The sequence below is a fragment of the Ectothiorhodospira marina genome, assembly GCF_900109495.1.
Taxonomy (GTDB): domain Bacteria; phylum Pseudomonadota; class Gammaproteobacteria; order Ectothiorhodospirales; family Ectothiorhodospiraceae; genus Ectothiorhodospira; species Ectothiorhodospira marina.
In genome coordinates, this window is sequence record NZ_FOAA01000017.1 from 1 (window position 1) to 57,671 (window position 57,671).

General features: G+C 61.9%; 45 protein-coding genes and 2 riboswitches (1 of these 47 running past the window's edge). Of the genes, 17 read left to right on the top strand and 28 right to left on the bottom strand.

Going from position 1 to position 57,671, the window contains the following annotated elements; all coding sequences use genetic code 11:
- Window positions 1–153: 153 nt before the first annotated feature.
- Both BMY52_RS12780 and BMY52_RS12785 read right to left on the bottom strand, forming a co-directional pair.
- Window positions 154–468, bottom strand: a complete 315-nt coding sequence (locus BMY52_RS12780) for a HigA family addiction module antitoxin (RefSeq protein ID WP_090255028.1) — start codon at window positions 466–468, stop codon at window positions 154–156.
- A gap of 10 nt (window positions 469–478) precedes the next feature.
- A complete protein-coding gene (locus BMY52_RS12785) occupies window positions 479–757 on the bottom strand; it encodes a type II toxin-antitoxin system RelE/ParE family toxin (RefSeq protein WP_090255121.1) in 279 nt (92 codons plus the stop codon).
- A 240-nt stretch (window positions 758–997) separates the two neighbouring features.
- Between BMY52_RS12785 and BMY52_RS16035 the strand changes: the two genes are divergently transcribed.
- The gene (locus tag BMY52_RS16035) at window positions 998–1,447 is read left to right on the top strand and encodes a PEP-CTERM sorting domain-containing protein (RefSeq protein ID WP_425429240.1); all 450 of its coding nucleotides are present in this window, start codon (window positions 998–1,000) and stop codon (window positions 1,445–1,447) included.
- A gap of 2 nt (window positions 1,448–1,449) precedes the next feature.
- Window positions 1,450–3,366, top strand: coding sequence for a methyl-accepting chemotaxis protein (locus BMY52_RS15745; protein WP_245740858.1), 1,917 nt, complete (start codon window positions 1,450–1,452; stop codon window positions 3,364–3,366).
- A gap of 39 nt (window positions 3,367–3,405) precedes the next feature.
- Here the strand turns inward: BMY52_RS15745 and BMY52_RS12795 are convergent, their stop codons facing one another.
- Genes BMY52_RS12795 through BMY52_RS12810 form a run of 4 tightly spaced genes read right to left on the bottom strand, consistent with a single transcriptional unit; the run spans window position 3,406 to window position 7,357 of the window.
- Entirely contained in the window at window positions 3,406–3,792 is a 387-nt protein-coding gene (locus BMY52_RS12795) for a DUF302 domain-containing protein (protein ID WP_090255123.1), read from the bottom strand.
- A gap of 29 nt (window positions 3,793–3,821) precedes the next feature.
- A complete protein-coding gene (egtD, locus tag BMY52_RS12800) occupies window positions 3,822–4,790 on the bottom strand; it encodes an L-histidine N(alpha)-methyltransferase (protein WP_090255032.1) in 969 nt (322 codons plus the stop codon).
- Window positions 4,790–6,076, bottom strand: coding sequence for an ergothioneine biosynthesis protein EgtB (gene egtB, locus BMY52_RS12805; RefSeq protein ID WP_245740868.1), 1,287 nt, complete (start codon window positions 6,074–6,076; stop codon window positions 4,790–4,792). Before egtB ends, egtD begins: the two co-directional genes overlap by 1 nt.
- Window positions 6,077–6,136: 60 nt before the next feature.
- The gene (locus BMY52_RS12810) at window positions 6,137–7,357 is read right to left on the bottom strand and encodes a patatin-like phospholipase family protein (protein WP_218140435.1); all 1,221 of its coding nucleotides are present in this window, start codon (window positions 7,355–7,357) and stop codon (window positions 6,137–6,139) included.
- Window positions 7,358–7,771: 414 nt separating this feature from the next.
- Here BMY52_RS12810 and BMY52_RS12815 point away from each other — a divergent pair, with 414 nt between their 5' ends.
- The 3 genes from BMY52_RS12815 to BMY52_RS12825 all read left to right on the top strand — a co-directional run bounded on the left by BMY52_RS12815 (window position 7,772) and on the right by BMY52_RS12825 (window position 11,752).
- Complete coding sequence (locus BMY52_RS12815; protein ID WP_177169963.1) at window positions 7,772–9,859, top strand: TonB-dependent receptor plug domain-containing protein; 2,088 nt, start codon at window positions 7,772–7,774, stop codon at window positions 9,857–9,859.
- 36 nt (window positions 9,860–9,895) lie between these two features.
- Window positions 9,896–10,438, top strand: a complete 543-nt coding sequence (locus BMY52_RS12820) for a hypothetical protein (RefSeq protein WP_143050479.1) — start codon at window positions 9,896–9,898, stop codon at window positions 10,436–10,438.
- A 102-nt stretch (window positions 10,439–10,540) separates the two neighbouring features.
- On the top strand, window positions 10,541–11,752 hold the full coding sequence (locus BMY52_RS12825; protein WP_090255039.1) for a TsoY family (seleno)protein: 1,212 nt from the start codon (window positions 10,541–10,543) through the stop codon (window positions 11,750–11,752).
- Window positions 11,753–11,810: 58 nt separating this feature from the next.
- Here BMY52_RS12825 and BMY52_RS12830 read toward each other — a convergent pair whose 3' ends face one another.
- A complete protein-coding gene (locus BMY52_RS12830; RefSeq protein ID WP_177169964.1) occupies window positions 11,811–13,850 on the bottom strand; it encodes a TonB-dependent receptor domain-containing protein in 2,040 nt (679 codons plus the stop codon).
- A 46-nt stretch (window positions 13,851–13,896) separates the two neighbouring features.
- Here BMY52_RS12830 and BMY52_RS12835 point away from each other — a divergent pair, with 46 nt between their 5' ends.
- The 6 genes from BMY52_RS12835 (at window position 13,897) to BMY52_RS12860 (ending at window position 21,071) form a co-directional block, all read left to right on the top strand.
- Window positions 13,897–14,820 carry a LysR family transcriptional regulator gene (locus BMY52_RS12835; protein ID WP_177169965.1) on the top strand — a complete coding sequence of 308 codons (924 nt, stop codon included), beginning with the start codon at window positions 13,897–13,899 and terminating at the stop codon, window positions 14,818–14,820.
- 31 nt (window positions 14,821–14,851) lie between these two features.
- Window positions 14,852–15,217, top strand: a complete 366-nt coding sequence (locus BMY52_RS12840; protein WP_090255043.1) for a DnaJ family domain-containing protein — start codon at window positions 14,852–14,854, stop codon at window positions 15,215–15,217.
- A gap of 358 nt (window positions 15,218–15,575) precedes the next feature.
- A riboswitch (cobalamin riboswitch) is annotated at window positions 15,576–15,828 on the top strand.
- A 147-nt stretch (window positions 15,829–15,975) separates the two neighbouring features.
- Window positions 15,976–18,003 (top strand): TonB-dependent receptor domain-containing protein, encoded by a 2,028-nt coding sequence (locus BMY52_RS12845; RefSeq protein ID WP_090255045.1) that lies wholly within the window; start codon window positions 15,976–15,978, stop codon window positions 18,001–18,003.
- 52 nt (window positions 18,004–18,055) lie between these two features.
- On the top strand, window positions 18,056–19,207 hold the full coding sequence (locus BMY52_RS12850; RefSeq protein WP_090255047.1) for an ABC transporter substrate-binding protein: 1,152 nt from the start codon (window positions 18,056–18,058) through the stop codon (window positions 19,205–19,207).
- Window positions 19,208–19,212: 5 nt separating this feature from the next.
- Window positions 19,213–20,301, top strand: coding sequence for a FecCD family ABC transporter permease (locus BMY52_RS12855; RefSeq protein ID WP_090255049.1), 1,089 nt, complete (start codon window positions 19,213–19,215; stop codon window positions 20,299–20,301).
- Window positions 20,298–21,071, top strand: a complete 774-nt coding sequence (locus BMY52_RS12860; RefSeq protein WP_090255051.1) for an ABC transporter ATP-binding protein — start codon at window positions 20,298–20,300, stop codon at window positions 21,069–21,071. Before BMY52_RS12855 ends, BMY52_RS12860 begins: the two co-directional genes overlap by 4 nt.
- 6 nt (window positions 21,072–21,077) lie before the next feature.
- On the opposite strand, the gene BMY52_RS12865 is transcribed toward BMY52_RS12860, so the two are convergent.
- From BMY52_RS12865 to BMY52_RS12885, 5 genes are all read right to left on the bottom strand, one after another.
- Window positions 21,078–21,590: a vWA domain-containing protein gene (locus BMY52_RS12865; RefSeq protein WP_245740871.1), complete on the bottom strand. Its 513-nt coding sequence runs from the start codon at window positions 21,588–21,590 to the stop codon at window positions 21,078–21,080.
- Between the two features lie 149 nt (window positions 21,591–21,739).
- On the bottom strand, window positions 21,740–22,843 hold the full coding sequence (locus tag BMY52_RS12870; RefSeq protein ID WP_090255055.1) for a magnesium chelatase ATPase subunit I: 1,104 nt from the start codon (window positions 22,841–22,843) through the stop codon (window positions 21,740–21,742).
- Between the two features lie 4 nt (window positions 22,844–22,847).
- Entirely contained in the window at window positions 22,848–26,639 is a 3,792-nt protein-coding gene (cobN, locus tag BMY52_RS12875; RefSeq protein ID WP_090255056.1) for a cobaltochelatase subunit CobN, read from the bottom strand.
- Window positions 26,639–27,721 (bottom strand): cobalamin biosynthesis protein CobW, encoded by a 1,083-nt coding sequence (gene cobW / locus BMY52_RS12880; RefSeq protein ID WP_090255058.1) that lies wholly within the window; start codon window positions 27,719–27,721, stop codon window positions 26,639–26,641. The genes cobN and cobW overlap by 1 nt, the downstream gene beginning before the upstream one ends.
- Window positions 27,722–27,843: 122 nt before the next feature.
- A riboswitch (cobalamin riboswitch) is annotated at window positions 27,844–28,085 on the bottom strand.
- 142 nt (window positions 28,086–28,227) lie between these two features.
- A complete protein-coding gene (locus BMY52_RS12885; protein ID WP_245740875.1) occupies window positions 28,228–29,346 on the bottom strand; it encodes a cobalamin B12-binding domain-containing protein in 1,119 nt (372 codons plus the stop codon).
- Between the two features lie 153 nt (window positions 29,347–29,499).
- Between BMY52_RS12885 and BMY52_RS12890 the strand changes: the two genes are divergently transcribed.
- The gene (locus tag BMY52_RS12890) at window positions 29,500–31,635 is read left to right on the top strand and encodes a putative bifunctional diguanylate cyclase/phosphodiesterase (protein WP_177169966.1); all 2,136 of its coding nucleotides are present in this window, start codon (window positions 29,500–29,502) and stop codon (window positions 31,633–31,635) included.
- A gap of 163 nt (window positions 31,636–31,798) precedes the next feature.
- Here the strand turns inward: BMY52_RS12890 and BMY52_RS12895 are convergent, their stop codons facing one another.
- Together BMY52_RS12895 and BMY52_RS15955 are read right to left on the bottom strand one after the other, a co-directional pair.
- Window positions 31,799–33,325 (bottom strand): cryptochrome/photolyase family protein, encoded by a 1,527-nt coding sequence (locus tag BMY52_RS12895; protein ID WP_090255064.1) that lies wholly within the window; start codon window positions 33,323–33,325, stop codon window positions 31,799–31,801.
- Window positions 33,322–33,771, bottom strand: a complete 450-nt coding sequence (locus BMY52_RS15955; RefSeq protein WP_342707710.1) for a DUF2256 domain-containing protein — start codon at window positions 33,769–33,771, stop codon at window positions 33,322–33,324. The genes BMY52_RS12895 and BMY52_RS15955 overlap by 4 nt, the downstream gene beginning before the upstream one ends.
- On the opposite strand from BMY52_RS15955, the gene BMY52_RS12905 reads away from it, so the two are divergent.
- Window positions 33,689–34,615 carry a fused MFS transporter/spermidine synthase family protein gene (locus BMY52_RS12905; RefSeq protein ID WP_090255068.1) on the top strand — a complete coding sequence of 309 codons (927 nt, stop codon included), beginning with the start codon at window positions 33,689–33,691 and terminating at the stop codon, window positions 34,613–34,615. The genes BMY52_RS15955 and BMY52_RS12905 overlap by 83 nt on opposite strands.
- Window positions 34,616–34,825: 210 nt before the next feature.
- Here the strand turns inward: BMY52_RS12905 and BMY52_RS12910 are convergent, their stop codons facing one another.
- From BMY52_RS12910 to BMY52_RS12935, 8 genes are all read right to left on the bottom strand, one after another.
- Window positions 34,826–35,065: a YlcI/YnfO family protein gene (locus BMY52_RS12910; RefSeq protein WP_090255070.1), complete on the bottom strand. Its 240-nt coding sequence runs from the start codon at window positions 35,063–35,065 to the stop codon at window positions 34,826–34,828.
- The gene (locus tag BMY52_RS12915; protein ID WP_090255072.1) at window positions 35,062–35,484 is read right to left on the bottom strand and encodes a putative toxin-antitoxin system toxin component, PIN family; all 423 of its coding nucleotides are present in this window, start codon (window positions 35,482–35,484) and stop codon (window positions 35,062–35,064) included. Before BMY52_RS12915 ends, BMY52_RS12910 begins: the two co-directional genes overlap by 4 nt.
- Before the next feature lie 110 nt (window positions 35,485–35,594).
- Complete coding sequence (locus BMY52_RS15225; RefSeq protein WP_177169967.1) at window positions 35,595–35,750, bottom strand: FMN-binding protein; 156 nt, start codon at window positions 35,748–35,750, stop codon at window positions 35,595–35,597.
- A gap of 112 nt (window positions 35,751–35,862) precedes the next feature.
- Window positions 35,863–36,006, bottom strand: coding sequence for a hypothetical protein (locus BMY52_RS15450; protein WP_177169968.1), 144 nt, complete (start codon window positions 36,004–36,006; stop codon window positions 35,863–35,865).
- 271 nt (window positions 36,007–36,277) lie between these two features.
- The gene (locus BMY52_RS12920) at window positions 36,278–36,718 is read right to left on the bottom strand and encodes an HAD family hydrolase (protein ID WP_281244091.1); all 441 of its coding nucleotides are present in this window, start codon (window positions 36,716–36,718) and stop codon (window positions 36,278–36,280) included.
- A 49-nt stretch (window positions 36,719–36,767) separates the two neighbouring features.
- Window positions 36,768–36,977: a hypothetical protein gene (locus BMY52_RS12925; protein WP_090255074.1), complete on the bottom strand. Its 210-nt coding sequence runs from the start codon at window positions 36,975–36,977 to the stop codon at window positions 36,768–36,770.
- A gap of 128 nt (window positions 36,978–37,105) precedes the next feature.
- Window positions 37,106–37,402, bottom strand: coding sequence for a heavy-metal-associated domain-containing protein (locus BMY52_RS12930; protein WP_090255076.1), 297 nt, complete (start codon window positions 37,400–37,402; stop codon window positions 37,106–37,108).
- A gap of 241 nt (window positions 37,403–37,643) precedes the next feature.
- The gene (locus BMY52_RS12935; protein ID WP_177169969.1) at window positions 37,644–38,717 is read right to left on the bottom strand and encodes a ChuX/HutX family heme-like substrate-binding protein; all 1,074 of its coding nucleotides are present in this window, start codon (window positions 38,715–38,717) and stop codon (window positions 37,644–37,646) included.
- Window positions 38,718–39,065: 348 nt separating this feature from the next.
- Here BMY52_RS12935 and hmuQ point away from each other — a divergent pair, with 348 nt between their 5' ends.
- From hmuQ to BMY52_RS12950, 3 genes are all read left to right on the top strand, one after another.
- Window positions 39,066–39,386: a heme-degrading protein HmuQ gene (gene hmuQ, locus BMY52_RS12940; RefSeq protein ID WP_090255080.1), complete on the top strand. Its 321-nt coding sequence runs from the start codon at window positions 39,066–39,068 to the stop codon at window positions 39,384–39,386.
- A 124-nt stretch (window positions 39,387–39,510) separates the two neighbouring features.
- Entirely contained in the window at window positions 39,511–40,569 is a 1,059-nt protein-coding gene (locus tag BMY52_RS12945; RefSeq protein ID WP_025282395.1) for a ChuX/HutX family heme-like substrate-binding protein, read from the top strand.
- Window positions 40,570–40,763: 194 nt separating this feature from the next.
- Window positions 40,764–42,875: a TonB-dependent receptor plug domain-containing protein gene (locus BMY52_RS12950; RefSeq protein WP_090255082.1), complete on the top strand. Its 2,112-nt coding sequence runs from the start codon at window positions 40,764–40,766 to the stop codon at window positions 42,873–42,875.
- A gap of 103 nt (window positions 42,876–42,978) precedes the next feature.
- Here the strand turns inward: BMY52_RS12950 and BMY52_RS12955 are convergent, their stop codons facing one another.
- Window positions 42,979–44,724 (bottom strand): P-loop NTPase family protein, encoded by a 1,746-nt coding sequence (locus BMY52_RS12955; RefSeq protein ID WP_218140436.1) that lies wholly within the window; start codon window positions 44,722–44,724, stop codon window positions 42,979–42,981.
- A gap of 72 nt (window positions 44,725–44,796) precedes the next feature.
- Between BMY52_RS12955 and BMY52_RS12960 the strand changes: the two genes are divergently transcribed.
- The gene (locus tag BMY52_RS12960; protein WP_090255087.1) at window positions 44,797–45,006 is read left to right on the top strand and encodes an NADPH-dependent FMN reductase family protein; all 210 of its coding nucleotides are present in this window, start codon (window positions 44,797–44,799) and stop codon (window positions 45,004–45,006) included.
- Between the two features lie 46 nt (window positions 45,007–45,052).
- On the opposite strand, the gene BMY52_RS12965 is transcribed toward BMY52_RS12960, so the two are convergent.
- The 5 genes from BMY52_RS12965 to BMY52_RS12985 form a co-directional block, all read right to left on the bottom strand.
- Window positions 45,053–45,739 (bottom strand): hypothetical protein, encoded by a 687-nt coding sequence (locus tag BMY52_RS12965; RefSeq protein WP_090255089.1) that lies wholly within the window; start codon window positions 45,737–45,739, stop codon window positions 45,053–45,055.
- Between the two features lie 155 nt (window positions 45,740–45,894).
- Entirely contained in the window at window positions 45,895–49,206 is a 3,312-nt protein-coding gene (locus BMY52_RS12970) for a hypothetical protein (protein ID WP_143050482.1), read from the bottom strand.
- 49 nt (window positions 49,207–49,255) lie between these two features.
- A complete protein-coding gene (locus BMY52_RS12975; protein WP_090255092.1) occupies window positions 49,256–51,715 on the bottom strand; it encodes a TonB-dependent receptor plug domain-containing protein in 2,460 nt (819 codons plus the stop codon).
- Window positions 51,716–51,777: 62 nt separating this feature from the next.
- Window positions 51,778–54,873, bottom strand: coding sequence for a hypothetical protein (locus BMY52_RS12980; protein WP_143050484.1), 3,096 nt, complete (start codon window positions 54,871–54,873; stop codon window positions 51,778–51,780).
- A gap of 216 nt (window positions 54,874–55,089) precedes the next feature.
- On the bottom strand, window positions 55,090–57,671 hold the 3' portion of the coding sequence (locus tag BMY52_RS12985; protein WP_090255096.1) for a prolyl oligopeptidase family serine peptidase. 169 nt of this gene lie beyond the right edge of the window; the window shows 2,582 of its 2,751 coding nt (coding positions 170–2,751); its start codon lies beyond the right edge, outside the window; it ends in the stop codon at window positions 55,090–55,092.

The window sequence follows — 57,671 nt, forward strand, 5'->3', positions numbered from 1 at the left end:
TGCTGCCCTATCACTGGGAACCGCGCACCCAGGCCTGCGGGGAGAATGCCAGCGGGGAGTGAGGGGGTCTATATGGGTCCTACCGGACGCGTACGCCTGCTTCAACAGTGCCCTGCCATCAGTGATAGTCCTCGTACTCAATGACGCGAATGGTTATGCCCTGCGATCCTCGGATGTGCCCGAATTCCAGGGTCGAATATTGCTGAGTTGATCGGCCAGAGCATCTTCGGCCACCTCAGTATCGTAAGCTGCTTGCGCCCGAAGCCAGTAACCATTGGATAGCCCAAAGAAACGACAAAGTCGTAGATCTGTATCAGCAGTTATAGCGCGCTTCCCGGCAATGATCTGCCCAATACGCTGAGGCGGAACTCCAATTTCCTTTGCAAGGCGATACTGAGATATTCCCATAGGCTCAAGAAACTCCTCCCTCAGCAACTCACCAGGCGTCACAGGATCAATATCGCGCATAAGTCACCCCCTAATGGTAATCAACCATTTCGACATCTTCCGCGCCAGCTTTCGTCCACCGAAAGCAAAGCCGGAATTGCTGGTTAATCCGGATGCTGTACTGGCCTCGACGATCACCACTCAATGCTTCCAACCTATTGCCGGGCGGTACCTTAAGGTCGTCCAGCCGAGTTGCGAGTTGAAGTTGACGGAGTTTCCTCAGGGCCACGCGTTCAAAGTTCGCGAAGCGATTGACACGGTGCCCGCTGGCCAACTTCTCGGTATCCCCACACTTGAACGAGATGATCACGGCCTTAATAGTGTCGCACCACGTTAATAACGTCAAGCGTTACCATGACTTACGGCTCAGCTTGACCATTTTCCCGTCGCCACGACAACGGTCCGAAACCACATGGCCACTGGCCTCACAGGAATCCATGGCCCGGCGGGTGTCAGTATGGAAGTTCTCACGCAAATACGAGTATTGTGTTCGAGAACCTGACGCTGGACGGTGCGTTCTTGGGAGGCTTTGGCAACATCTGGAACGACGATGCGTAGGGTTCGGGCCGTCAGGTCAACTGTTCGCGATCAACAACGCGGGTGCTCTGGGGGCTTTATCCTGACCGGCGACGTGGCCTTGTCCTGGACGGGCGTGCCGCCCACAAACTCCAACCTTGTTTTCCAGATCAAAGGCGCGCAAGGCCCCAGTAGTGTTGCAGAGCCGGCCACACTGGCATTGCTCGGCCTGGGGATGATGTATCTGGGTTTTGCTGCATTCCGTCGTACCCGTTGCCAACGACATGGATCTGATCAGCCGCCCTACGGACATCCTCGACGTACAGAGTTGGAATTGGCCGCGTATTATCCGGAAAACCCTCCCTGTTATCTGCTCAACCCTTCCTGTGTACGCTGGCATCCCTTATGCTTTGGTGCTTCGCAAGAATGGCGCAGGCTGGATCTTGGCTGGGCGCTCTGGCTCGCGACGCCCGAAAGGATCTGATGATGCTCGACCGACTTCGACTGACGCCCAAGTTACTGGCCCTGTTTGGCGTCCCCATGGTCGTTGCCCTGGTGTTGGCGGCCATCATCGTGATCATGCAGGTGAATCACCGTGTGGTGGACCTGATGCACGGCTCCGCGCAGGATCGGGCCAGCGCGGGTTCCGAGAGTGTGGGCTGGTGGCTGGAGTCGCACATGAGTGCGGTACGCACCCTGGCTCAGACTCGGATGATCAGTTCGGGCGACACCGATAGCATCTCGGGTGTACTGCAGCACTTTGGCCAGCGCATGAGCGCAGAATACGAGGTGCTGTTCTTCGCCGATGGCGATGGCGAGGCCTATTACCACAACGAACACCGCTCCAACCTGGTCGACCGGGGCTATTTCCAGCGCATCGTTCGGGATCAAGGTGCCACATCCGTGGTGACCGACCCCGTGTACTCCCGCAGCACCGGGAATCCGATCACCGTGCTGGCCCATGCAGTGGAAGATGCACGGGGTGAGGTGGTCGGCCTGCTGGCCGCGACCGTCACCCTGGACACCCTTTCGCGCATCGTGGAGCAGGCCATCGATCAACCCGGCGCCATTGCCTGGGCCCTGGATTCCAATGGCATGACGATCGCTCACCCGGATGCACGGCGGCGGATGTCGGAAAATGCCCTGGATGTGGCCAACGAAGCCTACGCCACCATCGCTCGGCGCATGGTAGACGGTGATCGGGGTGTGGGGGAATATGTGGATGAGACCGGGCGCGCCTTCAATGTGGCCTATCAACCCATTCCCAACACGCCCGGGTGGTCCTTGGCCGTCGCCATCCCCACAGATAACCTACTGGCCACTGCGCGTGAGTTACAAATAACCCTGGTGGTTGTCTTCGGACTCACCCTATTGATCCTGGCCGGCATCATCATGCTGGTGTCGCGCATGATCGTGAGGCCAGTGAGTGAAACGCGACAGGCCCTGGACCGGATTGCGGCCGGCGACGGTGATCTGACACAACGGCTCGATGGGGAGCGTCACGACGAATTCGGGGATCTGGCCCGCAGTTTCAACGGCTTCATCGATGGTGTTCACACCCTGGTGAGGCAGGTCTCGGAGGCAGCCAGCCAGTTATCGGCGGCGGCAGAGCAACTGGCCGTGTCCAGCCGTCAGGCCAGTGAGCAAGTTCAGCAGCAGCAATCCGAAACGGAGCAGGTGGCGACGGCCATGACCGAGATGGCGGCCAGCGTGACTGAGGTGGCAGGTAATGCCCACCAGGCCGCTGATGCGGCAACCGCATCGGACCGTGCGGCGCATTCCGGTGCCGAGGTGGTCCAGCAAACCTCGCGGGAGGTTGGCGAATTGGCCACGGAGGTGCAAAGCGCAGTTTCAGTGATCAACCGCCTGCAGGGAGATGCCGAAAGTATCGGTACAGTGCTGGAGGTCATCCGTGGGATTGCAGAGCAAACCAACCTCCTGGCACTCAATGCAGCCATTGAGGCTGCCCGCGCCGGAGAGGCAGGCCGCGGTTTTGCTGTCGTGGCCGATGAAGTGCGCAGCCTGGCTACACGCACCCAAAGCTCGACGCAGGAGATTCGGAACATCATCGAAAAACTTCAGGGCGCCGCCAATGACGCGGTCAAGGTCATGGATGCGGGCCATGCCAAGGCCACCGATGGCGTTTCCTCCGCCGAACGCGCGGCCCGGGCCTTGGAGGACATCACCCGGAGTATCGGTACCATCAACGACATGAACACGCAGATCGCCAGCGCCGCCGAAGAGCAATCTGCGGTCGCCGAGGACGTAAACCGCTCCCTTACACGCATCAGCAGCGGCGTGGAGCAGGCAGCCAGCGGCTCCACACAGATTGCGGCGGCCAGCGACGAATTGGCGAGATTGGCTGCGGAACTGCAAACGCGAGTGGGAAGATTCAAGGTATAGCGGCATGACGGAGTGTATCCGCGCGGATGGGTATCCCCCTTAAATCGATTCAACCACCTCGGACAGTCTATCCCTGACCTTCGCGGCAATCTGCTTGAGTGCATCGTTATCAATAGCGGTCATGGAAGCCAACGGATCAATCGCACTGACTTCAACCCCCTCGGAAACTTCACGAAGAATGACGTTGCAGGGCAGCATGGCCCCTACTTGGGGCTCCACGCCGATGGCTTCCCAGGCCATGCCGGGATTACAGGCTCCAAGAATTCGGTACGCGGGCATTTCCTTATCCAGCTTTTTCTTCATCGTGGCCTTGACGTCGATTTCCGTCAGCACCCCGAAGCCGTGATCGGCAAGCGCCTTGCGCGTGCGCTGATCGATGTCCTCGACATCCGCATGCTTGATCACTCGGTTGATCGTGTAAGACATGGTCATCTCCAATGATTCAGGGGGATCACTCAATCCACCGCCACCCAGTACTGAAGACTGAACCAGTCCCTCTCGTCCTCCCAGGTGCGATGGACATCGAAACCGGTTTCAGCGGCCAGGGACTGCAGCGCAACGTGCGTGTACTTGTGACTGTACTCGGTGATGATGGGCTCATCGGTGGCAAAATGGAAAGTCTGGCCGGCCAGATGCACCGCTTGCGGACAGCGGCTGACCAGGTGCATCTCGATGCGCCCGGCCTCGGCGTTCCAGACCGCCCGGTGCGTGAAGTTGGCGATATTGAAGTCCGATCCCAGTTCCCGATTGGCACGCTCCAGCAGATTGAGATTGAAGGCAGCGGTCACGCCCTGGGCATCATCGTAGGCTGGAACCAGGACCTCAGCGGGCTTTTGCAGATCCACCCCCAGCAACAAGGCACCACCGTGGCCTACAACGCGACGCAGCGTTAGCAGCAACTCCCGGGCTTCCTTGGGCGTGAAGTTGCCCAGCGTGGAACCCGGAAAGAACACCACCCGGCGCCGAGCCCGCAGTCGGGGTGTGGGTAATGAGAACGGCCGGGTGAAGTCCGCTGCCACCGGCAGAATCTCCAATCGGGGAAATGCGGCCTCCAACGGCGCAAGGTTGGCTACCATGTGCTCCAGGCAAATCTCCATGGGGACATAGGCGGCCGGCTCCCGCAGATGCTTCAGGACCAGCGGCACCTTGTTACTGCTGCCACTGCCTGGCTCCACCACCATCACCCGTGGTCCCAGGGCACGGGCCATGTCCGCGCCATGCTGCTCAAGGATGCCCCGCTCGGTGCGCGTGGGGTAGTACTCGGGCAGGTCGCAGATACGGTCGAACAGGCGCGAGCCAGCCTCATCATAGAAATACTTGGGCGAGGTCTGACGGGGGCGCTGAGACAGGGCTGCGAGCATGTCCTGGAGGAATAGTTCCCGCTCATCAACGGGAGAATGGAGGCGTTGTGCGTTTGCCGGCATCAGTCGATATCCTTGGCCAGTCGGATCCCCATGAACTGCCAGCGGTCTCCGGGATAGAAGAAATTACGGTAGGTGACCCGGGCGTGCCCCGGCGGTGTCACGCAGGAACTGCCGCGCAGCACCATCTGATTACACATGAACTTGCCGTTATATTCACCGATGGCCCCGGCAGGGGCCCGGTACCCTGGGTACTGCACGTAGGGGCTGGCGGTCCATTGCCATACTTCACCAAAACACTGGCGCAGGTCAGTGCCCTGTGCGGCATCCGGGTGGAAGGCAGAATGTGTGCCCTGCCCTGTCGGTTCGATCCCTGCCTGTTCCACGGCGACCTCCCATTCGGCTTCCGTGGGCAACCTGGCGCCGGCCCAGCGGGCAAAGGCATCGGCCTCGTAATAGCTCACGTGGCACACGGGGCGGGCCGGATCCAGCGCCTGTTCGCCCATCAGGGTGAATTCCGAGGTGTACTCCCGGCTCCAGTAGAGAGGGCGGTCCCAGCCCTGGGACTGCACGGTGGCCCAGCCGTCGGACAGCCAAAGCTCGGGAGTGCGATAACCACCATCGCGGATGAACGCCAGGTATTCACCATTGGTGATCAAGCGGTCAGCCAGACGGTGGGGTTCCAGCCATTGCCGATGTCGTGGGCGCTCATTGTCGAAAGAGAAACCGATCCCGTCAAAACCCATGTCCACCAGTTCCCGGGCGCCAGACAGAAACTCCAGGTGCGCTACGGATGCTCCCGTGGAAAGCAGGCCATCCCGGTAGGCTGGACACAGTGGATTGGCAGCCAGTACATGCTTGATATCGGTGAGGATCAGTTCCTGGTGCTGTTGCTCATGGTGCAACCCCAGCGTGACCAGCTGCGCCAACTCCGGATCATCACCACGCTCATCCAGCAAGTTCAGCAGATGCTCATCCACATAGGCACGGTAGGCCATGATCTGGTCGACACCGGGTCGGGTGATCTGGCCGCGCTGCGGGCGAGGGTGCATCTGGCCCACCGTGTAGTAGTAGGAGTTGAACAGGTAGCCGTAACGTTCGTTGAAACGGTGATACCCCTTTGCATGGGGATGCAGGATGAAATTCTCGAAAAACCAGGTGGTGTGGGCCAGATGCCACTTGGTGGGGCTCACGTCGGCCATGGTCTGCACCGTCATGTCCTCAGCGGACAACGGTGCCGCCAGGGCAAGGCTGTGATCCCGGACCGCCTGGTAACGGTGGCGCAGGGTTTGAAGGGTAAGCTCGGTCTGCGTAACGTCTGGCTGGGCAATATCGGGCAGGGCACTCACGGCGGGCTCCTTACAACCATGGGTTCTGTCAATAGACGTTAAACCGTGGATTGATCTACGTCAACGACAAACCACCGCCTCCCGGTCACCCCACCCCATGAACTCCCGCAATGCCTGGCGACGTTCCATGGCATCTTGATACCCCAGACGGATTAATTCACGCGTAAAGCCGGCCTCGAACAGCAGATAAGACAGCAATTCGGAACGCTCCGGATGCATGGCTCCCAGCGGGTACAGGGCCGCGCGCATCAACCGTGGCAATTCCTGCCGATATCGAACCGCCACCGAGGCAAGGTCCTCTGACGGAGCGATCACCATCGCCTGGATCGGTCTCAGCTCCGCACCCGCGGAGCGCAACGTTTGTCGTCCGGTCGCCCGCAAGGAGGCATTGATACGCTCCATACGCTCCAGATCCACGGTGAGTCCATCCAGAAAGATGCTGGACAGGGCATGCCCGGCGATCCGCCCCGGAGAGGGATACGCTTCGCCCCGCTCCCAGGGGTCCTCCTGCAGCTTCCAGGAACTGATCACCAGCACCCGATCGGCCCCCAGGTGGATCGCCGGGCTGATGGGCGAGAGGTGTCGCATGGAACCATCACCAAAATATTCCCGGTCAAGACGCACCGCAGGGAAGACGAAAGGAATGGCACTGGTAGCCATCAGGTGATCAATGCCGAGTCGAGCCGGGATGCCGATGCGCTTGGCCCGTCGCCAGGGTTCGATACTCCCGACCCCTTGGTAGAACGTGAGGCTCTCGCCCGAGGCATACCCGAATGCGGACACGCTCGCGGCACGCAAATGGCCTTCGGCAATGGCCTCATCCAGAGCCGAAAAATCCAGTGTACGGGTGAGCAATTGCCGAAGCGGCTCGTTGTCCAGAACCGCCTGGGGGCGCCATCGCGGGAAACGTGCGGCCAGCGGGTACAGGCTCCAGCGCAGCGCCGAAGACAGCAAGGCACCTGCATCAGCTCGATACACTTGGTGAGCACGGAAATTCCCCCAGATGGCCTCCATACTCTCGACTCCAGCACGAAAGTCCCTGGCGAGCACCGCCAGTACCGCGGCATTGATGCCTCCAGCCGAGACCCCACACAGGATTGTCAACGGGGTGGGTCCCTCCGTATCGCGAAGATCCGCCATGGCCTTGAGAACACCCACCTGATAGGCGGCCCGGGCACCCCCGCCAGTGAGGACCAACGCACGTCGTGGCTCGACATACTCATCATGAGATGCAGGCAGCGAGCTGGAATGCGGCGAGATCATCTTGACTGAACGCTCCATTCACACATCGGCAAACGGTAGTGAGGCACCTGGAATATTAGTGCAGGCTACCGGTCGATCGATACCACAGGCGCCCATCCTCGTATCGGATCGCAAACCGGCGGCCCACTTGCAGGAACTCCAGGGGCACAGAAGACGCTCCCGGTCTTCATCACGTACCTGGGCTTTCAGTATTGGTTAATCTCAATGACTTATGTTAATGCGAACCGTTACCATAATTAAACTTGTTCTTATTTATTTCTCAAACTCCGAGCCCCCTTCGCCAAGCCCGCAAGCCGGCCAGGCCTGCTTGATGCCCACTGCTGCGCCACCCTGGAGGGCGGGCTGGCGCCCAAGAGCTGAGTCCACATGCCTGACCATAACCATCCCCTGATCGCACACCCTTATGGAACGACATCCAGAGGTGTTTTGCCAATGACAATACCCTGGCGCCTCGCACTACCCTCGATGGCCCTGCTATTACTGCCCAACCCGGGACAGGCACAGCCTGGAGAGACACCCCCAGCGGAGACTTCGGTACAACTGGACACACTCACCGTCACGGCGGGCACCCGCACGGAACGCTCATTGGAGCGAAGCCCGGCATCGGTGGAGGTGATCACCGCTGCAGACATCCAGAACAGCGGGTCGGTGCTGCTCAGCGACGTGCTGCGCAACCACTCCGGGCTGTATGTGAGTGCCGATGGCACCCTGGCCTCCATCCGGGGCGCCAGCCGGGATGACACCGTGTTCCTGATCAACGGACGCCGCATCTCGGGTGAACCGAGCCGGCGCTACGTGCTCAACCGCCTCACGGCAGGACAGATTGAACGGATCGAGATCCTCAAGGGCCCGGGCAGCGTGCTGTATGGCTCCGATGCCCTGGGCGGCGTGATCAATATCATCACTCGCCAGCCCCGCACCGGCTTCGAGGCGGATGTGGACGTGCAGGCGGGGATGCGCGATGGCGGGGGCGCGGAGCGGCTCTCGGCCAGCGCCAACCTGCTCGGCGGCAATGAGCGCACCCAGGTCAGCGTGCTGGCCAACGCCAGCACACGCAACGCCTATGAGAGCAGCACTTCCGCCCAGGTGGGGGTCACCGGGCAACGAACACCTCCCTCCGAGCACGGTGGAACCAGTTCTCCCGTGCGAAACATTCAGGATATCTACCGCTTCGATGAACAGCGCCTGGACGAGGCGGATGTGTATAACCTGGGAGTGACACTACGCCACGAGATCACTCCCACCCTGCAGGGTGAACTGGAACTGGGATGGATGGAGGAAAGCCGCTCCAGGGATTACGTCAATGAGGGCCGCACAGACACGAACTACGCCAGCAACCAGGGCCAGACCATTCCGGCCTTCAATATCCCCACCCGCTGGACCGACGATAACCGTCGCACCGATGTCTCCGGCACCCTGGACTGGCGGCCCGACGAACGCTTCGGGCTGAGCTACAACCTCTACCAGAGCCGCTATGAAAAGGAACGCTCCGTCACCGTGATCCCGTGGCGTGACCTGGGATTTGAAAGCAGCAGCCAGACGGATGCCGGCGGAAATGACACCATACTGACCGAGACCATCAACGACCTGCTGGCCACCTGGAGTCCGTCTGCCAAACACACCCTGGCAGCCGGCGCCCAGTACCGGGATGGGGATGACCGCTGGCACGGCGGCGCCTTCGCACAGCATGAGTGGCAGGCCAGCAAACGCCTGGATCTGGTATACGGCGTTCGCTACGACGAAGCCAGTGTGGGCGAAGACAGCACCACCGTGAAGGCCGGCGGTGTCTATGCACTGACCGAAGCCACACGCCTGCGCTTCAACTACGCCCAGGGCTTCAAGGTGCCCGAGAATCGCGACTACGACGTTCGCCAGATCAATCCAAATGGCATGCTCATGCTCGGCGCCCAGGTACTGGACCCCAGTGTCGGCAAGATCCCCCATGACCTGAAGCCGGAGCAAAGCGAAACCTGGGAGCTGGGCCTGCTGGGACGGGTTGGCGGCGGCCGCTACGAACTCACCGCCTTTCACACCGAGATTCGCGACCGGGTGGAGCGGGTGCGTGAACAACCCACTGACATCGAGTACATCACCTTCCGCAACGTGGGCGAGGCCCGCATCCGTGGCCTGGAGGCCCTGTTGTCCCTGCCCGTGACCCACTCGGTGTACGCCGATCTCACTGGCACCTGGGTGGACGCGGAGAATCGCAACACCGGGAAAACCCTTTCCAGCAGCCCGGACATCACCGCCGTGGCTGGCCTCACCTGGGCACCCGATGACAGGCAATTCTGGCAGCTGCGCGTGCGTCACGTGGGCCAGCGTTATCTGGATGCCGACAACACCGAGCGTGACAGCCGCTACACCGTGGCCGACCTGACTGCCAGCTTCCAGCCCCGAAACTGGGACAACCTGGAACTCTATGGCGGCATCGACAACCTGTTCGACGCCAACAATGACAGCAGCCTGCTGGCCGACCCGGGTCGGTTCTACCGAGTGGGATTGCGCTACTCGCTGCGCTGAGCCCCCTTTTCCTGAACACGCGGACAGATTCAAGCCATGACAAGACCACACGCATATCGCCCCGGCATTCCGGTCCTTTTTCTTTTGCTGATCATGCTGTTGATGATGATGGCTCCGGTGCATGCGGATCCAAGTCAATCACGCACGGCCCTGCATCTTTGCGACGATGACCGTCAGCATCTGCTCGGTCACATGCGGGAGTTTCTGGAGATCTCCAACGGTATTCTCGCCTCCGCACTGGAGGATGATCATGAGCGCATCGCCACCCTGGCCGAGGATTTCCGCCCCACCTCTGCCATGCTGGAACGCATGAAGTTGCTGGCGCAAGCCTATGAGGAAGAGGGTCGGCCGCATCGGACAAACCAGCGGGAGCTGAGGCGCTTCGAGCGCATGGCGGCCAATCTGTCTCCGGATTTCGTGGAAATGTACCGGGCCATGCGCCTGGGATTCGACGACATTGCCGAGCAATCCCGGCAGGGTGCGCCCAGCCAGGAGATCATGCATCGTCTGGTGAATGTGCAGAACGTGTGCATCGCCTGTCATCGGCAGTTTGAATTCCTGCCCATGGAGTGCCACTAAGCCATCCACAACCCATTCCCGGGCCAAGGTCCGGGTTTGCCAGAAATATATTAGAACTTTATAATATACGAATATTTATTCACGCCATCCAAGGAATCCTCCATGCTCAAACGCGACCTCAATGAGTCGTATCACCCCCTGTTTTTCCTGGCGGCCCTGGGGGCAGGCGGTCTGGCCGTTTCGTTCTTCATGTACCCCATGTTTCTGGTGGAACGCCCCCAACCCTCCATGGCCACCTTCAATCACCTGTGGCCCATCCTCACCGGCCCGGTGACGCCCGCATCGGTCGGGCTGGCGGTGGTGCTGCTGGCCGTGGTCCTCCTCGCTGCCCTGCACTTCCGGCTGCTGGCCTGGAACATCCGCGAATACCGCCAGTTCCGCCGGACCCCGGCGTTCGCCCAGTTGCTCAGTAGCAACAGCGAGATCTCCCTGATGGCCATTCCGCTGACCCTGGCCATGTCCATCAACATGATGTTCGTGCTGGGCGCCCTATTCGTGCCTAATCTGTGGTCGGTGGTGGAATACCTGTTCCCGCTGGCGCTACTGGCCTTCATGGCGGTAGGCGTGTATGCCCTGAAGATCCTGACCACCTACTTTGCCCGCGTGCTCACCGAGGGCAACGTGGATTTCTCGTCCAATAACAGTCTGTCGCCGATGATCGCCATTTTCGCCTTGGCCATGATCGCCGTGGGTCTGGCGGCACCGGCCATGATGAGCCAGACCCAGGCCACAGCCATTACCGCCCTTCTGCTATCCATGTTCTTTTTCACTGCGGCCATCCTGCTGTCGGTGATCAAGCTGGTACACGGCTTCCAGGCCATGATGGTCAAGGGCATCAATGTGGCAGCGAGCCCCAGCCTGTGGATCATCATCCCCATCCTCACCCTGCTGGGCATCACCTGGATCCGCCTGTCCTATGGCCTGCAGCAGGGGTTTGATCAGTCGGTCAACTACAGCTCGCTGTTGATCCTGGGTGCCGCCATCCTGTCCGCACAGATACTCTTCGGGCTGATCGGCTATGCGGTGATGCAGAGGCTGGGCTATTTCCGCGATTACTCGCGGGGAACTCAGGGCAATGCAGGCACCTTCACCCTGATCTGCCCTGGCGTGGCGTTTTTCGTCTTCGGCATGTTCTTCATTCACCTGGGCCTCATCAACAGCGGCGTGCTGCAAGCGGGCAGTTGGGCGCATCTTCTGGTGATGCTCCCGTTCATCGCCGTGCAACTCAAGACTCTTGAAGTGATGTGGCGCATCAAGCGCAACATCCTTGATGTACCCGGGGATTTGAAAGCGGTGCGGACCACTGGAAGTTAAGCCCACGCCGCCCACTACAGAATCCTCAAAGAGTCAGTGACCCCTTGCGAAAGGGACATCAGAATCGATAACTTGCCATCATTCTGATGTCCCTCCCCGCCTCCGGCAGAGCTTCGTCACCCCCGATGGTTGTCTGCTCGCTATATTCCTTGTCGAACAGGTTACGAACAGCCAGTGATAGGGTCAGGTCAGGTGCCTGGCGAGGATACCAACTGGCTTGTACGTGATGCAGTGTATAACCCGATCGGTCAAGATCACCGTCACTCAGACCCGCCTGTGCAATCAATGTATATCCGATATCGAGCGCCTCACTGGCCTGCCAGGCATGATCCCAAGCGAGACGATCACCCGTATTGCTGCCAACACGTCTGATCGTGTCGACACGATCCCCCTGCTCGTCCACCAGTTTTGCCCGTGTGTATGAGAGTGTGGTTCGATAACGATGCGTGCTCCATCGGGCTTTCATTTCCCATCCCTTTGATGTGACGCGATCATCATTGTAAAAACCTGTCACTGGCTGGCCGCGGCTTCCGCCGGTTTGCACGATCAGGTTATCGATATCATTCTGGAAGTAGGTGATGGAGGCATTCAGGCGGTCATGCTGTGCCAGCACATCATTGCCCCGGTATCGCAGCCCCAGCTCGCGCTGACGTGATCGCTCTGGCGCCAGAGATTTCCCGAACCTGCGCTTGCCTGGCTCTGCGTTGAATTCGGGTTCATCCACAGCCGATGCGAACCAGCCGATAGGGATCACACCACTGCTTCGAACGGCCTCGCCATAGCCTGCAAAAGTCGACCACCCCATGCCCAGGTCCACTTCAATACCGGCATTCGGCGATATCTCGTTTCCGGTCACTTGCACGGCACCATAATCGCTCTCGTAACGATCGAGACGTGCCCCTCCGGAGAGGGTGAACCGACCAACTGCTGCGCTCTCTTGAACAAAGATCCCGAAATGACTCACCTCGCTACGCTGACCGTCCCGCGCCCCCTGGCTGACCACCTTACCGTCTTCCCGATAATGGTCCATGCCCAGGACAAGATCATGCATCCATTGCCCCAAGGAGAATGACGAAGCATTTCTTATCTCAAGGCCCTTGCCCTGACTGATGGTTTCGGTGTTCCGGTCTTCATTGATCAGGTTCAATTCATTACTGAATAGATTCACCCCCGTATTCAACAATGGACGATCCACCGGATCAAAGCCGTAGTTCAGAACATAGGCATCCCGCCGGTGGATCTGCTGCTCCAGTGGGGCTTCTGGATCATAGGCAAGATCACCGCGTCCCCATCGATACTCACCGCGATTCTCGCTGCGCTCTGCGCTCAAGCGCACGGAATGCGCATCTTGATCCAGCATGCTGAACTTCATGAAGTAATGGCGATCCCGACCACCGGTACCATGGATTTTACGACCATCTCCCGACTCATAGTCCCCTCGGTTCACCCCTTTAACATGCGCTAGCAGCCCACCCTGCTCTCCCAGTCGGGTATAGGCGGTCAACGCACCATGATCCGAACGGTTAGCTGAGTGATAACCGGTCCTGACGGTGGAGCCGGTGTCCTGATCCAACTCCAGCAAATCCTGAGCATCCACCGTCTCGAAGCGGATGGCCCCACCGAGTGCGCCGGGGCCTCTATCCGCCCCCACTCCGGTGAGGACTTCCACCTGTTTGAGGAGGTCCGGATCCAGGGAACCGATCCCACCATGATGTTGAAACAGGCTTCGGCCCTGCACCGCGCCGTCGATGGTGATATTGAGATTATTGCCATCAACCCCACGGAAATACAGGCGCTGGGCACTGCGGGCGCCGCCACCCACGGTCACTGAGGTTTGATCCTTGAATACATCAGACACAGTGGCGGCAAGATTGCGTTGCAGCTGCTCTACGGGAACCCCCTGACCAATGACCGGGGTGGTGCCCTCCACACTGATGGGCTGCAGCTCCATGGAGGACTTTCCCCCCTCCGCCTGAGCGCCACTGGAAAAAAGCATATACACGGCAGCACTGACGGCTGCAGTCAGACGTTTATTCATGATAACGGCCATCATTCGATTTATAATGAAGATCGAAATGATAATGATTGCGTATCCCATAGTCATGCGCTTACGGTGCAACACACTGTTCACAAAATGGAACACAATGAGCGATTACGAAGCATTACGTGCCCTCCTGGCACTCAGGAATCACGGTCAACTAACCGCCGCCGCTCAAGCTCTGAACAGGCCCAAGTCCACGTTGAGTCGACGGCTGGCCAGTCTTGAAGAGGAGTTGGGGTTACGACTGACGAGACAGGAAGGCGGCAAACTCAGACTGTCACCGATCGGGCACTGTTACGCCGAATATGGCCAGAGGATATTGGATATGGCTGCCGAAGCTCGGGAGGCAGCCACCACCCTATCCAGAGGGACGAAGCACAGGCTTCGCGTCTCGGTGAGTCACGAGATGGCCTGGGGCTGGGCAACCTGGGTACTGAATGACTTCCTCACCAGCCACCCACACTGCTCACTTGAGATTCATGCCCTGCTGCCAGGGACATCTCCCTCTCCGAGGGAAGCGGATCTCTGCCTGACCTGCAATCCCGTAGAGACACCGGAACTCACACGCAGGTATCTGGGGCGTTGGTTCAACGGGGTCTATACATCTGGTGTTCCGGAAAGGCGATGCTGTGTGCCGCATGAACCGGACCAGATCGCTCAATGCGCCTGGATCGAGTTGACAGGCGGTGACGCGGATATCAACCTGCAGCACAAGGTCTCTCAAGACATGGCCAGGGTCACGCCGCGAGCAAGACTGACGGTGAACACGATACAGACCCTGGCGGACGGGATCGCGAAAGGCTATGGCGTGGGAATCCTGCCCCGCTGGGTGGCCGAGTGTCCCCGCCATGGGGTCATGAGAGGCAGGTTGTCACGCATTCTGCCAGATTGGGAACCACGACCCACTGACCTGCATATCCTTTTCAGACCCGGATTGAAAACACCTGCGGTGGACGACCTCATTCAGCACATCACAAATCACCTGCCCTCACGCTGGCGGTTGTCAGCGACACCGGAAACTCATTGAAAGCATTGACGGCGTGTGGAGGCGCCAGCCCATGTATCTCATCGACCGCATGGTGGAAGCCCGCATTGAGGAAGCCGAGCGGCGGGGCGACTTTCAGGATCTGCCCGGTGCCGGCAAGCCACTGAACCTGGAAGACGACTCCATGGTGCCCGAGGAGCTGCGCACGGCCTATCGGCTCCTGCGTAACAGTGGTTTCATCCCGGAGGAACTGCGTTTGCGCAAGGAAATCCGTGAGGTGGAAGATCTATTGGCGACGGCTACGGATCAGTCGCTCAAGGATCAGCATTCGAAGCGCCTACGGCTATTAATGGACCGGCTGGGGCGGGAACGGGGCATGAATCCAGCGCTGAGCGCAGATTACTTCGAGCAGGTCTGCCAGCGCCTGGAGCGGCGTTGACGACCACATCCAGCCGTCATCGAAAAATTTGTCGGTTGATCATTTGCGCGTCTCACAGGTGGCGGGCACGCTGTCCACAGATCCTGTGGATATCTTTGTGGACAGCGTGTCGGCAAACCCCGAAAAGCCTGGCCTGACGGGCATTGCCGTCAGATTGGTCAAAAAATCGCCACCCCAGGCTAACTCAATAATTTATATAGATTTATTCTGAATGTCCTCCATGGGTGATTTCCCCTTGACAGAAAACCGGGCAATCGACTAAGCCCCAGCCCGCCTGTGCACAAACACACGCCGCACGGGAGTCAGTTCCAGAATCGTCACCCTTCGTCAAGTTGAATCGGCGCCAATTAACCTGATAGTCTCCGCGGTTGTTCTGGGTGCCTGCCGACCGTTCCGGTCTGGCAGGTTAAACGGGAAGTCCGGTTCAGCCAGCCTTGCCTGGCGAGTCCGGCACTGCCCCCGCAACGGTAGGTGGTAACGGCAGATTTTCTCATGCCACTGCGCGGCTCACGTCCTTGTTCGGGCGGGTCGCGTGGGAAGGCAATCTGCCAGAGGGCATCATCGCCCTCCAGGCCACAAGTCCGGAGACCGGCCCTGAACAGACCCGAACACTGCGGGGCGCTGCGGTCGGGGCCGGTCATGGATAGCCCTCCTCCTTCCCTTCTGGTTGGTGCGTCCCTCTCGTTCGGCCCGCCTTCGCTGACTCCCTGTGGTCCATCCGATCACCGCGCACGGGGTGGTGCGCGCAAGGAACGTCCATGCACAAATCGAATCCCCTTGTACTGGCCATGGTGTCCGGCACCCTGGTGTCGCCCAGCTTTGCAGGTCAGGCCAACCATCATCCATCTGCCGTTGTTGAACTGGATAGCATCGTCGTCCAGTCCCGAATCCCATCGAACCGCCGAATCACAGACGAGGACATTCGCAGGCACCAGCCCCTGGATGTGGCGGACATCTTCCGCTCCGAGGTCTCCGTGGATGTGGGCGGCGGCAGTCGCAATGCGCAGCGCCTTTATCTGCGGGGAGTGGAGGCCAGCAATCTCAATGTGAACATCGATGGCGCCCGCGAAGGCCGCAATCTCCACCAGCATCGAGGCAGCCTCGGCGGTCTGGACCCTGATCTCATCAGGCAAGTGGAAGTGGACCCACGCCCCTCGGCCGACCAGGGTCCCGGGGCCCTGGGGGGGCGCGTGGCATTCACCACCAAGGATGCTCAGGATCTGCTCCTGCCAGACCAGCAACAGGGCGCTCGCATGAAAGCCGCGTATGCCAGCGCGGATGAGGCATGGCTGGGTTCAACCTCCCTCATGACCCGGCTGAACGAGGACTGGGGCGCCCTGGCCCATCTGCGAGCCGTGAATCGTGAGGATTACCGTATTGGCGGGGGCGAAACCATGCCCCATTCCGGTGGACAGGACCGCGACTACCTGTTGCGGCTCAGCCGACTGCCCACACAGGGTCATGAGATCCGACTGGGTGCCCAGCGCCACACATTCACCGGCGATCATCCCTATGGATCCCGGGGCAGCGACTTCGGCGACCCCCGCGAGGACCAGGCCCAGGATGAGGTGGGTCAACGCGTGAGACAGCATCGCTGGACCTTGCAACATACCTATGACGCCCCGCGGGACTGGCTGGACTGGAACGGCCACCTTTACTTAACCGACCATCAGCTGCAGAGACTCGACAACGATACCCGAACCCGTACGCGGGAATACGGCGGCGATGCGAGGAATACCTTCCACTTTGATCACTTGGACATCCAGCACCGGCTGACCGTGGGCGTGGACTATTACCTGGAGGAAGGTCGGACGGAAGGCCCGAGCATCTCCAGTGAGTCCCGCAACCTGGGGGCATTCATCCAAAATCGCATGCACCGGGGACGCGTGTCGCTCTCCCTGGGGGCGCGATTCGACGACTTTTCCACCGAGTTCTACCAGCAAACACTGTCGGGAAGCGCTGTTTCCCCCAACGTGAGCGCGGAAGTGGAACTCCCCGCCGGCCTGACCGCCTTTGCCGGTTATGGCGAGGCGGTGAGTGGCGCCGGGATCATTCCCGTCGGCTGGATGGCCTACATCAATGAGGACACCAACCTCAACGATGGCGAACCCTTCAAGGCAGAAAAGTCCCGTCGCCGGGAGGCGGGTCTACGATACGAAGCCCGGGATGCCCTCGCCGACCGGGATCGACTGCAACTGGAACTCACCCTGTTCGACACTCGCCTGCACAACAGCGTGGACCGGGACGACCCCTGGGGGAGCCCCTTTGCCAGCCGCCCCTTCGGCTTTGAGCCACCGTTTGTGGGGACCATCCGCAACCGGGAGGATACCCTGCGCACACGCGGTTACGAGATCCGCGGAAGCTGGGGCATCGGCCGGTACGATACCCATGTCTCGTTCTTCAGTGCCGAAACCCTGGACGAGGATGGCAATCCCCAATCGGTATCACGACGACGGGGCGGCACCGGGGGTGATCGCTTCGTCTGGGATCATCGCTGGGCGGCCCTGGACAGCCTGACCCTGGGATACACCTTCACCTGGGTGGATGACCTCACCCAGGTGCCCGACGACGCACCACCACGTGATGGCTACAGCCTCCACGACCTGCAGGCCCAGTGGGACCCCGGCCTGGACGAGCGCCTGACCCTGTCGCTGGTGATTCACAACCTCCTGGACACCCGATATGCCCGGCATACCTCGCTGGCCGACACGGACGACGATGGTCGCATCCTCGTGCGGGATGAACCCGGCCGGGACATCCGGATGAGCGCCACGCTGAGATTCTGACAAACCGGTATCCAGCCTGCGCCCGAATCCATTCAACCACGGAAAGTATTCCATGCAGAACGCAATGATGACTCCATGGGCACCCATGCGCGCCCTCGCCCGGGTATCGATGCTGATGGTGATCCTGATGATCCTCGTCGGCTGTGATGCCCCCACACCCGACGCCAGGCTCGACAAGGACCAGGCCACTGTCCCCATGCGTGAGATCCAGGACATGCTGGGCCGCCAGGTCAGCGTGCCCAGAGATGTGGGGCGCATCGCCACGGTGAACGTGGACGCCTTTCGCATGGTGGTGCATCTGCAGGCGGACGATCGCCTGGTGGGCATTCCCGGCGACATGTTCGGCTCCCGTTTCTCCCGGGAGAAGACCATCGAGGCGCTGGCGGTGGCCGGGGTTGAAGACATCCCGCAACTGGGAGGCGGTCAGCCCGGGTCGGACATCAATCTGGAGAAGGTGGTAAGCGTCTCCCCGGATGTCTTCTTCTACTGGGCCTTCACCCGGGGCGACTCCACCCAGGCCATGGCGGACCATGCGGATCGATTGCAGCGGCAACTGGGCGTCCCGGTGGTGGCGGTGAGCACCCTCGGCCGGGAGCGGGATCCAAAGAAGATCATGGCCGAGATCGAGCGGGCCTATGCCCTGATGGGCGTCATCCTCGACCGCGAGGCGCGTGCCGAGCAGTTGCTGGATCGCTATCGCCAGGAAGTCTCCTCCCTGCAAGCCCGCCTCCAGGGCGAAGCCACGCCCCGTGTCTACCTGGCACACCGCACCAACCTGTTCAGCAACGTGGCCTTTTATTATCCGCTGGAACAGTTGGGTGCCCGCAACGTCGCCTCGCAGCGACGCGGTCGAGACGGCGAAATCGCCGCCGAGCAACTGCTGCACTGGAACCCCGAGCATATCTTCCTGCACACCCCTTCCCGGACCAGCCGGGTATCCCTGGACACCGTGCTGGACGATGCCCGTCTGCAGGACGTGGCCGCCATCCGCGACGGGCAGGTGCATCGCTTCAAGGGCACCTACATGGGCTGGGATCTGGCCACCGGCCTGGTGGACCTGATCCGCATGGGCAAGATCCTGTATCCCCAGGCCCTTGAGAATCTGGATGCACAAACCCTTGGCGAGGACATCCTATGCACCTTCTACGGCAAGCCCGGGCTGTATGAATCTCTTGCCCGGCAAAGCGGCTTTGAGGATCTGTAGCCATCATGGATACCGTCAATCCGGCACAGGCCATGGGTGATGCACGATCATCTGATACCATCGCCGCCTACCGGCATCAAAATCGTCGCCGTACCCTGCTCCTGGTGGCCCTGGCCCTGGGCCTGGTGGTCATCAGTCTCCATGGCCTGACCCTGGGAGCCATGGATATCCCCGTCGCACAGACTGTGCTGGCCCTGCTCGCCCCGGCCCTCCCGGGCCCACTGGTGAGCCCGGAGATCCAGAATGTGGTCTGGAACATCCGACTGCCACGCCTGATCACCGCCATCACTGCCGGCATGGGGCTGGCGCTGGGTGGGGTGATCCTGCAGACCCTGCTGCGTAACCCCATGGCCTCCCCCTTCACCCTGGGCCTGTCTTCCGGGGCGTCTCTGGGGGCAGCGCTGGTGATCATTTTCGGTTTTTCCGCCTTTGGCCTGGTGGGCATCGTGGCCAACGCCTTCCTGTTTGCCATCGGGGTTTCCCTGCTGATCCTGCTGATTGGTCAATGGAAAGGGGCCACCCCCATGAGCCTGATCCTGGCCGGGATCGCGCTCATGTACTTCTTTGGCGCCTGCACCACGCTGGTGATCTATTTCTCCGACGCCTATGCCACCCGCGAGGTGATGTTCTGGACGGTGGGCAGCCTCGGCCGGGCCAACTGGGAAAGCGCCATCCTGATCAGCGTGACGCTGTTTCTGGTGCTACCGATCTTTCTGTGGCGGGCGGTGGATCTCAACCGTCTGCTGCTGGGGGATGACACGGCCAGGAGTCTGGGCCTGCCGGTGGGGCACCTGCGCATCCTGCTGATGCTGCTGGTCTCCCTGCTGGTGGCTGTGGTGGTGGCCTTCACGGGCGGGATCGGCTTTCTGGGCCTGGTGGCCCCGCATCTGGCCCGGCTGATGATCGGCACCGATCACCGGTTTCTGCTCCCGGCCACGGCACTGATGGGCGGACTGCTGCTGGTGGTGGCGGATCTCATCTCCTTGCACGCCTTTGCGCCGGTGGTGCTGCCGGTGGGCGTGGTCACCGCCTTTGTGGGATCCCCGTTGTTCATCTATCTGATCCTGCGCCGTCGTGCCGGAGGTGGCGCATGAGTCCCCGGAATGGGCTGAGCGTGGAGGATGTCTCCTTCGGCTATGGGCGCGCAACGCCCACCCTGAAGAGGGTGTGTCTCCAGGTCGGCCCGGGCGAGGTGGTGGCATTGCTCGGACCCAACGGTTCGGGCAAGACCACCCTGCTCAAATGCGCCATGGGCCTGCTCAAACCGCGCGAAGGACAGATCACCCTCCATGGCCAGGATCTGCGGCGCATGCCCCGGTGGCAGGCAGCCCGGTACCTCTCCTATGTACCGCAGGCCACGGATATCGTCTATCCCATGACCGTGTTCGAGAGTGTGCTGCTCGGGCTTCGGGATAGCCCCTGGTACCCGGATCAAGCGTCACTGGAAAAGGTGGAACGGGTTTTGGAGCGACTGGAACTCACCCCCCTGGCCACCAGACCCATGGATGAACTCAGCGGTGGGCAACGCCAGAAGGCCGCCATTGCCCGGGCCCTGGTGCGGGACACACCCTATCTGCTTCTGGATGAGCCCACCAATCATCTGGACATGAAACACAAGCGCGACACCCTGGAAATCCTGCGCGAGCGGGCACGGATACAGCAACAGGGTATCCTGGTCGTACTCCACGAAATCAACATCGCCACGCAACTGGCCGATCGGATCGTGCTCTTGGACAATGGACAGGTGGTCGCTTCAGGCGCCCCTGCGGAGGTCATCACCCCTGAACACCTGCGCGCGGTGTACCAGGTGGATGTGGGGATCGCCCATCAGGATGGACTGCCGTTCGTCATGGGCTATCGCTGAGCGGATTCACCCCGACGCCATGAACGCACTCACCGGCCAGCACGGGGCCTGCCAGGCACGGGCGATGCGCTGGGCGCCGCCCAGGCGAATGGTCTCGGTCTCGAAATCCACCACCTGACAGAAATCCGCGATGTCGGGGCGCGGAGGTTGCTGAGTGGTGCGGCCGTCGGTGAGCAGCCACAGGCCGATGGGCTGATCCGGATGGCGGCGTTTCACCTGGGCCATGAGGGCCTGTGCCCGTTGCAGACCGGCCCCCACGGGGCTGCCCCCGCCACCGGGGATGGGCGCGACCCAGATATCGCTGCACAGGGGGGCCCGGGAGGGTGGCCTCAGGATATAGGCACCCTGACCTGAAAACCCCACCACCGCCAGTTCTGCCCGCTGGGTGTACAACTGATGGGCCCAGGCGGTGATCAGGCCCTTGGCCATGGCCAGCTTGTCCTGTCTGAGCATGGAGGCGGAGCAATCGAGCACCAGACAGTACAGCATGCCGGCGCCGCCCCGGCGGGGCCGATACACCAGATGCGTCCGGTGAAGCGGTGCGGCACCCTTGTTGAGCAGCGTGCGATGCCAGTGGATGCCCCCCTCCGGGTGCCTCTGTAGACGAGGCCACCGCCCCGTCCCCGGGGCGCGCCCATCCGGCAGCCGTCCGGCCGCCGGAGAGCGCGTCAGGGCTTTTTTACCGGCAGAGGCCTCACGTCCGCCAGGGGCCGGATGGGGGTGGGTTCCGGGGGCATGGCGCCCCAGTCCTGACCATCGCCGGTGCGATCGGGCTCAGTGGTTGCGGTATCCCGGGATCCATCCGGATCACCCGTAGCGCTGCCAGGTGATCGGGATGAACCGACAGCCTGCCGCGCGTCAGAGGGATCGGCGCCTGAGGATTCCGGGCCCGATGCTTCGTCGGGTGATGACGCGGAGCGGTCGCGGCGCCGGTGACCCAGCACCAGGACTTGCACCGCGTCGATGTCGGTATCGCGTATCTGCGGCGCACCTTCCAGGGCGGCATGGGCCCGGGCGGCCCGCAGCATCACCAGGTCCGCACGCACCCCTTCGACACCGGCGGCAAAACACAACTCACTCACCCGATCATGCACCGCATCGGTGAATACCAGGGACTCCAGCCGGGCGCGGGCCTGACTGAGGCGTTCCTTCAGGGCCTCCTGATCCTTAGCATGGGAGTGACTGAATCCTGCGGGATCTGCCTCGAAGGCCAGTCGGGACCGCACGATCTCCCGGCGCGTGGGGGCGTCGATCATGTCGTTCAGGCGCACCAGCAGGCCGAAGCGATCCAGGAGCTGGGGCCGCAGCTCCCCCTCCTCCGGATTCATGGTGCCCACCAGCACGAAACGCGCCTCATGCTGGTGGGAGATGCCGTCACGTTCCACACGGTTCACACCGCTCACCGACACATCCAGCAGCAGGTCCACCAGGGCATCGGGCAACAGGTTCACCTCGTCCACATAGAGCACGCCCTGGTGGGCTCGGGCCAGCAGGCCCGGCTTGAAACAGGCGTCCCCCTGCTTGAGCGCCGCCTCGATATCCAGCGAGCCCTGAAGTTGTTCCTCGCTGGCCCCCAGGGGCAGGTTGACGAAACCGCCATCGGGCAGCAGTTGCGCCAGGGCTCGGGCGCTGGTGGTCTTGGCGGCGCCACGCGGCCCTTCGATGAGCACCCCACCGATCAAGGGGTCGATGGCCGCCAGCAGCAGGGCATTCTGCAGCTGGGGCACCCCCTTGAGGGCGGTGAACGGGTATTGGGTCGACAGGGCAGTCATGAGATCAGCCTTCCAGGTGTTCTTCGGTCTGCAGCAGGTGGTGTTCCAGCTGCTGGCGATAGTTGCCAGGGTGCTCCCACAGGCCTCGCTGCATGGCCTCCAGCAGGCGTTCGCACATCTCGTGCAGGGCGGCCGGGTTGTGGGCCTGTATGAAGCCGCGGGTGTCGGGGTCGTTGATGTAGGCATCGGTGACGCGGGCGTACTGATCATCCCGCACCACCCGGGCCGTGGCATCATAGGCGAACAGATATTCCACGGTGGCGGCCATCTCCGACGCCCCCTTGTAACCGTGTCGCTTGACCCCCTCAATCCACTTGGGGTTGGTGACCCGGGAGCGGATCACCCGGCTGATCTCCCACTCCAGGGTGTGCATGCGCGGGGCCTGGGGATGGCTGTGATCGCCATGGTAGATCTCGGGTTGACGACCACTGAAGTGGCGCACCGCCGCCGTCATGCCTCCCTGAAACTGGTAATAGTCGTCCGAATCCAGCAGGTCATGTTCCCGGTTATCCTGATTCTGTACCACCAGATCGATCCCCGACAATCGCCGGGTAAGCACCTGGGGCACGCGGGTGCCGTGGTCCTGCTGGCCGTAGGCATAGGCCCCCCAGTTGAGATAGGCCTGGGCCAGGTCCGCATCCTCCTGCCAGTGGCGGAAATCGATCAGCCCCTGCATGCCGGCGCCGTAGGCCCCGGGCTGGGCTCCAAAGACCCGGAATCCCGCCTGCCGACGGGCTGTGTCAGCCTCCATGCCCTGAGCGACCAGTGCCGCGGCCTCCCGGTGGATGCGGGCGCGGATCGGGTTCATGTCTTCCGGCTCATCCTGCGCTGCCACCGCCTGCACGGCGGCGTCGAACAGCCGCATCACATGGGCAAAGGCATCCCGGAAAAAACCCGAGACTCGCAAGGTAACATCGATGCGGGGGCGGTCCAGCACCGACAGGGGCAGGATCTCGAAGTCGGTCACCCGATGACTGCCGGCGGACCAGCGCGGTCGCACACCGATCAGGGCAAAGGCCTGGGCCAGGTCATCACCCCCGGTGCGCATGGTGGCCGTGCCCCAGACGGACAGGCCAATGGCACGGGGATAGTCCCCATGCTCCTGCATGTACTTCTCCACCAACAGCGCCGCTGATTTCATCCCCAGGGTCCAGCTGGTAGCGGTGGGGATGGCGCGGGCATCCACCGAGAAGAAGTTGCGCCCGGTGGGCAGCACATCCGGACGCCCCCGGGAGGGCGCACCGCTGGGCCCGGGCGGCACGAAGCATCCTTCAAGCCCGTCACACAGCCCCCCTAGCTCCCGCTGGCCGCAGGCGCGCAGATCCGGTCGCAGGCGCGTGTGGATGCGGTCCAGCACCGGGCGGGTTTGGTGCCAGGCGGCCTGCGCATCCGGCAGGCCGTTTTCCAGGATGGACTGCGCCAGGGTTTCCAGCCGTTCGCGGGTATCGCCGTGATGACGCCAGGGTTCGTCGGTCACGGCGGTTTGCAGCATGTGGGGCCGGGGGCCTGTCCAGGGATCGGCCCAGGTGGCATCCAGGGGATCGAATCCCGCGCCCAGATCCAGGTCACGGGCCAGGGCCCGGATCAGGCTGTCGTTGCCGTCGCGCCCGTCACCCATGGGGTAGCGAGCCAGGGCCAGCAGGGTGTCGCGCTCCTGGCGCCCCTCGGGAGATTCTCCGAAGATGTGCAGACCATCGCGGATCTGGCTTTCCTTGAGCTCACACAGATAGGCGTCGGTGCGGTTGAGCAGCAATTGCTCTTCCTCCTCGGTCGCCGGCGTCTCCAGCCCCAGATCCCGATGCAGGTCCTGGGCGACGATGCTGTCCAGGATGTTTTTACGGAGCACCCCGGCGCGGCGGCGATCCAGCATCAGGGCCTCGTAGTATTCGTCCACCTGGCGCTCAAGATCGCGGGTCGGCCCGTAGTTCTCGGCCCGCGTCAGCGGCGGCATCAGGTGATCAATGATCACCGCCTGGGCACGGCGCTTGGCCTGGGTGCCCTCCCCCGGGTCGTTGACGATGAAGGGATACAGATGCGGCATGGGGCCGAAGATCAGGTCCGGCCAGCAGGTTTCACTCAGGGCGACGCTCTTGCCCGGCAACCACTCCAGGTTACCGTGCTTGCCCACGTGGATGATGGCATCACAGCCAAACTGCAGACGTAGCCAGGCGTAGAAGGCCAGGTAGTAATGCGGGGGCACCAGATCCGGATCGTGATAATTGGCCATCATGTCCAGGTGATAACCGCGGGCGGGCTGGATGCCCACGAACACACCACCACAACGCAACCCGGCGATCATGAATCGTTGCTGGCGCACCATGGGGTCCTGCTCCGGCTCGCCCCAGCGTGCCAGTACCGCCTCGCGACTGGACTCAGGCAACGCATCGAAATACCGCTGGTAGTCGGCCATGGACAGGCTTTGCCAGGCGGGACGCTGGGCCAACTGCTGGGGGTCGTTGGTCACGCCTTCGCAGAGTCGGCGCATCAGGGCATCGCCGTCATCGGGGATAGCGTCCACGGCGTAGCCCTCCCCCTTCAGGCGCCGCAGGATACCGATGACGGATGCCGGGGTATCCAGCCCCACGCCGTTACCCAGGCGACCCTCCCGGGTGGGATAGTTGGCCAGGATCAGCGCCAGGCGCTTGTCTCCATTGGGGGTGGTGCGCAGCCGGCACCAGCGCTCGGCCAGGGTGGCCACGAACGCGATCCGCTCGGCATGGGGCTGATAGTGCACCACATCGGTCTGGGTGTGCGGGCAGCGTCGTTCGAGCCCCTTGAAGCTCACCGCCCGCGAAATCACATGGCCATCCATCTCCGGCAGGGCCACCTGCATGGCGATGTCCCGGGGTTGCAACCCATGCACATCCTGCTGCCAGTTGTCCTCGTTGCCCCCCGAGAGGATCACCTGCAGCACGGGCCGATCATCTGCCAGGGCCTGCTCGCCATCCATACCCTGGGCCCGGGAGAAGGCGGTGGCATTCATGATCAGCGCCACGCCCTGTTCCCGGCACAGGCGACGCACCATCTCCAGGCAGAGCGGGTCCTTCAGGGAGACCAGGGCCATGGGCAAGGGGTTGAGACCCCGGCTCAGCAGGGCCTGACAGAGGGCATCGAACACGGCGGTGTTGCCCGCCTGCAGGTGCGAGCGATAAAACAGGACGGCCACCACCGGCGCCCCCGCCTGCCAGCGGGCCTGCCAGGCCGCCACCGTGCCCACATCCTGTTCAGGGTGATAGACACCGATGTGGGGCAGCGGCCGGGGCGGCGGGGGCTCAAGGGGCAGATCAAAAAAGGTGGCGCCCAGATAATCGTAAAAGGCACGGATGTTGGCAGGCCCGCCCTCGCGCAGATAGCGCCACAGGGTACGGCAAACATCTGGCTCCACTGTGCTCTTCATGAGCAGGTTGCCATCCTCGGTGTTGTCCCCGGAAAACATCACCAGCGGGATACCCTGGCGTCGGCACAAGGCCCACACCTGCTCCGTGCCATAGGGCCAGTAGGACTCTCCGCCCAGATGATCAATGATGATCACCCGGGCCTTTTGCAGCACCTCGTCCAGGTACAGGTCCACCGAAGCCGGTTGCCCCAGATGCAGCAGATTGGCCAGACGGACCGAAGGGTACCCGGCCTCCTCCCCGGATGAGCGCGACCGGGCCTGCGGGCATTGGGCCGCCAGCAGGGCCAGGGTGGTGTCCGCGGCACTGAGGATGACGATATCGGCAGGCGCCTGATCCAGACGCGTGATCACCGAGTCGTCGTCAACGAACCCGCCGGGTTGTGCCGCCAGCAGGTGCATCAGGCAGTCGCTGTCAGGGCTGCTGGTTGCAGGGCCTGCTCCAGGGCATCGGCCGACAAATCCTGGCCGATCACCACCAGACGGGTGCTGCGTTCTTCCTCTGTTCTCCAGGGCCGGTCAAAGTAGCTGTCGAAACGACTCCCCACCCCGTGAACCACAAGACGCATGCGCTTCTCGGGCAAGGCCGCGAAACCCTTCACGCGGAAGATGCGGTGATCACGCACCAGTTGCTGCAGTTGTTCCAGCAGCCTGTCGCGGTCCACCTGCGGCAGCGTGATCACCAGGGAGTCGAACTGGTCGTGGTCATGATCGTGGTGATCATCACCCTCGCCATGGGCGTGGTCATGATGCCCAGCGCGCAGGTGGATATGCTCTTCGGAGGCACTGCCCAGGCCCATCATGAGCAGGGGATCCACCCTTCCATGGTCACTGGAGAGGACTTTCACCTGGGGCGGGATCTCGGCGCGCACCAGTTTTGTGACCTGTTCCACCGCCGCCGCGTCCACCCGATCGGTCTTGCTCAGCACCACCAGATCCGCCGCGGACAACTGATCTTCAAAGAGCTCATGAAGGGGGGAGTCGTGGTCCAGATTCGGGTCGGAGCGGCGCTGCCGATCCACCGCCTCGGGGTTGGCGGCGAACTGCCCCTGGGCCGTGGCCGGCACATCCACCACGGTGACCACCGCATCCACGGTGCAACCGGTCTTGATCTCCGGCCAGTTGAAGGCCTGTACCAGGGGCTTGGGCAGGGCCAGGCCGGAGGTCTCGATGAGGATGTGATCGATCTCGTCCCGCCGTTCCATCAGGGCCTTCATCACCGGATAAAAGGCCTCCTGGACGGTACAGCACAGACAGCCATTGGCCAGCTCGTAGAGGGTGCCGACATCTTCCCCCGTCTCGTCGCAGCCAATGCCGCAGCCCTTGAGGATCTCGCCGTCCATGCCCAGTTCGCCAAACTCGTTGACGATCACGGCAATGCGCCGCCCCTGGGCATTCTCCAGGAGGTGGCGCAGCAGGGTGGTCTTGCCACTGCCCAGAAAGCCCGTGACGATGGTGGCAGGGATTTTTGATCTTGATGTCATGAAAGCACTCGCTCGCGCGCCGCCCGCGCATCGATGGGATGGATACACCACAGGGGCGGCACGTGCCACGGAGGAGAGGGGCAAAGAGCGGTCCGGCTCCACCCGGCACGCCGCACCCCGCGGCACCTGGTCTTCAACAGGCCGGTCTCCGGGCTTGTGGTGGATTGTCGTCGTGGGGATCTGCCTTCCCATGAGATCCGCCCCTGGGGACGGGGTCTCACAGTGGCCTGAGGGGTCCACGTTCACCACTTACCGTTGCGGGGGCAGCGCCGGAGTGATCGTCTGAGCGATGTCACCGGCTTCCCGTTTCAACCCGATGGATGGGCCGTCGAGGCCCCGGGTCACCTGCTGAAGTCTGAAGATAACCGTATAAAGTTAACAGGCATCCGCCGCGGGCTCAAATTGAGGGCACACGAGAGAAATACTCCATGCGCGGCACCCGTTCTCTGAACGCCTGGGCCAGGTCATCCCGCTCCCGCAGAATTGGCGTGGCTCATCAGGATGATTCAAGACCGGTGCTCAGCACCCCATACCTGGACATCGCCCACCAATTTCAGGGCATCACGGGCGTTGGCGGCCCAGAGATCCGCACCGATGACCATGGCCAGTGAAGGCACCCTGTTGATCAGGTTACCACCCACCAGGATCAGGGGTTGCAGCCCCACCTGGTGTTGGCGAATCTCCTCAATCAATTCACGCACGGCCCAGAGATGACGAGGCAACGAGACCGTGAGCCCCACAAGATGGGGGTCGAATCGGCGAACTTGCCCCAACAGGGAGTTTCGAGGCACATCCGCTCCCAGAAACTGCACGGACCAGCCCGACATCTCAAACGCATCTGCAATCATCCGCAAACCAATGACATGCCGATTGCCGGGAGGGGCCGCAAACAATGACCGCATCCCGTTCGAGGTGGATGAGGGGCGGCTGAGCAGCAGTTGAGCCATCACATCCTGTGCGATGGAGCTGGCCAGATGCTCCTCGGCTACCGTGAGGCGATTGGCATGCCACTCCTTGCCAACCTCATACAGAGCCGGTTGCAACAACTCATGCTCAGCCTCGATCAGGGTATCGCCCCTGTCCATCGCCTCTTCCAGGAGTGCTGTGGCGGTGCGGCGGTCGCCAGCAATCAGTGCCTGCATGACCTGATCGGCGACCGGATCCACGGTCACTTTGGGTGCTTCAACAACACCCGAGGTATTGGCATTCTCCAGAACACGAGCAGCATGGGCGAAAAGTTCGCTCATCCTCGCCCGATTGTCCGCGCAAAGATAGCGCGACAGGCAACCCTCCATTTCCTGTAAGGCATGAAAGACAACGCCAGTCGACAAACCTCGCCGGAGCAGGAGGGACGATAGCCACTGCAGGCAGTCTTCCAGGGGTTCATGGATGCCAAAAACCAGTGCCGGACGGATAAACTCCAGTAAAAAGGTCAACTCTTCACGGCATCGGTCTGATCCGAACGCCCCGCCGTCGGCGTAGAATTCAGGAAACCGAGCCGTGATACGATGGCTGGAGAAGCGAATGAGTTCCTCTCGATGGTGTTCGAACTGCTGTACGCCCTCCGCATCCAACCTGAACCGGTGGTTCTGATGGGTGAAATCAACGGTCGGACTGGGTATCACCCTGGACAAGAGAACCTCGCTTGAAAAACAAACCCAAGTTTTCGGGGCACTGACGCAAGATGATAGCCCATTCCGTTCAGTTTCTGAGCCTGCAATCACCGTCTCCGAGAGCCGCCCATCTCAACCCTTGGACACGAGCGGGGAATGACAGGCATGGACGTGCCTGACCATTACCTGAAACAGGAACTCTACGAACTCATCCGCAAGGATGCTCGGAGCTTTGATTTTCTTCAGAAAGCCACGCTGGACGGCATCTGGTTCTGGGATATTGAACGCCCGGATCATGAATGGATGAGCGATGGCTTCTGGACCATGCTGGGGCAGGATCCAGCCACCAAACAGCCGCTGGCCCGGGAGTGGCAATCCCTGGTAGACCCGGAAGATCTGAAGGTCGTCCATCAAGCGCTTGAAGAGCATTTTGCCAACCCCGAACACCCCTTTGATCAGATTATCCGCTACACGCACCGCGATGGCTCGACGCTCTGGATTCGCTGTCGGGGCATGGCCATTCGGGATGATCAAGGGCGACCGGTGAGAATGCTGGGAGCACACACGGACCTGACACCCGTCAAACGTGCCCAGGCTGAACTGGAATCCCGAACGCGCGATCTGGCCCGTATAGCCAGGGCGATGGATAACGCTCAGGAAGGCATCATCATCACCGACTCGCAAGCCAGCATCCTATCCGTGAACCGGGCGTTCACGCAGATTACCGGTTATACCGCCACGGAGGTCCTCGGGCACAACCCTCGCCTGCTCCAGTCGGGCCGACATACACCGGATTTCTACCAGGCCATGTGGCGAGACATCATTCACGCCGGTACCTGGCAGGGAGAAATCTGGAATCGACGCAGAAATGGCGAAGAGTATCCCCAGTGGACCACCATCAGCCAGGTACCCGGGGAGGATGGTCAAATGGACTATGTGGCTGTCCTCAGTGACCTGACCGACAAAAGGCGTACCGAGGAGCGTATCGCCTTTCTCGCCCATTACGATCCATTGACGGGACTGGCCAACCGCCATCTACTGATGGAACACCTGAACCGCTCACTGGCTCACTGCCAGCGAGAGGGACTCCACCTGGCAGTGATCACCCTGGACCTGGATGATTTCATTCAGGTCAACGAACGTGTTGGCCACGAAGCAGGGGATCGAATCCTGCGCAAGGTGGCGGAGCAGTTGAAATCCTGCCTTCGCAAGGGCGACATGGTCGCCCGCCTCGGTGGAGACGAGTTCGTTGTCGTGGCTCAACTACAGCCCGGGATTGACCAGATCCGATGCCTCACGCAAAAAATGCAATCCAGCCTGCCCCAGACGCTGGATGATGAACTCCAGCGTCTGGGCCTGACGGCCAGCATGGGGGTTGTGCTCTCCAGCCAGGGAGACGATGCAGACACCATGCTACGACACTCCCATCAGGCCATGTGTGCAGCCAAACAGACAGGCAGAGGGACCTTCTCCGTATTTGATGTTTCGCAGACTCAGGCAGCTCAAGCACTTCGTGATGAACGTCAGCGCATCCTGCGAGGCATTGAGCAGGAAGAGTTCGCATTGTTCTACCAACCCAAGGTGGATCTCAAAAGCGGCTGGGTCAGGGGTGCCGAAGCCCTTATCCGATGGTACCACCCGGACAGGGGACTCCTGCCCCCTGACGCCTTCCTGCCGCAGACCGCCGGGACGGACCTGGAATTCCAGCTGGGTGACTGGGTGCTGGCCGAGGCTTTGCGTCAGATGGATACCTGGCGGGGCCTGGGAAAGAGCATCCCCGTCAGCATCAACGTATCGGCGACGCATCTGCTGCAGCCTGGATTCGCCCGGCGTCTGGAGGAAAAGCTTCAGGAGTATCCTCGCCTGGCTCCGGGTGACCTGGAAATTGAAATCCTGGAAAGCGCCGCCGTGGAGGACTGGCAACGCGCGGCACAGGCCATGCGTGACTGCCGCAACCTGGGCGTGCGATTTGCTCTGGATGACTTCGGGACCGGCTATTCATCGCTGGTGCATCTGCGGCGCCTGGCCCTGGACACGTTGAAGCTCGATAAGAGCTTTGTCGGCACCATGCTGCAAAATCCTGAAGATTTCAGCATTGTGGAGAGCGTGGTCAGCCTCGCCATCTCGTTCCAGTTGGAAGCGATAGCCGAAGGGGTGGAAACGGAGAACCAGGCGCGTGTCCTGATGAAAATGGGATGCCCGATCGTACAGGGGTTTGGCATTGCCAAGCCCATGGAGGCCAGCCGGATCATTGCCTGGGCACAAGATTGGGAGCAGTCTGGCCTGTGGAAGGGGCTGTAAGCGGAGCGCAAGGGGTGCCGCGCTCACCGGCGCCAACCTCTAGCGGGTCCGCCGCGAACAGACGATCAAAGCAGTCCTCAGTGATCGCCAAAGTCGACAAGGCCCGCGTCAGCACGAGCAGATCCTCGCCGTGGTCATCCCGCATTGCATAGCCACTCAGCGCTCATAACGTGTCCAGCCACTCAAGCAAGTAACGGGCATGGGTCAGCGTGGCATCGCGCTCGGACTCGTCCATGCGCTGCCAGGCGCGGTAGGGCATGGCCATGCGCGGGTTCGCGGCAAAGTCTGCCTCGTGGCGGAGCATGAAATCCCAGTAGAGCGCATTGAATGGGCAGGCATCGGGGCCATGGCGGCGGGTCGCCGCGTACCGGCAGCCCTTGCAGTAGTCGGATTGGCGCTTGATGTAGCTGGCAGAGGCGGCATAGGGTTTGCTCGCCACCAGGCCGCCGTCGGCGTACTGGCTCATGCCGCGGGTATTGGGCATCTCCACCCATTCGAAGGCATCGATGTAGATCCCCAGATACCAGGCATCCACCGCGTCCGGGTCACACCCCGCGAGCAACGCGAAGTTGCCGGTGATCATCAGCCGCTGGATGTGGTGTGCATAGGCCAGGCGCAGGGACTGCCCAATGGCATGACGCAGACAGACCATGTCGGTCTCGCCGGTCCAGTACCAGCGGGGCAAGGGCCGGCGGGCATCCAGGGCGTTGGTCTGCGCATAGTCCGGCATGCGCCCCCAGTAGACGCCCCGCACGTATTCGCGCCAACCGAGGATCTGGCGCACAAATCCCTCGCAGGCAGCGATATCCACCGCGCCTGCCTCAAAGGCCTCCAGCGCCGCATCGATCACCTCCCGTGGATGCAGCATCTTGGTATTGAGGGCGAAAGAAAGCCCCGAATGGAACAGCAACGGCTCCCGGGTACTCATCGCATCCTGAAAACGACCAAAATGCGGCAAGGCCTGTTTGATGAACACCTGCAACCCCGCGCGCGCCTGGGATCGGGTCAACGGCCAGCCCAGCGCATCGGCACCAGGCTCCCCCAGGGTGCGCACTCCGGCGGCAACGATCTCCTGCCAAAGTGCCGAGACATCCGTGGGTGTCCATGGCCAGTCCGGGGCAGGAGGTTCCCCCGGCCAGCGGGCCCGGTTGTCGGCGTCGAAGTTCCAGCGCCCACCCACCGGCTTCTGGTGGTCATCCAGCAATATGCCATGGCAGCGGCGCATGTCACGATAGAAATACTCCAGGCGTGGCACCCGCTCGCTGAAGACCTGGGCCAGTGCACCCCGCTCGGAAAGAAAATGCGCCGCATCCACCACCGTGGTGGGCAGACCGAGCCGGGCTGAGGCCTCATCAAGCAGCCGTTCCACGCGCCATTCATCGGCCTCCATGCGCTCGAACCGGGTCGCCTGGTAATGTGCAGCCAGCCACTGGAGATTGGCGGCGAAGCCTTGCCGATTCCCGGGGTCGCCAATACGCAGGTAGTGAACACGGTGGCCGGCAGCCTGCAGGGCCTCGGCGAAGCGGCGCATGGCCGCGAAGATGGCCAGCACCTTCTGCGCGTGATGGACCACGTAGTCGGTCTCGCTGCGGATCTCCATCATCACCACAACGCAACCGTCTTCCGGTTGGCGAAACCAGGGGTGCGATGCGTTGAGTTGATCACCGAGCACCAGACGCAAGGTGGTCATGCCGGCCCCCTGCCCGCACCGACCGATCCCCGTTGCCGACGACAGCGCTCGGAACAATAGCGCACCTCATCCCAGACGCGGACCCACTTGCGCCGCCAGGCAAACGGGCGGCCGCAGACCACACAGATCTTCGTGGGCAGGTTGGGTTTGGCGTGGCTCATTCGATGCCCCTGATTCGATCCGAAGGACAGGCCCTGGCAAGACGCCCGCACCGCATTCGGCTGGGGCTCACGCAAGGTCGGGCGGTCATCTGCAGTGTACGCGGGTGGCGGATGTGAACCAATGAAACCTGTCCACTTCAACTCGAGCAGGTTATCTAATACCATAAGAGATTGATTATCATTAACTGGCCCGGAATTCCCCATGGTGTCGACACCGCTTCGCTGGGCCATCGCCGCGGTGTTCTTTGCCGGGCTGGCCGTGGGCGGCTGGCCCTGGGGACGCATGGCGCCTCGGGTGAGATCGGCCCTGGCCACCTTCGGTGCCCTGGAGGTGGCCGTTGCCCTGACCGCCCTGGGCCATTTCTTCCTCACCGACCTATACCACAGCCTGTACCCGGCGCTCTACGCCCTGGCCGGAGACCATCCAGTGGCCGACCAAGCCCTCAAGGCGGGTCTGGCTGCGGTGATCCTGTTCCCGCCTGCCTTCCTGATGGGGGGCACCCTGCCCATGATGGGGCAGTTCATGGTCCGCGTGGTGGGACGACTGTCCACCACCGGCACGGCCCTGTATTCCCTCAACACCTTCAGTTCCGCCGTGGGTGCCCTGGCGGCCGGCTTTGCCGCCGCGCATGGTGGGGTTGATCGCCTTTGCCTCGGGTCTGGCCACCCTGGGCGTGGAGGTGCTCTGGACAAGACTGTTTGCCCAGGTCCTGCAGAATTCCGTTTACACCTACGCCATCGTGCTGGTGTCTTTCCTGGTCGCCCTGTCCCTTGGATCACTGATGGCCAACGCCTTGGCCCGCATCCAGCGTCTGCCCCCCACGGTGTGCTTGGCGTGCTGTTGCTCCTGTCGGCCGTCGTGATTGCGGCCTCGCCCTGGGCCTTTCATGCCGCCACCGACGGGCTCAACTACGTGGGGGCCGGGGCTGGCTGGCGGGAATACCTGTCCGCCGTGTCGGCCACGGCGATGGTGCTCCCTGGCATCCTGCTGGGCGCGGTCCTGCCCTATCTGTTACGGGCAGTGGAGGCATCCCGCCCGGAACCGGGCCAGATCATCGGGCAACTGCGGGAAGGCAGCCATGCCACGGCCACGAGGAACTGGCGGGGAGACATCTGGACGCCTTCCTGAGCCTCACACCCTTTGAGGCCGCGCCCTCGCCCACGCCCGAGGAAACGGGCTCACGCTGGGAAGAATGATCAGCGATCAAGGGAGCTGACGGGTGGTGCCGAACCCGAGGGCCGGGCCACCACCCGCCCCTGCTCAGTAGCTGTATACGCCGCGGTTCAGGGCATCCCGTATGGCCAAACGATCGTGGAGGAACGAACGCGCTTTCCGGGTTTAAACGCGTTCGTCGCCGGGCAGAGGCGGCGCGTCTGGAGTCCGGTCAAGCACGGCCAGGAAGTCTGCGCGTTGGCCTTGAGCGGCTTCTGCGCGCAGGTAGTCCAGAGTCATCACGCTGGCCATTTTTTCGGCAGCCGCGCTGGCAATGAACTGGTTGACGGACACGCCGTCGCGAGCGGCGAGTTCCTTGATTCGCGCATGTACGGAGTCGGGCAGGCGGATGGTCAGGGCGGTCATGGGAGTGTCTCCAGATGCTTAAGGAAATGGCTGGGCCTGATGGCTTCTACGCCCAGTTCCTGCGAACGCCGGAAGTCTTTGATGTTATGCGTGACGATGAAACAACTGCGGGAGGCGACCGCGCATTCGAGCACCATGTCATCGTTGGGATCGCGCAAAAAGGGGCGCCAGAGATAGTGGACATCCTGCAGGCGAGACAGCGAAGCCAGATAGCGCAGAAAACCCAGCATCTGAGCATCGCTGATGCCTGGGGGGCGATGTTCCGGTCGGGTCAGCACGGACTGCCACTCCATATAGAGTGCCACGGAGAGCGCCGGGGTAAAATGCGGCGAAGGCAGATGGCGCAACAATTGGTGGCTGGCGCCCTGCTGCGAACGCATGGCCGCAACGAGTACAGAGGTGTCGAGCACGACATTCATGGTTACGCCAGCATAACCACTTCAGCGCAATCCGCAAGCGCAGCCCTTTCCCTCACTCTGGGAAGGCAGGTGGTGCCGAACCCGGGGACAGGGGCACCACCCGCCCCTGCTCAGTAGCTGTACACGCCGCGGTTCAGGGCATCCCGTATGGCTGAAATCACCTTGGACGAACGGATGGTGGCCGACGTGAAACCGTCCACTTCCGCGTTTTCCGTCACCACCTCCCCGGGTGAGTACAACTCCGGGATGACCTCACTGGTCCGCACTCCCCAGGGGCAATCCCTCCTCGGCCAGCCGGTAATTCGTATCCCCATAGGCCAGTTGGCGGAAGCTGGCGGCGGTCACACGGTTGTTTTCCAGGGTGAGTTGCACCCCCACCTATATCTGGTCACGGTCGAAGAAACCACCCCGGTAGGTGCCATCTTCATAAACCGGTGCCGGCTCCCCCGTTTCCGGGCCCCAGCAGCCCGCCAGCATGAACGGCAGCGCAATGATCACGGGCCAACGACATCTCAATGACATGAATTTGCTCCCTTTTGCTGTGAAACAAGCAAGTCTCAGCGACAAACACTCCCTTCTCCCCCTCGGGGAGAAGGGCCGGGGATGAGGGGGTAAGGGCGGCACTGTGCCAGCCCTCGCCCCTCACACCAACCCGTCTCCCCGCAGGGGCGAGGGGCTTGGATCGTATCGTTCATCATTGGGTGTGCCTCACCCGGCGTGATGCATGAGAGTGAGTAATAATCATTCAATAAAACAAACACAAAAAGGCACATCTCGGTGATTCCTGGCAAGCTCAGGCTGCCCGAGCGGCCTGCCCCCGCGGCAAGCCGGCGCCGGCCAGGGCACGCAACAGAATGCCGATGGTGCTGCCATTGTGCAGCGCCGAGGCCGCCACCGGATTGAGCAACCCGAAGGCGGCCGCGGAGAGAATGCCCGTATTCAACCCCACGGTAAGCTTGAAATTGCTGTCCACCAGCCCACGCGTGGCCAGGGCCAGGGCCTTGGCATCGGCCACCCGGGCGATATCATCCTCCAGCAGCGTGATGTCCGCCGCCAGGCGCGCCACATCCGCCCCATGATGCATGGCCATGCCCACATGGGCCCCCGACAGGGCCGGGGCATCGTTGATGCCATCGCCCACAAAGGCGATGCGGGCACCCTCTTCCGCCAGGTTCTTCAGGGCCAGCGCCTTATCCTCGGGCATGAGCCCCGCCCGGTAGTCATCCAGCCCCACCCGCGGATGGCGTGCACGGGTTCAACGCCGCTGAACCAGATTTCGTTCATCAGTCGTCCCCGTGACGCTCGGCGTCCAGTTCTGCCTTGATGTCGGCCATCTGCTCCTTGAGTTCTTCAACGCCGCCAGCCACGCCCGAATAGAGGTCGACTCCGGCCTTCATCAGCTTGCGACGGGTCTCCTCGTCACTGAGCACCCAGGCGGCTCCGGCACCGAAGGCCAGACAAGGCAGCCAGGTAGCCCCCCACCACCAGGCCACGAACGAAAGGATTGCCGTCGCGGGGGGGGGGTGGCAAGGGGCCTGGCATGGGCGGCGGCAGGCGCCTCAAGCGTCGATTGCCCGGCTTCAAGAGGCGCGCCCGTCAGGCTTTTCAGCATCGGCATCGATCACGGAATCGCCATCGGCCACCTTGGCGGCTTCGGCACGCGCGAGCCGCCGACGCGCACGGGCGGAATGGTCTCCGGGTCATAGTCCACCACGCAGGAACGGGCCAGCAGGTTGATACGCACATCGCGCACCCCGGGCAGTGATGCCAGCAGAACCTGAAGTATTTCGATCAAGGCCCCGGACGGGGACTTCTGGAGCTGAGGGTCGCGGACAAGTTTCAGTCGCACGCGCCCACGCACGTGATGGGCGATCCGCACATCGTCGAGCACGGCACGCACGTCATCAAGCTGAATCATGGCGCACCTGCCAACAGGCACGGTGGCCACTCAGGAGCGCTTGCGCGCAGAGGGGAAGGTCCAGGCATCAAGGTCACGCACCCATTACTCCGGGATTGCGTCACTTGGCTGGCGGCGGCTGGCTGGAGTGACGTACGGTTGATTCGGGCAGATCGCTCAGGATCCGTACCCCGTCATCATGACATGGCGTGCCTTGAACGCCAAGCCGGGTGCTTCATCAGTTCGCGCAAGCCCCGGGTTCTCAGTCGGTTCGATCGCCTTCCAAAGAGCCCAGCAGATGCCGCCATCGTGCATCCTCGACACCCCCCGTGGACCGATGGCCAAAGATCTGCATCAACAGGCTGCCATCGAAACCATACCACTCCAGGGAATGCACCGGGCCACGATGCGTTGGGCGACGGACCACCCACACCTCGGCGAGCCCGGCACGGCGCAGATCCAGACTGAACCGGGGATTCCTGATCCGCCACCAATCGTCGGCCTCGCGGAAGCTCCCCACATAGCCGTGATGGATCTGCACGGCACCAACGCTGGCCACATGCACTTCCACCGACAAGGCCTCATCCCGGATGTATTCCAGCAGGGTGCATCCGGACTCCACCCCCACGGAGAAGGCTCGGCCCGGACCCGCCAACCGCAGGGCGTTGAGCCGCGTCATGCCGAAATGCACCAGCAGGTCCGAAAAGTCACCCGGTTCACCCATGGCATCCCAGCGAACCCTGAGATCCACGATGTCCACCAGGGGAATGCGTCGGGCGGGCGACTGCACGACAGGCGCACAGGACAGGAATTCCGGCGTCAGCCGCGGCCCGCGAAAACGCGTCACCAGCGCGGCGAAAACCCCCTGACTGGATTCGGAAGTGAGCTCCACGCCATGAACCTGACTGCCGTCGGCATCAAAGAAATACACCCCGCGTTCCGCCATCGGGTTATCCCGCGCAACCACGGCCAGGGCGTGATGCCAGCGGCCGAGCATCAGTCGCAGGTCCATGCCACTGCCGACCAGCCAACCCATGTCTTCGCGGACGTGCGCATGGCCAAGGCTGCCCACGCTCTGATGGATGACATGGGCGTTACGGGTCACGGCCCGCACAGTGCCCAGGGATTCCAGGGCCGGGAGTAGTTCATCCCAGTTCGGCCTGAGGCGCACCAGGCCATCACCCAGTTCTCGCATGAGCAGGCGGGCATCCGACAGGCCGGTGCGACTGGCCAGGTCATGACGGGTCCTGCGCTCGGCTCGGGCAGCAGGCTCCGGGTCGGCTTGAGTCCGAGCCATCGGTGCGGGCTCGGCGGACGATGAAGAGAGTACACGCATGAGAACCTCCTGACGGTCGATGGATGACGACCGGCACATTGGAAGCAGATGTGACGCACTCTGGCTGGCTGATCGATGACGTCGACGGCGGGCTGAGTGGAGGATGGCGGATCCACGGATCGGACCCGATAGGAAATAAAGTTAATGCATTACATTCTCATTTGCAACCCGACAACCGATCACCAGAAAGCCTCTTGTACTCATACCCCCTTGAAAAAAATGGATGCGGGTCGCCGAAAAGAAAACAGACCCCTTGGCGAGAATCGTAATGAGTACTATTCTTGATAAGAAGCACTGCCGGCAAGCCAACGCCGGCCATCCCCAGCCATCCTTTCGGGAGACACCGCCATGATGATTGCCATGAACCGCTTCAAGGTACGCCCCGGTCACGAAACAGAATTCGAAGAGATCTGGGAGGGACGCGAGAGCCGTTTGAAAGGGGTTCCCGGGTTCATCGAGTTCAAGGTGTTGCGGGGCGCATCATTCGACGACCACACCTTGTATTCCACCCACACCCTCTGGACCAGCCTGGGGGATTTCGAGGCCTGGACCCAGTCTGATGCGTTTCGCGAGGCCCATCGGTCGGCCGGCAGTCGTTCCCATATCTACCTCACCGGGCCCCATCTGGAATGCTTTGAGGTACTCCAGTCCATGGCCGCGGACACCTGATCACCGGGACGGCCTTTCCCTTTGAACCGATGCATCCGTTCGTCGGAAACACCACGATGGGACTATGCCTTTTTAATGCGAATGATTATTATTAATCACGCATATTCACCCTTCGGAGGTTCCCATGCACGCAGCAGAGTTTCTGCCCCAGCGCCACGCCCGGCTTTCCACCTTCCATTCGCCCCAGGCCCGCCCCTACCTGGACAGCCGCCATATGGGCCTGACCGAATCCCAGCAACTCGAGCTGGCCTGCGGCCGAAGGGTGCATCGGCTGCGCCAGGACTGGCTTAATCTTGTCCATCACCTGCGCAAGCATCCCTGGCTTCGCTGCACCACATCGGCGCCTGGCGTTGAGCTGGATCAGCCGCTGAATGCGGATCAGGCCAGCACCAGGGAAAATACACTGTTCCTGCGCGGCTATCGCCAATCCCTGGCGCTCAATCTCGATCACTGGCGCAGCGGCTTCGTGATGGACGGGGAAACCTCCGGGCAATCGGTCCCCCAATCCATGCGCTTCTTCAACGAATTCGGTGAGCGGATATTCACCTTCCAGGCCGCATCGCCGCGGGGGCTCGACCCCACCCTGATCCAGCCCTTCATGGATCCTCATCAGGGACGCCAGAAGACCCATGTCCCCACCCCACCCCATTGGCATGCAGACCCCAAAAGCCACCCACTGGACCGGCTGGATCGGGAATCCCTGCGGATCTGGTGGCAACTGCCCACGGACTTTCCCGCAGAGTGCATACCAGGCCTGCCCGAATTATCGCGAACGCAAATGCTGGAAACCCTGGGCCGTGAGTTCGCCCTGCGTACCGGCGTGAACGCCCTGCATCTGCTGGCCGAGTCGCTCAACGAACAGACACACCTACCGCTGCGCGTATCGGTATCCAACGGGGCCGTCACCCAACGCCACGCCAGCGACCACATCGAGGCCAACGTCCGCGCCAATGTCCTGGAGATGGAGCAGGGGCCGGCCCGGGCACGGCTGGAACTGCAATCGGTGGAGACCGTCTGGGTCGTTCGCAAACCCGGCTACCGGGGTTTTACCCTGGCCATCGAGTGTCACGACCGTCACGGCAGACTGCTGATGAGCATCGATGATCAGGCCACCTCAGCCCACCCCTGGAACGACTGGCCCAGCCTCCTCCGGACCATGCAGCCGGCCATCACCGCCTGGTAGATCCCGCCTCTGCCTGAACCCCGCCCTCGGGGCGGGGCACGCCTCCCATCCGCTCAGGCGGACGAGTTTTCCGCCGTCAGCGCTGAATGCAGATCAGTATTTTCGAACATTCTCACCTCCATAAAGTTATGATATAACTTATCTTTACTCAAGAGATCATCACCCTACACGTCACGAGGCAAGGAGGTTTCCCCATGCGCCCAGTACCCATGCTCGCCCTGCTCTCCACACTGCCGGGCCTGGCTCTGGCCGATGTACCCGCCGTGGTGCTGGAGGAAGTCACCGTCACCTCGGCCACCCGTACGGATCGCGCACGGGACGCGAGCCCGGTGGCCATGGAGGTGGTCACGGAGCAGGAGATCCGCAAGCAGGGGGCGGTCACCCTGCGGGATGTCCTCCTCAATACACCGGGGGTGTTCATCAATCCGGGTCGGGGCGACATTTCCATCCGCGGCGCCGGCGCCAAGGGCACCCTGCTACTGGTGGACGGGCGGCGCCTGGCGGGGGAAGCCGGCATGGGGTTCGAGTTGGACCGCATTCCGGCGGGCAGCATCGAGCGCATCGAGGTGGTCAAGGGCCCCATGGGGGTACTCTACGGCTCCGATGCGCTGGGCGGCATCATCAACATCATCACCAAACAGCCGCAGGATGGCCTGGAGGGGATGGTCAGCACCAGCGTGGGTGCCACGGCCTCGGGGGATGCCAAGCGCTACGAGGTGCAGGGAGACATCCGGGGTCGACGGGGCGATACCGGCTTCAGCGCCTGGTTCAATGCCAGCCGGCAAGGGGAATACTCCGAAACCGGCACGGCCCGGGTGATGGTCCCTCGCGGGGGTGGACAACCGGGGGCGGCACCCCCTTCCGAGTCCAGCTTTCCATTCCTGCGCAACAACCTGGCGGACACCTATCGGGTGGACGTGAGCTACCGGGAACCCACCGATCTGCTCAGCGTGGGTGGTCGGCTCACCCAGCGTCTGCATGAGCGCCTGGAGCTGGGGATGGATGTGAGCTACCTGCGCGAGACGCGGGATGCCCGCTTCGTGGGCAACATGCATCCCTCAAATTACACCCTGCCCAACGGGCAGACCGCCCCGGTGCGCAATGCTCCGGTGGAAAACGATTGGGAGAACGACCGTCTGGATGTGGCCCTGCGGGGACGACTGGAACCCACCGACACCCTGCAACTGGACTGGCGCAGCCACCGCTCACGGTATGACAAGGACGAGACCATCACGTCGCCCATCTGGAATGACCTGGGGTACACGTCGCAGGGGGCGTCGGCCTCCGTGTCGGGCACCGGCGAGGTCACCGTGCATGGTCATGAACTGACCGGCACCTGGCGGCCCGCCGAGGCCCATACGGTGCTGGCCGGCGCGGAATACCGCGACGAAAAACGCTCCGCCCCCTTCTTCAATCGGGACAACATCCAGGAGAGCCGGGATTACTGGTTCCGCTCCCTGTTTGCTCAGCACGAGTGGCGTCTTTCACCTCATGCCGAGATCATTTATGGCCTTCGCCATGATGACCCCTCCCAGTCGAAATCAGCCAACAGCGGCAGCATGGGGCTGCAGTACGTCATCCATCCCCAGGCACGCCTGCGCATCAACTACGCCGAGGGCTTCCGCATTGCCGACCTGCCGGAAACCTTCCTGAACCGCGAGACGCCCCGCGGTCGACTCGCCGGCGCCTCCGTGACCGATCCGGCCCTTGGCAAGGAGGCCTTCGAACTGGATCCGGAGCGCAGCGAGAACATCGAAGTGGGCATCAGTGGCCAGGGACAAGGCTGGCGTTATGACATTGCCGTGTTCCAGAGCACCATCGACGACCGCATCGAACGCACGGTGGAGGCCCCGCGGGGCATCACCTATACCACCTTCCGCAATATCAGCGAGGCCCGCATTCGCGGCCTGGAACTGGGCACAAGCTACCGCTTCTCACCGGCATGGACAGTGAGTGCTTCTGCCGGCCTGCTGGACACCGAAAATCGAGAGGCGGGGGAGAAACTGGAGTTCGAGCCCGATCTTCAGGCCCGGATCGAGGTGGACTGGCGCCCCGCGGCAGCCTGGGAGTTGAACCTGGCGGTGCGCCACACGGGCACCCAGCGCTATACCGATACACCAGGCGAGCCCCTGGCCCGGGTGGACCCGTACACCCTGACGGATCTGCGCGTGAGCTACATGCCTCCGGCCCTGGGACCGGTGGATATCTTCGGTGGGGTGGAGAACCTCTTCGATACACGGGTGGACACGGCAGTGGGCAGCGACCCAGGCCCCTTTGGCTACGTGGGAGTGCGGTATTTCTATTGATCACCGCCAAGGATGGACGGCTGTGCCGACGGGCGCCAGTTCCGTACCTTCGATCCTCTGCCCGCTCCCACAGAGGAAGGTTCCATGGGGCATCACTGCCCCCTCAAGCGCCCCACACCCGGATGCAACGCTCTTCCATTGTCCGCTCCGTCTCCCAGATCCGCTCTTCCCAGGTCACCTCGGGATCGCGATTGAAGATCACCAGGTGGGCCTCGTCAGCACCCACCTGGCTGGCATAGGCGACCGTCTGGACCAGCCCCTGGCTGATGACGCCTTCCAGGGCGCCACGCTGTAGCTTGAGCTCGATGACAATGCGCTGCATCGGCCCATGAAAACCCCTGGCCGGGTCCGTCGGCCATTCAATGAACAGATCCGTGCGCTTGCGGCCCAGGCCATATTCCCGTCTGATGCGGCCACCGCCATTGACGATCCGCTGCAAAAAGGCCTGCATCAGCAACTGCGGGCCCGCCTCCTTGTAGTCAAAGCGCTCCAGCCAGGCATCGGCCTGTTCACGGAAGAACTGCTGGAAGGCACGCAGCAACTTCGGAATGTCCAGGTGCCCCTTTGAGGTGACGTACCACTCCTGCTCCTGGTTGGGGATGCGGGTCTGCATGATCCAGGTCAGATCCCTCGGGATCACCTCCCGATAGATCCGATTGCTGATGCGTACCTGGGGCCGGGTCTCGATCAGCCCCAGATCCTCCACGTACTGCTGATCGTCGGGACTGATGCCCTGCAGATCCTCGTCCTGACCCGACAGCAGGGCACGCATCACCCCCTGCACACGCGGTTCGCGCAGCTTGTCAGTGAGCTGGTCCAGATGCGTGGCCCGGGACTGGATCAGCGCCTCCCGGGCGGCCCGGTAGTCCTCCAGGGACAAGGGACGAGTCCGGTCGCGGGCCGGTTTGAAGCGCCAGGTGAGTTCATAGCCCAGGGCATTCACCAGCCAGGGCTGGCCGTGGGTGTCTTCCCATAGCTCCTGGAAGATGGTCGGATCAAAGGCCTGACCCGTCTCGTCGGTGTGCTGCTGCCACAGGGCCTGGCACTCTTCTTCGGTGAAGTTGCCCATGCGCAGCGACTCGGCCTTGATGTTGAAGGCACTGCCGCCAGTGATCACCTGAGCCCCTTCCTGGTGCAGGCGGTAATCCCGTACATCGCGCACACCACACAGCACGATGCTCTGGGGGAAGGCATCCGGTCGCTGCGGATAGCCGGCACGGATCTGGCGCAGCAGCGAGATCAGGGTGTCGCCCACCAAGGCGTCCACTTCGTCCAGGAACAGTACCGTGGGGCGATCGCATCCAAGCGACCATGTTTCCAGCAAATGCGTCAGCAGATCCTGGGCGTTGTTGTCCTGATGCTCCCTCAGCCAGCGACTCGGAGCGTCGTTGCCCAGATAGTGGTTGATGGATCGGGCAATGGCGCTGCAGGCTGCCTGGATGCCGAGCGTCGAGTCGCCACGCGCCGCCTGGGCGCCCTCGATATTGGCATAGGCACAGGCATAACGACCCTGAGCATTGATCACCTGCATCATCGCCAGCAGCGTGGTGGTCTTGCCCGTCTGGCGCGGGGCATGGAGCACGAAATACCGCTTCTGCTCGATCAGCGCCTGCAGATCCTCCCAGTCGATGCGACTCAAGGGGTCAATGGCATAGTGATCGGCAGGGACCGTGGGTCCGGCATTGTTGAAGAAGCGAGGCATGACCGCAGTATAGGACGGAATCTCTCTGGTAAACCAATACCTGCGTACAAAAGACAGGGACAGGCCTGTGGGAGAAAACGCTGCAGCAGGGCTGATGCAGGAGCGGGCCTGCCCACGAAGACGTTCGGCACCGCGCTTCAGCTCCATGCGCTCCGCCTTTCGCCGCCCTGGACGGCTCCCACGGTGCTAACACCTTGACTTGAGGTGTTCGCGGACGCCATGCGCATCCTGCATGACAAGGCCCAGGCTCGCGGCGCAAGAATTCTCGGTTACTGGCCGATCGATGAACACTACGACTTTGAGCACTCCCTGGCCGTGATCGACGACCATTTCTGCGGTCTGGCCCTGGACGAAGACAACCAGAGCGAATTCACCGATGCCCGCGTGGCCACCTGGTGTCGACAGCTTCAGGCGGTGGTCTTCCCCTGACAGCCCCCCACCCGCAGCCACGTGCCGCGGGTGGGTATGGCGGCTGCTACTGCTGCGCCGCGGACCTGGCCTCCTCGGACGTGATCCCGCCCCAGGTCATCACCATATTGATGTCCGGGGTGCCAAAAAGCGTTTCGAATGATTTGGTGGGCAAGGTCTCCACCATCTCGTCTTGCAGCGACTGACGCCGCGCCTCCAGCTCGGGCGTCATTTCTCCGGCGCGACGAAGGGTTCGCAGCTCAAACCAGTCCTCGGGCCAGAGTTGCGGGTCCAGGGCAACCGTGACGGTCTGCATGGTGGATTTGCGCAATAACTGAATGCGGAAACTCTCCACGGCGTGCTCCATCCCCGCCGGTCGCGGCGTGCGCGACTCGGGCTTCTCGCTCACCAGCACCAGATCCAGTGCATCGGTCACTCCGCCCATGGGGGCATGACTCAGCACCAGAAGATCGTTGGCCCGAGCGATCTCATCCTCCCCAAAGAGCAGGTCCAGACCATATTGCAGGGCCAGAAAGCCGACTGTGGCCGGACCGCATGGGTAGCCATGGTGGTCCAGCACCTGCGCCAGGCTGATGCTTCTGGCGACCCCGTCAGGGTGGATGACGTGTATGGGGGGGTGATCCTTCACCACCTGGGGCAGGTCATCGGACACGGCCTGTTTCAGCGGCAGCCCGGCCAGCAGGATGACGCCCAGGGCAGAGGCAAGCACGAAACGACGAGGGGATGAATGCATGGGCAATGCTCCTCACATTAGACAATTGGGTTGAGGTCAACGGGTATTGACCGAAAGCGGAGCGTTGCAACTGGCTGGCGATGGCTGGCTGTGCAAACGAGTCATACAGAGACATCAGGGGCAGAAGGATGAAGCCGCCTCCTGCCCCTGACGGATTAACGCCGGGACATCGAGCCCACATCCATGCAACCGGGGCAGTACGGAGTGAGATCCTGTGTGTCCGGGATCCCATCACCGTCAATGTCGTCGTCCAGTTGCAGGGGCGACATCATCCATTCGCTCTCGGCGTACCGAGGATTGAAGAAGTCCGGGCGACCATCACCGTCGAAATCGAAGCGGGCCAGATCGGTCTCCGGGAAGTCGTCCCATTCGGTGAGCGCTTCCGCAACCTGGGTCAGCCGGCGCCAGCGCTCCGGATCCTGCGTGGCCGTCTCGGCCCAGGCAATCGCCAGATCGAATTCCCCCGCAGCTCCCAGCAATTTGACGCCTTCCCGCCAGCCGCGATCCTGCTGGGTGGGACTGTTGAGACGCTCAATCAACCCCTGATAGCCGTTCCAGGCCCATGCCGCGTTGGATGAGTCTCCCAGCAGCACCCGATGCGCCCCTTCTCGAGCTTTGACGACGTGCTCCTGACTAAAGCCACTGAGATGGCCCTCCCGATGCAGACGGGCCCGTTGCTCCAAAGCAACCTCAAGATAGGCTTTCGCTACCGCCTCCGTCTCTCTCATCACTGTAATCAAGCTGTCTTCATCGGAGGCCTGGTCAGCCATGGCTTGAAGCGCGGCCATCACCTCATCATCCAGAGTCGCCAGTGCCTGTTCGGACATGCCACCGCGGCTCTGCAGATCCGCGACCCTCCGGAATTGCTGGCTCCTTGAATCATTTGAGTCGATCACCCGAGCCTGCTGACGCAAGGCGTTAACGACTCCGGCCCCATCCATATCCAGGGCAAGGTGGCCATCGGCCAGCAACCATGCGGCTTCTGCCCACAGCATTGTTGAGGCGCCGCGGTACATTTCCTGTGCCAGTGACCAGCACTCGGCCATGCGTTGTCGCGCCTTGGCCGTTTCCCCCAGCTCATCGGTCACCAGGGCAGCGGCATGACATCCATTGCGCAGCAAGCGGTTGATCTCGGTGCGCGCATTATCGGGTGATGACCCCGGAGGTGGCACATAGCCGATCGCATCCCGCCAGGATTCCTCGTCAAAGTCATCCGAATCCTCGATAAAGGCGGCTGACGTGGACAGCTGCCACCCGGCATCCGCCACTTCGCGGGCAGCCTGAAGCATTCCCTCGTCGGCCAGTCGCACGGCCAGATTGCGTCCATCGGTACTCAAGCCCTGGCTACGGTAGATCAGGTAGCTGGCCCGATCCCGAGGCGATGTAATGCGGTCGTTCATCTCATCCAGCGCAGCTTGTGCTCCCCCTTGAAGAGCCGCCTCAACTGCGAAAAACACCGCGATCTCATTGGCTGCCGTGCGCGCCGCGGCACTGTACATGGGATATGGCTCCACCTCATCTTGGAGTAGTTGCTCGAAGCGCGCGGTCAACCCCAAAGCTCCGTAGGCGGGCGCGATGATGTCCACATAGAAACGGGAGAAAGCATTGGTCTGATTGCCGCAGGTGGCAACCATCAGATCTTCAAAGGCATCGATACCCGCAAGTGCCTGGTCACGCAGCCCCAAATGGGAATAAAGGGCCGCGTATCGGGCGGTATATTGGCTCTGGATCAGCCTGCAGGAAGTTGGTCCAGGCTGAGGTGAACCCATGTCATCCACCCAACGTCGCAACAAGTGGGTAGCAGCGACCGCCTGCTCATAGGAGGAACCAGTCATACCCGCTTCCGCTGCCAATTCCACCCGTTCCTCGGCTTGGTTGAGGAGAGCCGTGGTCAGATTGAAGTAGTTGCCGGTCCAGGGTTGACCGGCCCCCCCGAACTGGTTCACATAGTCGAGCAATGGCGCGATGCTGGCCTCCGCCCGATCCGGATACCCAGCGGCGAGGAAATCGTCGCTTAAGGACCGGTAGAACCTGGCATCGGCTCCGGTCAGGTTGGCAAGGCCCAGGGCCTCCAATTGCTGCTGCTGAATCCCGCTGGCTTCATCCCAGTATTCAAGGGCGCGTGTCTCCTCCCCGTTCCGGAAAAACTCCCGACCTGTGCGGCGGAACGCTTCTGCTCGCTTGGTGGGCTGAAAGATCTGAGCCCGGAGAACCAGATCGGCCTCCTCGAACAAGCCAGCGGCGGCCATACCCTGCGCAATGCTGGCGAACACCGGATCAAGCACGTTATCGGCGAACACACCGTCAAATAGGCGCTCGGCCCGCTCATAGGGGGACAAATCAGAACGGAGGAAGTATTCCACCCTGGCCTGGTTGTCCATTCCCAGCACTTCGGCTTCAGCAAGTGGTACTGTATGATCCAGAACCCTGGAGGCGGCCAGACTCGCGATAGTCTGATCTGTTGTCAGCCCTTCAGGCACCTGAAACTCTGGGTTTTCCAGAGCCTCAATGCCAACTTGATAGGTCTTACCAAGGTAACGCGCCACGTTGAAGACACCAGGACTGTTAGCTGGCATGCCTCTTCTCTCAGCCGCCAGCCATACGGCATGCGCCAGGCTACGCAGATTATCGCGTTCGGTCTGATTGTGCGGCTCAAAACCCAACTGATTATCGAAGAAGCGGGCCAGTCCATGCTCGATGTTCTGCTGAGCCAAGGCGTCGATCACCTCTTGGGCCGTGCTGACCGAATCACCCCGCAAAGCGAGGGCTATGGACTCCACACCTTCTAACCGATCCTTAATCGTGTCGGGTAGATCCACGATGCCGCCATCAGCCAGATACCGGGCAGTTTTTGCGAAATCACCTTGGGCGTAGCGCAACGAAGTAGCAATCTGCTCCATTGGGTCATCGATGCCGCGCAGGGCCAACCATAGCTCTGTCAGCAGCAGGCTGGCACGCTGAACTTGCGCGTCTTGCGCCGGATCATTCATCACCCCTGAAGGGGGTAAATCAAGCAGACTGGCCACGTCCTCCACCACCGCCTGCAATGCCAAACCATCTTGCCGATAAACGTTATCCACCAAGGTGGTCAACGGCGAAATGACCGGCCTGTCCAGGCCCATCCATGGTGCGCTTAGCTGAAGCCCCTGGAAATCGTGGCCTGTCTTCGTATCCACCCCACCTCGGGCCATCAAGCGGGCATCGCCAGGAACAGTGTCTCCCGAAATAGTCAATTGGAAACGCCCATGCTCGTCGGAACGAACGATTTCAGAAAGCGCATCACCATTCGCTTCCAACAGCCACACCGCCGCCCCCTCAATGGGTGGATCAGTTACCAGACCATTCACTTGCGAGGACGGTGTAGGATCATCGCTCGAAGAACTGCCGCCTCCACCACAGCCAGCCACTAGCAGGATGACCAGCAAGGACAGAAAGCCGGCTAGAACAGCTACAGTGAATCGTGACATGCACATGCCTCCTGCCAGATGGAAATGGCCGTTTCGGTGACTCGAGATCTCAAAAGTCATATTTCAGGCTCACCCAGTAATGTCGACCGATCTCCACACCGCTCTGCCCCGAGGGCACAGTGTGGGTTCGCTCATTGAAGAGGTTATTGACCTGAACCTGCGCCGTGAGCGCCGTGGACCTTGGCATCGGCTGGGAGTAACTCAGGCTCAGGTCCGTGATGAAAGTGACGGGCCGACTTTCACGTTCGTACTCATCAAGCTGCTCGAACACCCTTTCGCCACTGGGCAGTTCCACCAGCTCTCCATCCACTACCCGACCCGTGCGGGTAATGACGAATTGACGGCCACGATATCGGGTATTCAGATCCGCACGGATCCGTTCCCCAAAATGTCTTGAAAGACTTAGATTGGCGACCACCGGGCGGGCAAAGTCCTCCCGCAGAATATCCAGCTCGCCATAGCGGATCCGCTCACCCCGGTAGGACACATACTGCCCCGAACCGGTGGCATCCACCGGATCGTCATAATCGGCATTGCTGGTCCTGGTTTCGGAATAGGTCAGATGCAGCCCCACCAAGGTTTCACCAAACTCCCGGTACCAGGAAGCAGACACTCCCCGGTATCGGCTGTGACCATCATTGTTCATGAGGTAATAGCGATACCCGTCGGGTTGGGTATCGGTGGTGGTTCGGGCAAATTCATCCCGGTTGTCCCGCTGAACCAATTGAAGATCGAACACACCGCCCAGCACGGCCTGCCTCAGACCCACCATGATCTCGTCGCTGAACGGGGTGTCCAGATCCTCGAACACATAGCGAAAAGTGCCCTCACCCGAGTCCGCTTCCCAGTCCCGAACCACGTTCTGGGTGGTGCCACGATACTCACGAAAGAATGGTGCTCTCGCCTCCCGCAGCTTGTAGGTCAGCAAGGCAGCCCCGTAATAGCGGTTGGCCCCCGCCCGCACCACCGTACGGCCATCATCGAACACGTCCAGGCTGCCCCGGGTCCGGTAGGCAATATCGTGATTCCCCAGGAAGTCGTCATAGTCGTAACGCAGGCCCACCGTACCGGTGACCCGCCTCCAGTTGAGCGTGGTCTCGCCAAACAGACCCGCTTCATTCAAGGAGACCTCAACGTCATCGGCGGGATACACGCTTCGGGTGGAGAAATACTGTTCACGCTGCTGGCAGTCGTAGCGATTGCCGCGACACTGTACCTCGCTGTTGATCACCGGATTTTGATAAACGTAGAGATCCTCATCCCGCTGGAATCGATAACGCTGATGGTTGGCTTCGGCACCGAAACGATGGCGTACCTCGGCCTGCCCAAGATCGTTCCCCATGGTCTCCGCCATCCAGCGAAAGGACAGACTGCCCTGTTCCTTATCCAGATCACCAAAACCGCCCTGACGGCTGTTACCTACATCGGCACGGCGCCCCCAATCGATGCTCCGGGTATTGGCCCAGTTAAAGAAGTCCTTGGGTGCGCTACGGCTGTTTTCGCTGTAATTGACTCCCACCCGGAATTGATGATCGAGTCGATCTCCCGCGTATTCCAGATTCCCGGTGCTGCTGTAGCCACCGCCCTTGATGGTGAAGTCGCTATCCTTGGCATCCACAATGAAACGGTCATTGCTATAGGGGGCATAACCCACGCTCCAATCGATCAATCCCCGATCACCCAGGGGCGTGGTCAGTTTCAACAGCAGGTTGGTGTTCTCCTGCTCCTGTGAACGAGTGCGCCCCAGGGTCACCTGCGGGGTGCTGGAGCGGGCCCGACTCAGGCCGATCACCACGCCCGATGCCTCGCCCACGGGCGTTGCATAGTTCAGGGACAATCGATCTCGACTGAACTCCGGGGTGCCAGGAGGCTCCGGAGGCAAGGTGCCCGAGTCCGGATCCCAGTCGCGGGTGAACGTGCGGTAGCTCACCCAATCGCTGCGGGTCGTGCTGTAGGAAACACTCCCGTCGGCCTCCATGCCCGCACGTCGGGTCTCCACCTCCACCACGCCACCGGTGAAGCGGCTGAATTCCGCCGGCACGTTGCTATCGAACACCCGGATCTCACCGATCAGCGCACTGTCGATGAACTGGGACTGCTCATGCCCCGGCACATCGCTGATGGCGTTGGGATTGGTGGATGCCGGATCCAGACGATTGGTGATGCTCATCCCATCGAGCAGAAACTGGTTCTCGTAAAAACGCCCGCCGGAAATCGAAAAGGATTCCGGCCTCAGATCCAGTAGCGACTCGGTGGTCAGGGCGGATTCGCCAAACTGCAGTCCAGGCACCAGACGCAGCACACCATCCACGCTGCCATCGGGCCCACCGAAACGCTCGATATAGCGCGCATCAAAACGATAGCGACCCGCTGCCGTGCGCTCCCCATCAAGCGGAGTCTGCCCGATGGGACGCACCATGATGGTCTCCAGGTGCGCATTCGTTGCGCCAGCATGGGTCGCCTCGTTTGCATGAACCTCGTACACGGCCAGACATACGGCGACGCTCAACAAAAACCCGGGGGTCCTCCTCCACCGACCCCCGGTCATCAGACGGGATTGACTGCTGGACATCAGGCATCACACCCCACGCAATAGGGTGTGCGGTCCTCGGTATCGAGGATACCGTCACCATCGATATCATCATCCAGCGTCAGTGCCGACACCGCACGCTCCGCCTCGCTGCTGCCGGGACTGAAGAAGTCCGGACGCCCATCCCCGTCAAAGTCAAAGCGCGCCAGAGCCATGCCCGGGAAGTCATCGGCATCGTTCATGGCATTGGCGATATTGAGCAATTGACGATGGCGTTCCGGCGTCTCTTCGATATCCAGGGCGATCGTCCTTGCCAGATCATACCCACGAGCAGAAGCAAGCCAGCGGACCGCCGAATGGGTCTGGGTGGTGCGGTCATTGGAAGCCGCCAGTGCATCGATCATCGCCAACGAACCCGGCCAGGTGCCCGGCAGGGCGTCATCCCCTTCCACCAGCATGCGCACCCGATCCCGGGCGAGATTCACCTGCTCCTGCTGAGTCACATCGGCCCAATCGGAGTCGGTGATGGCACGGCGAAGATCCTCAGCCACCTGCACAAAGCTCCCCGTCAGGGAATTGCGCACCGAGCCACTGCGGATGTAGGACGCCAGGTCCAACGCCTGGTTGATGACCGCCTGGTCACTGGATGGGGTAGCTATCTGGCCGAGCTCCCTCACGGCATCATCCAGCGTGTTCAGGGCACGGGCGGGATCACCGCCGCTGCTGCGCAGCAAGGCCACCTCCATGAGGTGACGGATACGGTCCACAGGATCGCTCAGCACGCCGCCCAAGGCCTGAAAACGGTCAATCAGTTCCGCGTTTCCCGACATGGCCAACTGCTGATAACCCTCGGCCATGGACTTGGCGATCCAGAGGCGATCGTCGGTCGGGCTGGCCGCATCAAACACCGATTCCGCGTGTTCCCGGCAGGCCTGCATACGCTCGCGTGCCAGCGCTGGACGTTCCATCCGATCCAGGATCAACGCCACCTTGCGACAGCCCTGATCCACGAAATTTCGTCCGGATGAGCGCTGTTCCACGTACTCGTCGGACATGGCCAGTTCCCAGGCCGCGTTCATGACATCCCAGGCTTCCTCGTTTGCGCCCTGCCTCCAGAGCAGCACGGCCAGATGAGGTGTGCCGGCATCACGGCTTCCCGTACCCACCTGGGTCAGTTGCGTGATAGCGTCCTGGGCGGTGTCGGCCTGAGTTGCCACGTGTTCAATGGCTTCCTGCACTTCACCTGCAAGCGCCCGATCAACGGCCTGGTAAAGTACGGCGTTGTCCTGGGCGGCGTCCGCATTACGATCGTTGATCGGACGGACATGGTTCTCAATCCATGCCAGGTAGGTGTCGATGTCTCCCAATTCACCATAAATCGGCGCCATGCGAGGGCTCATGGTGGCACCGTAGGTGAGGTTGCAATCGGTAGTGGCCAGGCGCCGAAAATCACCGATTGCCCGTTCCATTCCCTCATCGTCGCCCAGGCGACGATAGAAATCGGCGTAGGTGGTGACCATCAGGGTCTTCATGGCCTCGCAGCGACCATCCAGCGGTTGTCCGTCCCGATATTGCTGTCCGGCGCCCAGGGTGACCTCCTGGAAGAAGCCCACCGCATTCAGGGCATCGTTGTGTGCTGAACCCGACAGCCCCGCCTCCTCGGCGGCCTCCACGGCGGCGGAAGTTCCATTTCTCAGGGCGACAAGGATGCGGCCAAAAGCGGTAGTGTAGGGTTCCCCTTGCTGGGAGTCGATGAACTCCCGCACGGCCAGGAGTGCTTGATCGGCTTCGTCCCTGTACCCGGCACTGAGCAGATCGCTATTGAGGGACTGGAAGAAACTGGCGTCGTCACCATCCAGATTGCTGATACCCTTGCCTTCCCTCAGTGCAGTTTCGTAGGTATCAATGGACGCCATCCAGTACTCGACGGCCTGATCCGGATCATTGGCCCCGCGTAACGCCCGAGCCACCTGTTGCTGGGCCAGGGCCCGCTCGGTGGGCTGGAAGATGCTGGCCTGAAGGGTCAGTTCAGCCTCTTGCAGCAGGCCCGCCGCAGCCAGATTACGGGCGTTCGCCCGGTACATGGGATCGAGTGCACCGTCATCCAGCACCCCGACGAACAGACGCTCGGTCTGATGGGTGGGCGACAGGTCGGAACGGAAAAAGTAAGCGGCCCTGGCATCGTTATCCATGCCCAGGGTTTCGCCGCGGGCCAGAGGGATGGTGTGATCGATCACCCGCTGGGCAGCCAGGTCACGCAGGATCAGATCGTGCCGAATATCAGCCAATGGCAGGTTGGCCTCAGGATCCAAGAGGTCCTCCGGCATGGCATGCACCTGGAACACGTAGCGGGCGATGTTCAGCAGGGCCGAGCTACCCGCCGGCACACTGCGCTCGCCCATGCCTTCCCACAGGGCTCGAGAAAGGGGATCCACGTGGTCCGGATTCACTTCCTTGCCAGCCAACTCAAAATAACCCTCCAGTCCGCTGCGCAGGCTTGCCAATCCCTGAGCCTTGATCATTCCCTCGGCATTCGACTCTGCCGGATCCAGATCCAGCAAGGTTTCGGCTTGCTCAGCAATTTTGGTCAGCCTGGTTTGTGATGCATGCGGCAGTTGCTGATCCAGGGCCAGGGTTGACGCTGCCTGGTTCAGTCGGCCAGGAGACATTGACCGTATCTCGCTCTCCAGCCGTTCCCACCGATCATCCTGCCCTTCCAGTGCCATCAGGATCTCGGTGATCAACAGACTGGCTCGCTGCGCCGCGGCATCCTCGGCAGGGTCCGCCATCACCGACGCCTCATCCAGGGCCAGCCTTTCGGCCACATGGCCCACCGCCTGCTCTCGAGACATGCCTATCTCCTGCATTCGCCGATCCACCAATGTGGTCAACGGCGAGACCACGGCCCGCTCCCCTGAACCATCATGGGGCGCACTCAGCGTCAGGTTCCCCAGGACATGCCCGGTGCGCACATCCACACCGCCCCGGGCCTCGATACGGTGAGCCTCACCGGCCTGATCGGACTCGATCATCAGGGTGAACAGGCCCTGATCATCAGTCTGCTCCACCGTGGACAGGGCATCACCCTGGGCATCCACCAGGCGCACCGCCGCACCCTCGATGGGGGGATCGGTCACCAGTCCAGACACTTCAACCCAGGCAGATCCATCACTGGACGAGGAGGAGCCACCTCCAAGACAACCCGTCAAAGACAGCACAAGCACGGGTATCAGTAAAAATACCGTTTTACGCCAAAACATATTGATCACTCCACATAAAATGAATACGCATGATTAAGCCAGTGCTTCCGATTGCTGTTCTAATTACCAAATCCAGTCAAAGTCGCCGCTTGCTCACGGCGTGTCCGTGTCCGATCCTGCCGAATCCACATACGCGGCGGCCTGCCGCAGGGTCGCTGGCATGAACTGATTCGCCCCGTTCATCCAGGGCTGCCCTTCGGCGCCCTTGAGGTGGTGATCCAGCCATTGCAACTTCCGACGGGTGGCGTCCTCGCGATTGTCTTGATCGCGGAAACTGTGGCCCTCCCCCTCATAGGCCAGCATGACCACCGGTCGCCGGGATCGGCGCATGACGTTGTACAACTCCACCCCCTGGCTGAAATCCACAACGTCATCATCGGTGCCGAAAACCATCAGCAACGGCGTGGTGGCGCGATGGGCGTGGAAAACCGGCGAATTCTCCAGGTATGGCCCCGGGGTTTCCCAGAACAATGAGGTCAACCGACCCTGACCGGTTTCGAAGATATTGGCATTGGGTCGACCGGTTCGCCGATAAACGGCGTTGTACTGGCTGACCAGGTTGGTGACCGGGGCAGCCGCGATGGCCGCGCTGAACAGGTCGGTCTGGGTGATGGCAAAAGCGGTCTGATAGCCACCCCAGGAATGGCCCACCAGTGCCACGGCATCGGGATCGATCATCCCCGTATCCAGTGCTGTCTGGACCGCGGGACGGATGCTCTCCATGGCGGACAGACCTGGTCGATTCAGTTCGTAGGTGATATCCGGTTCCAGCACGAAATACCCTTCAACCGAGAGGACCCGTTGGTTGAAGAGTCCGCTCAGTCTGGGCGGGTGATAACTGTGCAGATTGTCGGAGCGATCCTCGTAGATGAGCACGACCATGGGGTAGCGCCGGCCCGGCTCGTAGCCGGCCGGATAAAGCAGCCTGCCCTGAAGGGGTTGACCGCGCTCGCTCTCGTAATGAAGCAGTTCGTCACCCGCCCAGTGATATGCCGATTGTTGCGGATTGGTGTTCGTGACCCGTCTCAGGGTGCGAAAGTCGTCGTCAGTGAAATGAAAGTTGGGAGACTCGGTCGCGCTCTCCGCCATCACCACGAACGCATCCGCTGCATCGGCCTTTTGCAGGAACTGCAGACGGCGGGGCTGATTGATCAGCCACCGGGCACCCTCATCCGGCTCATGGCGCAAGTACCCATGAGACTTGTCCTGCTCATTGAAAGCCGAAAAATAGAGCGCGGAGGTCTCGTCCGGCGGGTCCGCATGCCAATCCAGACGGTGCTCGCGGAACCGGATCCGGTGCTCGCGTCCCTGGGTGAGACGTTCCACCCGCTCCCCATCGGGGCTGGCCCGGTAGACATCAAAACGTGAATAGAGCAGTACCCAGCGATCGCCAACCGCCCACTGACCATGACCAAAGGGCTCATCCTGCTCGCGGCCGCTCACGCGGGTGTAGTCGTTGAACTCCACCTCCAGGTCGCGGGTGAGCGATACCACCCGGCCGGTCTGCAGGTCCCGCGTCCACCACTGATCATCCCGGAAATACAGCAGGTAACGCCCCGTGGCCGAGGCGGTGACATCCTCCTGTCGCTTCACCACCGTGGATGTCGCGCCATCAGTGACATCCACCACATTAAAATCATGCCAGCGCTCGCGAAAATGCGGCAGGTACGGTCGGGCATCCTGAATGAGAAGATGCCGCTCACCCGGCAACAGGCGAACACTGCGATGGGGACCCATCCGGGCGAGGACGGTCACGCTGTCCTGTTCCGGAGACCAGGCCGCCACCGTGAGTGGCGCGGCATCGTCGCGCTGTCGCTGTCTTCGTGGGGGCAGGGGGTCATCGCGCCAGTGCCAGATATCCAGCCCCTCGGGCAGGGCCTCATTCCCGGTGTCATTCCCCGCCCCCACGGCGAAGATCAACCGACCGCCGCCATCCGCCCAACGCAGACGCCCCACGCCGCGAATCCGCTCGCCCAGCACGCAGGAATGTGCCGGACAAAGGGCCTCCCAGCGCTGATCGAGTTCGTGCAACAGACCGACATCATCGCCCGCTGCATAGACCGCCAGTCCCGCTGCCCCCGATGACTCACCATCGCGCTGGACCAACGCCAGTCGATCACCCTCCGGGTGCCACAAGGGCCTGGAATCGAATTGCCCTGCCTGGCCAACCTCCTGAATCTCCAGGGTTTGCAGGTCGGCCACGATCAGGCGCTGATTGCCCTTGGGCGGCTGGGTCAATAGTGCCGCCCGGCGCCCATCCGGGGAGAGTGTGGCTTGCCTGCCATGATCGATCCGGATGCGCTCCCCTGAATCCAGATGCAGAAGTTCCAGGGCAGGTCGATCTCCGTCCCGCCGTTGCGCTGGTACGTTGCCCAGCACCACGCCAACGCGGGGTGCCAGTATGTAGCTGCTGATGTGTGCGTGGTGATGGACGCTGCCATCCCGCAGGTTCACGACCACCATTTGGGAGCCACTACCCTCCTCCGAGGGCTCCCGGGCGATGAACCAGCGACTATCGTCCGTGAAACGGAAGCCCGAGGCCTGTTCAAACTCTCGCGGAGCGGCTTGCCCATCCGTAGGGGCCAGAACCACCCGAACCTGCCCATCCACGCGCCGGACCAGATGCGTGAACCACTTCCCATCGGGCGAGAGACGGAAGCCTCCGATGCTTTCCC

Coding starts and splice junctions, on each gene's coding strand:
- BMY52_RS12930 (WP_090255076.1), bottom strand. CDS start 37,402: ATGATTCAGCTTGATGACGTGCGTGCCGTGCTCGACGATGTGCGGATC.
- BMY52_RS12850 (WP_090255047.1), top strand. CDS start 18,056: ATGCAGAACGCAATGATGACTCCATGGGCACCCATGCGCGCCCTCGCC.
- BMY52_RS15745 (WP_245740858.1), top strand. CDS start 1,450: ATGCTCGACCGACTTCGACTGACGCCCAAGTTACTGGCCCTGTTTGGC.
- egtD (WP_090255032.1), bottom strand. CDS start 4,790: ATGCCGGCAAACGCACAACGCCTCCATTCTCCCGTTGATGAGCGGGAA.
- BMY52_RS12895 (WP_090255064.1), bottom strand. CDS start 33,325: ATGACCACCTTGCGTCTGGTGCTCGGTGATCAACTCAACGCATCGCAC.
- BMY52_RS12945 (WP_025282395.1), top strand. CDS start 39,511: ATGCACGCAGCAGAGTTTCTGCCCCAGCGCCACGCCCGGCTTTCCACC.
- BMY52_RS12905 (WP_090255068.1), top strand. CDS start 33,689: ATGGTGTCGACACCGCTTCGCTGGGCCATCGCCGCGGTGTTCTTTGCC.
- BMY52_RS12935 (WP_177169969.1), bottom strand. CDS start 38,717: ATGCGTGTACTCTCTTCATCGTCCGCCGAGCCCGCACCGATGGCTCGG.
- BMY52_RS12965 (WP_090255089.1), bottom strand. CDS start 45,739: ATGCATTCATCCCCTCGTCGTTTCGTGCTTGCCTCTGCCCTGGGCGTC.
- BMY52_RS12915 (WP_090255072.1), bottom strand. CDS start 35,484: ATGAATGTCGTGCTCGACACCTCTGTACTCGTTGCGGCCATGCGTTCG.
- BMY52_RS12830 (WP_177169964.1), bottom strand. CDS start 13,850: ATGGGATACGCAATCATTATCATTTCGATCTTCATTATAAATCGAATG.
- BMY52_RS12795 (WP_090255123.1), bottom strand. CDS start 3,792: ATGTCTTACACGATCAACCGAGTGATCAAGCATGCGGATGTCGAGGAC.
- BMY52_RS12860 (WP_090255051.1), top strand. CDS start 20,298: ATGAGTCCCCGGAATGGGCTGAGCGTGGAGGATGTCTCCTTCGGCTAT.
- BMY52_RS12855 (WP_090255049.1), top strand. CDS start 19,213: ATGGATACCGTCAATCCGGCACAGGCCATGGGTGATGCACGATCATCT.
- BMY52_RS12890 (WP_177169966.1), top strand. CDS start 29,500: ATGGACGTGCCTGACCATTACCTGAAACAGGAACTCTACGAACTCATC.
- BMY52_RS12820 (WP_143050479.1), top strand. CDS start 9,896: ATGACAAGACCACACGCATATCGCCCCGGCATTCCGGTCCTTTTTCTT.
- BMY52_RS12950 (WP_090255082.1), top strand. CDS start 40,764: ATGCGCCCAGTACCCATGCTCGCCCTGCTCTCCACACTGCCGGGCCTG.
- BMY52_RS12825 (WP_090255039.1), top strand. CDS start 10,541: ATGCTCAAACGCGACCTCAATGAGTCGTATCACCCCCTGTTTTTCCTG.
- BMY52_RS12960 (WP_090255087.1), top strand. CDS start 44,797: ATGCGCATCCTGCATGACAAGGCCCAGGCTCGCGGCGCAAGAATTCTC.
- BMY52_RS12840 (WP_090255043.1), top strand. CDS start 14,852: ATGTATCTCATCGACCGCATGGTGGAAGCCCGCATTGAGGAAGCCGAG.
- BMY52_RS12845 (WP_090255045.1), top strand. CDS start 15,976: ATGCACAAATCGAATCCCCTTGTACTGGCCATGGTGTCCGGCACCCTG.
- cobN (WP_090255056.1), bottom strand. CDS start 26,639: ATGCACCTGCTGGCGGCACAACCCGGCGGGTTCGTTGACGACGACTCG.
- BMY52_RS12835 (WP_177169965.1), top strand. CDS start 13,897: ATGAGCGATTACGAAGCATTACGTGCCCTCCTGGCACTCAGGAATCAC.
- BMY52_RS12970 (WP_143050482.1), bottom strand. CDS start 49,206: ATGTCACGATTCACTGTAGCTGTTCTAGCCGGCTTTCTGTCCTTGCTG.
- BMY52_RS12955 (WP_218140436.1), bottom strand. CDS start 44,724: ATGGAGCTGAAGCGCGGTGCCGAACGTCTTCGTGGGCAGGCCCGCTCC.
- cobW (WP_090255058.1), bottom strand. CDS start 27,721: ATGACATCAAGATCAAAAATCCCTGCCACCATCGTCACGGGCTTTCTG.
- BMY52_RS16035 (WP_425429240.1), top strand. CDS start 998: ATGCGTAGGGTTCGGGCCGTCAGGTCAACTGTTCGCGATCAACAACGC.
- BMY52_RS12870 (WP_090255055.1), bottom strand. CDS start 22,843: ATGACTGCCCTGTCGACCCAATACCCGTTCACCGCCCTCAAGGGGGTG.
- hmuQ (WP_090255080.1), top strand. CDS start 39,066: ATGATGATTGCCATGAACCGCTTCAAGGTACGCCCCGGTCACGAAACA.
- BMY52_RS12780 (WP_090255028.1), bottom strand. CDS start 468: ATGCGCGATATTGATCCTGTGACGCCTGGTGAGTTGCTGAGGGAGGAG.
- BMY52_RS12815 (WP_177169963.1), top strand. CDS start 7,772: ATGACAATACCCTGGCGCCTCGCACTACCCTCGATGGCCCTGCTATTA.
- BMY52_RS12810 (WP_218140435.1), bottom strand. CDS start 7,357: ATGGAGCGTTCAGTCAAGATGATCTCGCCGCATTCCAGCTCGCTGCCT.
- BMY52_RS15955 (WP_342707710.1), bottom strand. CDS start 33,771: ATGCGTCCCCAGGGCCAGCCGCCCACGGCCAGCCCGGCAAAGAACACC.
- BMY52_RS12910 (WP_090255070.1), bottom strand. CDS start 35,065: ATGACCGCCCTGACCATCCGCCTGCCCGACTCCGTACATGCGCGAATC.
- BMY52_RS15450 (WP_177169968.1), bottom strand. CDS start 36,006: ATGTCATTGAGATGTCGTTGGCCCGTGATCATTGCGCTGCCGTTCATG.